At 34.6% G+C, this 49,088-nt stretch carries 43 protein-coding genes and 4 pseudogenes; 42 read left to right on the top strand and 5 right to left on the bottom strand.

From position 1 onward, the window contains the following. The first annotated feature begins 833 nt into the window (after positions 1 to 833). From sigY to AC25Y6_RS16125, 6 genes are all read left to right on the top strand, one after another. A complete protein-coding gene (sigY, locus tag AC25Y6_RS16150; RefSeq protein WP_488143743.1) occupies positions 834 to 1,364 on the top strand; it encodes an RNA polymerase sigma factor SigY in 531 nt (176 codons plus the stop codon). Then, positions 1,351 to 1,695 (top strand): YxlC family protein, encoded by a 345-nt coding sequence (locus tag AC25Y6_RS16145; RefSeq protein WP_488143742.1) that lies wholly within the window; start codon positions 1,351 to 1,353, stop codon positions 1,693 to 1,695. The genes sigY and AC25Y6_RS16145 overlap by 14 nt, the downstream gene beginning before the upstream one ends. Positions 1,696 to 2,233: 538 nt before the next feature. After that, positions 2,234 to 3,016 (top strand): CPBP family intramembrane glutamic endopeptidase, encoded by a 783-nt coding sequence (locus AC25Y6_RS16140; RefSeq protein ID WP_488143741.1) that lies wholly within the window; start codon positions 2,234 to 2,236, stop codon positions 3,014 to 3,016. Between the two features lie 111 nt (positions 3,017 to 3,127). Next, positions 3,128 to 4,174, top strand: a complete 1,047-nt coding sequence (locus AC25Y6_RS16135; RefSeq protein WP_488143747.1) for a serine hydrolase domain-containing protein — start codon at positions 3,128 to 3,130, stop codon at positions 4,172 to 4,174. Between the two features lie 180 nt (positions 4,175 to 4,354). After that, positions 4,355 to 4,873: a spermidine/spermine N(1)-acetyltransferase gene (gene paiA / locus AC25Y6_RS16130; protein ID WP_488143740.1), complete on the top strand. Its 519-nt coding sequence runs from the start codon at positions 4,355 to 4,357 to the stop codon at positions 4,871 to 4,873. Between the two features lie 22 nt (positions 4,874 to 4,895). Beyond that, positions 4,896 to 5,501 carry an FMN-binding negative transcriptional regulator gene (locus AC25Y6_RS16125; RefSeq protein WP_488143739.1) on the top strand — a complete coding sequence of 202 codons (606 nt, stop codon included), beginning with the start codon at positions 4,896 to 4,898 and terminating at the stop codon, positions 5,499 to 5,501. Between the two features lie 732 nt (positions 5,502 to 6,233). Here AC25Y6_RS16125 and AC25Y6_RS16120 read toward each other — a convergent pair. After that, complete coding sequence (locus AC25Y6_RS16120) at positions 6,234 to 6,890, bottom strand: sensor histidine kinase (protein ID WP_488143746.1); 657 nt, start codon at positions 6,888 to 6,890, stop codon at positions 6,234 to 6,236. Between the two features lie 30 nt (positions 6,891 to 6,920). Beyond that, positions 6,921 to 7,370 (bottom strand): annotated as a pseudogene (locus AC25Y6_RS16115) (response regulator transcription factor); the annotation flags it as partial. A 738-nt stretch (positions 7,371 to 8,108) separates the two neighbouring features. On the opposite strand from AC25Y6_RS16115, the gene AC25Y6_RS16110 reads away from it, so the two are divergent. The 23 genes and pseudogenes from AC25Y6_RS16110 (at position 8,109) to AC25Y6_RS16000 (ending at position 34,675) form a co-directional block, all read left to right on the top strand. Next, positions 8,109 to 8,258: a hypothetical protein gene (locus AC25Y6_RS16110; RefSeq protein ID WP_482103390.1), complete on the top strand. Its 150-nt coding sequence runs from the start codon at positions 8,109 to 8,111 to the stop codon at positions 8,256 to 8,258. A 447-nt stretch (positions 8,259 to 8,705) separates the two neighbouring features. Next, a pseudogene (locus AC25Y6_RS16105) lies at positions 8,706 to 9,368 on the top strand (thymidylate synthase); the annotation flags it as partial. Between the two features lie 273 nt (positions 9,369 to 9,641). Then, complete coding sequence (locus AC25Y6_RS16100) at positions 9,642 to 10,508, top strand: hypothetical protein (protein WP_488143738.1); 867 nt, start codon at positions 9,642 to 9,644, stop codon at positions 10,506 to 10,508. 86 nt (positions 10,509 to 10,594) lie between these two features. Then, the gene (locus tag AC25Y6_RS16095) at positions 10,595 to 11,722 is read left to right on the top strand and encodes a tyrosine-type recombinase/integrase (protein ID WP_488143737.1); all 1,128 of its coding nucleotides are present in this window, start codon (positions 10,595 to 10,597) and stop codon (positions 11,720 to 11,722) included. Then, positions 11,719 to 13,539 (top strand): site-specific integrase, encoded by a 1,821-nt coding sequence (locus AC25Y6_RS16090; protein ID WP_488143736.1) that lies wholly within the window; start codon positions 11,719 to 11,721, stop codon positions 13,537 to 13,539. The genes AC25Y6_RS16095 and AC25Y6_RS16090 overlap by 4 nt, the downstream gene beginning before the upstream one ends. Before the next feature lie 2 nt (positions 13,540 to 13,541). Beyond that, complete coding sequence (locus AC25Y6_RS16085) at positions 13,542 to 15,524, top strand: site-specific integrase (protein WP_488143735.1); 1,983 nt, start codon at positions 13,542 to 13,544, stop codon at positions 15,522 to 15,524. Continuing rightward, positions 15,484 to 16,068 (top strand): hypothetical protein, encoded by a 585-nt coding sequence (locus AC25Y6_RS16080; protein WP_488143734.1) that lies wholly within the window; start codon positions 15,484 to 15,486, stop codon positions 16,066 to 16,068. Before AC25Y6_RS16085 ends, AC25Y6_RS16080 begins: the two co-directional genes overlap by 41 nt. Positions 16,069 to 16,130: 62 nt before the next feature. Next, entirely contained in the window at positions 16,131 to 17,111 is a 981-nt protein-coding gene (locus AC25Y6_RS16075) for a thymidylate synthase (protein WP_488143733.1), read from the top strand. Between the two features lie 186 nt (positions 17,112 to 17,297). Further along, complete coding sequence (locus AC25Y6_RS16070) at positions 17,298 to 18,656, top strand: DUF5677 domain-containing protein (protein WP_488143732.1); 1,359 nt, start codon at positions 17,298 to 17,300, stop codon at positions 18,654 to 18,656. 518 nt (positions 18,657 to 19,174) lie between these two features. After that, positions 19,175 to 19,462: a hypothetical protein gene (locus AC25Y6_RS16065; protein WP_488143731.1), complete on the top strand. Its 288-nt coding sequence runs from the start codon at positions 19,175 to 19,177 to the stop codon at positions 19,460 to 19,462. Between the two features lie 146 nt (positions 19,463 to 19,608). Further along, on the top strand, positions 19,609 to 20,055 hold the full coding sequence (locus tag AC25Y6_RS16060; RefSeq protein WP_488143730.1) for a tyrosine-type recombinase/integrase: 447 nt from the start codon (positions 19,609 to 19,611) through the stop codon (positions 20,053 to 20,055). 235 nt (positions 20,056 to 20,290) lie between these two features. After that, positions 20,291 to 20,734, top strand: coding sequence for a hypothetical protein (locus AC25Y6_RS16055; RefSeq protein WP_488143745.1), 444 nt, complete (start codon positions 20,291 to 20,293; stop codon positions 20,732 to 20,734). A 282-nt stretch (positions 20,735 to 21,016) separates the two neighbouring features. Continuing rightward, positions 21,017 to 22,849 carry an AAA family ATPase gene (locus tag AC25Y6_RS16050; protein WP_488143729.1) on the top strand — a complete coding sequence of 611 codons (1,833 nt, stop codon included), beginning with the start codon at positions 21,017 to 21,019 and terminating at the stop codon, positions 22,847 to 22,849. Beyond that, positions 22,846 to 23,895 carry a hypothetical protein gene (locus tag AC25Y6_RS16045; RefSeq protein ID WP_488143728.1) on the top strand — a complete coding sequence of 350 codons (1,050 nt, stop codon included), beginning with the start codon at positions 22,846 to 22,848 and terminating at the stop codon, positions 23,893 to 23,895. Before AC25Y6_RS16050 ends, AC25Y6_RS16045 begins: the two co-directional genes overlap by 4 nt. 219 nt (positions 23,896 to 24,114) lie before the next feature. Continuing rightward, on the top strand, positions 24,115 to 24,387 hold the full coding sequence (locus tag AC25Y6_RS16040; protein WP_488143727.1) for a hypothetical protein: 273 nt from the start codon (positions 24,115 to 24,117) through the stop codon (positions 24,385 to 24,387). Positions 24,388 to 24,980: 593 nt separating this feature from the next. Further along, positions 24,981 to 25,079: pseudogene (locus AC25Y6_RS16035) on the top strand (NINE protein); the annotation flags it as partial. 54 nt (positions 25,080 to 25,133) lie between these two features. Continuing rightward, positions 25,134 to 27,854 carry a TerB N-terminal domain-containing protein gene (locus tag AC25Y6_RS16030; protein WP_488143744.1) on the top strand — a complete coding sequence of 907 codons (2,721 nt, stop codon included), beginning with the start codon at positions 25,134 to 25,136 and terminating at the stop codon, positions 27,852 to 27,854. Further along, entirely contained in the window at positions 27,855 to 29,180 is a 1,326-nt protein-coding gene (locus AC25Y6_RS16025) for an ATP-binding protein (RefSeq protein WP_488143726.1), read from the top strand. 8 nt (positions 29,181 to 29,188) lie between these two features. Further along, a complete protein-coding gene (locus AC25Y6_RS16020) occupies positions 29,189 to 31,327 on the top strand; it encodes a DEAD/DEAH box helicase (RefSeq protein ID WP_488143725.1) in 2,139 nt (712 codons plus the stop codon). A gap of 410 nt (positions 31,328 to 31,737) precedes the next feature. After that, a complete protein-coding gene (locus tag AC25Y6_RS16015) occupies positions 31,738 to 32,421 on the top strand; it encodes a hypothetical protein (protein ID WP_488143724.1) in 684 nt (227 codons plus the stop codon). A gap of 395 nt (positions 32,422 to 32,816) precedes the next feature. Beyond that, positions 32,817 to 33,731 (top strand): tyrosine-type recombinase/integrase, encoded by a 915-nt coding sequence (locus AC25Y6_RS16010; protein WP_488143723.1) that lies wholly within the window; start codon positions 32,817 to 32,819, stop codon positions 33,729 to 33,731. 303 nt (positions 33,732 to 34,034) lie between these two features. Beyond that, the gene (locus AC25Y6_RS16005; RefSeq protein ID WP_488143722.1) at positions 34,035 to 34,259 is read left to right on the top strand and encodes a hypothetical protein; all 225 of its coding nucleotides are present in this window, start codon (positions 34,035 to 34,037) and stop codon (positions 34,257 to 34,259) included. 191 nt (positions 34,260 to 34,450) lie between these two features. Next, positions 34,451 to 34,675, top strand: coding sequence for a hypothetical protein (locus AC25Y6_RS16000; protein ID WP_488143721.1), 225 nt, complete (start codon positions 34,451 to 34,453; stop codon positions 34,673 to 34,675). Positions 34,676 to 34,812: 137 nt separating this feature from the next. Here AC25Y6_RS16000 and AC25Y6_RS15995 read toward each other — a convergent pair whose 3' ends face one another. Continuing rightward, positions 34,813 to 35,859 (bottom strand): hypothetical protein, encoded by a 1,047-nt coding sequence (locus AC25Y6_RS15995; RefSeq protein WP_488143720.1) that lies wholly within the window; start codon positions 35,857 to 35,859, stop codon positions 34,813 to 34,815. 585 nt (positions 35,860 to 36,444) lie between these two features. Continuing rightward, positions 36,445 to 36,849: a hypothetical protein gene (locus AC25Y6_RS15990; protein WP_488143719.1), complete on the bottom strand. Its 405-nt coding sequence runs from the start codon at positions 36,847 to 36,849 to the stop codon at positions 36,445 to 36,447. A gap of 1,216 nt (positions 36,850 to 38,065) precedes the next feature. Between AC25Y6_RS15990 and AC25Y6_RS15985 the strand changes: the two genes are divergently transcribed. Then, complete coding sequence (locus tag AC25Y6_RS15985) at positions 38,066 to 39,418, top strand: homing endonuclease associated repeat-containing protein (protein ID WP_488143718.1); 1,353 nt, start codon at positions 38,066 to 38,068, stop codon at positions 39,416 to 39,418. Between the two features lie 237 nt (positions 39,419 to 39,655). On the opposite strand, the gene AC25Y6_RS15980 is transcribed toward AC25Y6_RS15985, so the two are convergent. Further along, on the bottom strand, positions 39,656 to 39,883 hold the full coding sequence (locus tag AC25Y6_RS15980; protein ID WP_488143717.1) for a helix-turn-helix domain-containing protein: 228 nt from the start codon (positions 39,881 to 39,883) through the stop codon (positions 39,656 to 39,658). A 283-nt stretch (positions 39,884 to 40,166) separates the two neighbouring features. Between AC25Y6_RS15980 and AC25Y6_RS15975 the strand changes: the two genes are divergently transcribed. From AC25Y6_RS15975 to AC25Y6_RS15920, 12 genes and pseudogenes are all read left to right on the top strand, one after another. Then, positions 40,167 to 40,598 carry a hypothetical protein gene (locus tag AC25Y6_RS15975; protein WP_488143716.1) on the top strand — a complete coding sequence of 144 codons (432 nt, stop codon included), beginning with the start codon at positions 40,167 to 40,169 and terminating at the stop codon, positions 40,596 to 40,598. Between the two features lie 774 nt (positions 40,599 to 41,372). After that, positions 41,373 to 41,657: pseudogene (gene thyA, locus AC25Y6_RS15970) on the top strand (thymidylate synthase); the annotation flags it as partial. A 15-nt stretch (positions 41,658 to 41,672) separates the two neighbouring features. After that, positions 41,673 to 42,164 carry a dihydrofolate reductase gene (locus AC25Y6_RS15965; protein WP_488143715.1) on the top strand — a complete coding sequence of 164 codons (492 nt, stop codon included), beginning with the start codon at positions 41,673 to 41,675 and terminating at the stop codon, positions 42,162 to 42,164. Between the two features lie 73 nt (positions 42,165 to 42,237). Continuing rightward, positions 42,238 to 43,077 carry a DegV family protein gene (locus tag AC25Y6_RS15960; protein WP_488143714.1) on the top strand — a complete coding sequence of 280 codons (840 nt, stop codon included), beginning with the start codon at positions 42,238 to 42,240 and terminating at the stop codon, positions 43,075 to 43,077. Positions 43,078 to 43,306: 229 nt separating this feature from the next. Further along, complete coding sequence (locus AC25Y6_RS15955; protein WP_482106009.1) at positions 43,307 to 44,122, top strand: GDSL-type esterase/lipase family protein; 816 nt, start codon at positions 43,307 to 43,309, stop codon at positions 44,120 to 44,122. Between the two features lie 11 nt (positions 44,123 to 44,133). Then, complete coding sequence (locus AC25Y6_RS15950) at positions 44,134 to 44,703, top strand: YpmS family protein (RefSeq protein WP_488143713.1); 570 nt, start codon at positions 44,134 to 44,136, stop codon at positions 44,701 to 44,703. Between the two features lie 12 nt (positions 44,704 to 44,715). Further along, positions 44,716 to 45,246, top strand: coding sequence for a peptide-methionine (S)-S-oxide reductase MsrA (msrA, locus tag AC25Y6_RS15945; RefSeq protein WP_488143712.1), 531 nt, complete (start codon positions 44,716 to 44,718; stop codon positions 45,244 to 45,246). Beyond that, positions 45,243 to 45,668 carry a peptide-methionine (R)-S-oxide reductase MsrB gene (msrB, locus tag AC25Y6_RS15940; RefSeq protein WP_482103397.1) on the top strand — a complete coding sequence of 142 codons (426 nt, stop codon included), beginning with the start codon at positions 45,243 to 45,245 and terminating at the stop codon, positions 45,666 to 45,668. The genes msrA and msrB overlap by 4 nt, the downstream gene beginning before the upstream one ends. Positions 45,669 to 45,691: 23 nt before the next feature. Next, the gene (locus AC25Y6_RS15935; protein ID WP_482103398.1) at positions 45,692 to 45,913 is read left to right on the top strand and encodes a YozE family protein; all 222 of its coding nucleotides are present in this window, start codon (positions 45,692 to 45,694) and stop codon (positions 45,911 to 45,913) included. Positions 45,914 to 45,994: 81 nt separating this feature from the next. Beyond that, positions 45,995 to 46,699 carry a purine-nucleoside phosphorylase gene (deoD, locus tag AC25Y6_RS15930; RefSeq protein WP_488139576.1) on the top strand — a complete coding sequence of 235 codons (705 nt, stop codon included), beginning with the start codon at positions 45,995 to 45,997 and terminating at the stop codon, positions 46,697 to 46,699. 81 nt (positions 46,700 to 46,780) lie between these two features. Continuing rightward, entirely contained in the window at positions 46,781 to 48,271 is a 1,491-nt protein-coding gene (locus tag AC25Y6_RS15925; RefSeq protein ID WP_488143711.1) for a lmo1851 family serine protease, read from the top strand. A gap of 73 nt (positions 48,272 to 48,344) precedes the next feature. After that, positions 48,345 to 49,088, top strand: a 744-nt coding sequence (locus AC25Y6_RS15920) for a GTP-binding protein (protein WP_488143710.1), incomplete at its 3' end; no start/stop codon positions are given.

Here is a 49,088-nt window from a genome sequence, read left to right as displayed (position 1 = left end):
ATCACGGGTTCGAATCCCGTAGGGGTCATAATAAAAAGCAGCTTTCCTAGTTCATTGAGAACTAGGAAAGCAGCTTTTCGTTTGCTTCGAGACACGCCCGAAAATTGCTTTGGCATACCAGAAGAGATACTTACGCATTTTGCGTGATTTATATTAAAACCGATTTTTCCTATTCAGGAGATGTCGGTTTTTTGCATTCAAAAAGGTATTGAAGGGAGTTGGAAGAGGATCTATTGAAATATGAATATAGGGTTATTTTAAAACGCATTTACTTAGCAATCACTATGTATAAATACGTTTTTCTACTTATTTAAAATACAAAATTCAGTCGTGGGAGGTTCATGAGTATTTTTTATCTTGTCGCTGGAATGTTAATTGTTGGATTCCCAATTTGTCTAATTGCTTTAGTATTTATAATGTTGCACTAACGGGGCAGCATTCCTGTTTGAAGGATGTTCGGGGTCTTGAAAGAAAAAAAGCCCTCTAGTATGATGTGGGTGTCAACGACCATTGACCCATCATCAAACAAGGAGGACTTCTTTATGCAGTTTAAATGCAATGAAAAAATTAATCAAGTTAGTTAGTTAAAGAAGACATACTTAAACAAATCATGTAAGTAGTTTGATAATACTATAGTAATTAAAAAAGTATTCTGAACTCGTTGAATGAGCAATAATACCTTGGTTTTTGGTCAAATATATAACTTTCAGGTAAACTTAATTAATACTAATAGGTGGCTAAATGTTTTTGTTGTGATTCTTTATTTTGAAAATGAACGATTTTCCCCAGTTAGTCGTATTACATATAGATTATTATTGTCTGGAGTAGATCTCATGGATGAAAAGGATTTAATTCGAAAGGCGAAAAAAGGAGATACATTGGCTCTTTCGAAACTGTTACAACAGAATTATTCGTTCCTATTTAAGTATTTAATGAAAGCTACCCTTCATCCACAAATCGCAGAAGATTTAACACAAGAGACGATGATGAAGTGTATTGAAAAAATCCAACTGTATAATGGTGAATCCAAGTTTTCCTCATGGCTCATAACAATCGCAACAAACCTTTTTATCGATCAACAGCGTAGAAAGAAGCGGGAGATAAACTGGCTAGAGCAGGAACAAGCTCTCCGAAAAATGAAATGGATTGCAGCCAATATGAACGAAGAATGGACTGATGTACTTGATATACTTGCTCAAATTAATGAAGAAATACGTATGCCAATCTTGTTAAAGCATTATTACGGATATTCATATAAGGAAATTGGGAAAATGATGGGTATTGCAGAAGGAACAGTAAAATCTCGAGTTTCAAATGGTCTAAAAAGTATACGAAAGGAGTTGGCTGAACTTGAAGGAGTATGATCTTAAAAATAGTAATTCTATGTTGGATGATGAAGATGAATTAACGGTTAAGCAATTAATAGATGGTTTAGAAAAACTGGATCAATGGAATCCAGTATCTACTCCACACTTACAATGGTTTCAACAGAACGTTGAATTAGAGAAAAAAAGAATACGAAAAAAACAATGGAAAGACCTCCTCACGTTTATCTCTGTTGCAGTATTTGTGCTATCGGTTGTGATTGCTGTCGTTTATCGTCAGCCAATTCTTTTTCTATATTTTCAGCTTGTGGGGATTATCTTATTGCCCGTAGCTCTTAACAAAACTAGAAAGAAGGTCAGTAATGAATGAACTTAAACGAACTCAGTAGCACACCGCTTTGGTTATTGGTCGTGATTGCATTCATTCTGATTTGCCAGAGCTCATGGATGTTTTGGGATGCACAGAAGAGGGGATACAATGCTTGGCTATGGGGCTTTTTAGGCCTTATTCAATTTCCAACGTATCTTATTATCTATCTTATTTTTGCAAGAAAAAAATTTAAAAGAAAAATCTCAGGATCAAATTCCTGAGATTTTTTTATTTATTTTTTCGTGAGTGAACGTTTAGACGAACGTAATCGTATTAAGGGTAAGTAAACAATTTGGAGGAGGAAAAATGAATGAACTGTTAAATGGAATCCCATGGGGAGTGATTGCGCCAATTCTTGTCTTACAATTAATTCTAAGCTGTTTTCTGAGAGATTGTTACTATTAGATGACATCTTTAACAATACGATAACTAAAATTGTAGAATATCTTGTCTTCGACGAAGATGTTTTCTATCGTTAACAGAGAAAACAAAAATTCATAATTTAATGACCTTTAAACTAAAATCAAGGAGGTTAGCTATGATAAAGCAAAAAAGTGTTAAAGGATTATTCATTTATCTCTTGGTTGGAATCATTGCAATTTTTTTCTCCATTTTTTTTGTACTATCGACAAATCGGACCCAGTTAGAGCAATTGAGTGAAATGACGGGGTTCTCAGGACCGCCTGAAATGTTAGCCTTACTCTCCGTCATACCAAATTTTGTTTTATTTATAATTTTTCTTGTCATTGGATTTTTCATTGCTCATAAAGTGGGTTTAAAATCTGTGATTATTCACCCTCACGCTAGAGAAAAGCCAAAATCAGAGTGGATAAAAGGGATTAAACTAGCTATCATACTCGGTTTGATTGCAGCGGTTGTTTTGAGAGGTTTCGATTATCTTTTCCGACCGTTCTTACCAGATGGTTTAATAGAACTATTACGACCATATAGTGCGTTAGAATTTATAACAGCTTTACTCTACGGAGGAATTCTTGAAGAACTACTAACGCGTTTTGGGTTAATGAGCTTGTTAGTTTTTATTTTTTGGAAACTATTTGATCGAAAATCGGCAAAACCTTCTAACTGGGTCTTTATCGTTGCCATATTCATTAGTGCATTAATATTTGCATTAGGTCACTATGGCATAACCGCAAGTAATATAGAAATGACACCATTCATTTGGTTCCGAATGATTCTCCTAAATGGTTTACCTGGTTTCTTCTTTGGCTGGATTTATTGGAAGCACAATCTAGAACTTGCCATGCTTGCACATATGTTTGCACATATTGCTATGAATATACTAATGTTGATTTTCTCCTAATTTATGTAAAAGTATCAGAAAAGTTACGTCCATTTACTAATAAATTGGATTAACTAATAAGGTTTCAGTCAAAATCGTTATTATAATGATTAACATGGGGGAGGTAAGCATATCGAAATTCAAAAACTAAAAGTCCGAAAAATTTTCGGAAACCTTACAAAAAAAAAGCAAATACATGAATCTGTTCTTCTCGTAGAAAATTCCAATGGAGATGTTTCATACAGCTTTGGGTACGGGGGGAAGAATATAGATACGCCATTCTTTATTGCAAGTATCACAAAGCTGTTCACAACCACTTGTATTTATATATTGAGAGAGCAGGGAAAACTGTCACTGGATGATGAAATAACAAGATATTTAAAAAAAGACACATTAAAGAACCTTCACGTATACAAAGGCCGAGAGTATTCTAATAGACTTACAATCTCGAACTTATTGTTTCATACAAGTGGATTGAGGGATGTGATTGAGGAGGGGAGCAATAAGTCGAAAAAACGTGCTATCCTTTATAAGGATGTGCAAATTGATTTTAATGAAACCCTATTAAAGACGAAGGAAATAAAACCACACTTTGCACCAGATATGGGAAAAAGAGCTCATTACGCAAATATAAACTTTGAAATTCTCGGAAAAATAATTGAAATAGTTACTAATTCAACATTGGAAGATGTGTATAGGCAATTAATTTTTGATCCATTAGAACTCAAAAACACTTATCTTCCGAAAGATGAGGATGATTTTATCCCGTATGTCTATTATAAGGGCACTGCCTTATACCGTCCAAAATTACTTAGGAGCGTTCGCGCAAGTGGCGGTTGTGTTTCTACGGCTCGTGAATTAATGGTATTTATCAAGGCTTTCTTTAAAGGAAAGCTATTTAATAATACTGTTTTTCATGAACTAAAAGTAAACAACAGATTGCAGGCTTCTATGCTTCCAATTCATTACGGTTCTGGATATATGAGAATTCCACTAAATGGTCTTGCAACAATTTTTATGGGAAAAGGTGAGTTAATTGGTCATTCTGGTTCAACAGGTTCCTTTGCATTTTACTATCCCGATAGTGACATGTTTTTTATTGGAGATGTCAATCAAATGGAAAACCCTGCGACTCCTGTACGGCTGGTGATGCGACTTGCCATGTCTATAAAATCATGAAGATTAAAGTATCTTCCATTAACGGGCGCAATTTTTGAATAAAATCCTCTTTACTTATTGTGCTAACGGATGCTTTAGTAAAAGAAGAAAGGGTTCTATCTTTTTTAAAATTAGGTCTTGATAATTTTAGTTCAGTCGCCAAACGGCAAAAATACGCTCGTTGACGTCAGATATATTCAAATGGGTATAAATATAAAAAAGTGTATACTTGAAGATTCAAACGAACTTCGAGAAATTAGTCAAGAAACGTTTATTGAGACATTTAAGCATCAAAATGCACCCGAAAATATGAATGCCTATTTGGAAAGAGCATTTAACTTAAAACAATTAGAAAAAGAATTATCCAATCCTTCTTCGCACTTCTATTTTTGTTATTTTAATGATGAAGTCGCTGGATATTTGAAGGTCAACACCGATAATGCTCAGTCGGAAGAAATGGACGTTGGATCACTTGAAATTGAGAGGATTTATATTAGGAGCAAATTTCAAGAACATGGGCTTGGTAAGTGCCTTCTAAATAAAGCGAAGGAAATTGCGATAGAATGTAAGAAAAATAAAATCTGGCTAGGTGTATGGGAAAAAAATGAAAAGGCTATTGCTTTTAATAAAAAAAGGGGGTTTGTTCAAACTGGAGCCCACTCTTTTTATATGGGTAATGAAGAACAAGTGGACTTTATAATGATCAATACACTCACATAACTGTTTTGAAAGGTGGTTTACTATGTATATTCCTAAATATTTCAAAGTCAAAGATGCTGATGAAATTCGGGATTTTATTCAAAAAAACTCTTTTGGCACGATTGTCACAACAGAACAAGGAAAACCAATTGCCACTCATTTGCCATTGCAGTTAATGAAGGAAGGAGATACTTACTATATAACAGGACATATGGCTTATGGGAATCCTCAGTGGAGAACATTCGAAACCTGTGAAGATGTACTGGTTATGTTTCAAGGACCACATGCTTATATCTCTTCTTCCTGGTATGAAAAGGAAAATGTTCCGACATGGAACTATCAAGCTGTACATGCATATGGTATAGCCAGCATTTTGGATGAAGAAGAGCTTAAACAGGAACTGGCAATGTTGCTTCAAAAATACGAAAAACACCGTGATAATCCAGTTTTATGGGATAATCTATCTCCTGAAGTTTTAGAACAACTAAAAGGGATTGTTGGATTTAAGATTAAAGTACATGAATTTCAAGCTGCTAATAAACTAAGTCAAAATCGTAATGAAAAAGACTATCATAACATTATTGAAAAGCTGAATGACGAAGAAGATTTAAATTCTCATCAATTAGCAGAAGTAATGAAAAATAGATAGTTTGTTAGTTAACTCAATGTAACGAGAAGGTTTAAGAAGGTACTTAAATTTACCTTGCGTTAGTTAAGCTAGACAGTTGCTTATGTTTTACCACAATCGGGTACGTATGTTTAATAAATATATCATGAAAATGTCCATTTTTAGGTCCGTTTTATTTGCAAAAACAGCCATGCAACAACTCTTAGTCGTTGCATGACATCCTGGCGAGTAAAACCCTAAAATAAATAATTATGGAAACGGCACAAACGCTTATTTCTCAAGGCTTTAGCATAGTGCTACGCGAATCTAATTTGGAAAAATACAGGCATAGATGCTTAAGTGTTAGAGCCTCCGGACGCGGGTTCGACTCCCGCCGTCTCCATAGTTAAATATGGCTGGTAAATATAGTCGTAACAATGATTTGAAAAGATAGGGGTATTGAACGGAAGCTGGACTCTTGGGCAATATCCCTATTTTTAAGTTATAGGATAGATAAAATGATTATTAATAAAAGTTTTGCTCGTTTATCTAAAAGTACTATGCACATTAGAATGAAAGTTCCTACACCATCAATCAGTACACTACTAGAGGTAAAAGGTATACTTCAGTAAAACAGGGTACATTATATTTGTTTGAGTAGGTTCACTTTAAGACGAGAATAGAAAAGTAGGTGAACAAATTGGGGAAATATATATGTACGCAAAAGAAGCCATTCCAGTATTGATAGGAATGACTTCAGCTTAAAGACAGTTCTTATTTTGATAAATGTTTTGGCAAGTAAATCATCGCTTTAAATAAATCGCCGTCTACATGGATTTCGAATTTTCCTTTTTGAATTTCAACGAGATTTTTTGCAATGGAAAGCCCTAATCCGCTTCCTTGACTGTTTCTGGATTCATCGCCTCTTTTAAAACGCTCTATTAATTCATCTGCTGAGATATTCAATTCATAGGCGGAGATGTTTTTAAAGCTAATACGTATCTCATCCCTTAAATCCTCTATATCTATATATACTCTGGACTGTGTAAGTGTATATTTAAAGATATTCGATAATAGGTTCTCGATCGTTCTCCACAATAATCTTCCATCCGCTGTGACGTACACCTTTTCTTCCGGATAATTGAGTTTGATGTCTAAACCATTTGCTTCAATTTTGTCATTCAATTCGCCAAGTCCTTGGGTAATTAAAGACACGATAGCAATTTTCTCTAAAGACACGGGGATATTCCCACTTGAGGCCTTAGAAGCTTCAAATAAATCATCGGTTAACAGTTTGAGCCTTTGTGCTTTTTGATCAAGTACCTCAATATAGTTATCGACTTTAGTTCGATCCTTTTCATTTTTCAATAAATCCACGTAGGTGATAATGGAGGTCAAAGGATTTCGAATATCATGTGATACATTGGTAATCAGCTCCGTTTTTAATCGCTCGCTTTTTAACTCGCCATCGACGGTGACCTTTTTACTTTCATCATCGATCACCAGTCCACCGGATTGAAAGAGATTGCTATTCGTTTCAAGTGCTCCAAATGTTGTATATCTTCGCAGCTGGGATTTCACCCTGGCAATCAGCTCCAACGGATTAAATGGCTTACCCATATAATCGTCCGCACCTATATTTAAACCTAGAATTTTGTCATAGTCCTCTGATTTGGCAGAAAGCATAATTAAAGGAATACTATTTCTTTTTCTAATTTCCATCGTTGCACGGATCCCATCCATCTTCGGCATCATAATGTCCATAATAATGAGATGAATGTCATGTTCATTGATACCTTCAATTGCCTCTAGCCCAATAAAGGCTTTGAAAACGGTATAGCCCTCATTCTCTAAGTAAATGCCTATCGCATCAACAATAGCTTTGTCATCATCACAAACCAATATATTCATGCAGGTCCACTCCTATATGTACGGTTCAACATGTTTTTCACTCCTCTTAGTATTCGCTTAAAGAAATCATATCAACCAAACCTTAACAAACACCCGACGCCTTTCTTAAGATTTCCTTAATAAAAGGTTTCCTTCGATAATAGTAAGGTTTTATTAAGAATTCTATCAAGCATTTCTTTAGTTTTCTTATTTAGAGTCAAGATAAAAGAAGGGTAACGGATGATGGAAAGGAAAATATAGATTAAAGAAAAAAAGATTTTTCTACTATTAACGGATACAGATACGATGTTAACGAGGCTGGTTAAGGCATACACGAAAATGCCCTATAACCATGCCTCGATCGGGTTCAAGTTTATAGCTTTGGAAGGAAAACGGTCTATAACCCGTTTATAGGGGGATTTGTTAAAGAGGATATTCATTCTATTTTGTTTCGCGATATAAGAAAGAGATTTACCGGCAAGTATATATTTTTCGATTAATACACGTTTCCGTGGTAAAATGCGTATAGAGCTCATCAGGAGCACTCCTAAATTTGTTGATAATGAATCAGCAAATTTAAGATCGTAAAGATAAGTGTAATGAATACCATTTGGCTATGAAATATTTTACTAAGTTTTTACTGATCTATGTAAGGTTAGGCAGTACACAAATAAAGTAAATAGGTATACTTCATTAAATAAGGTATATTATATTTGTTGAATGGATTCTCTTTAAAGACAAGAAAAGTAGGTGAACGAAATGGGAAAATATCAATTGGATAACAAAGGTAAGGTGGCTGTGGCAAAGTATCATGAAAAAAACAAGCCTGCCATATTTGATAAAAAGCAGCAACTTGAAAAAATACGTGCGGAGTATTTGGAAAAAAAGCAAAAACAAACAGATAAATAATATGAATGAAAACATAGGAAGACTAAAATCTCCCTATGTTTTTCTTATTCGAAGTTCTTTTTTTCAATTGATTATTGTCCTTACTGGGTAAGTGGTGTTCATTAATGCATTCTTACTCTGCGACAATTCAAAGTGCAATGCGAAGAAATATAGTAATCCCATTGGAAATTTTAACCTTCTTCTATACAAATATACGAGTACAATGATGTCCAAAATCAGTTGCAAGTTTTCGGAATATACAACCACAACCAATCCTCATAATACTTGAGTAACCATGACGCAAATGTTATAAATAATTATTAGTAATCTTAAAAGATTGTCATATCAAGGGCGAAAAAGACACCTCCAGCGTGGTTATCTTAAATAACCACGCTGGAGGTGTCTTTTTTATTATCAAAGCAAGCCTATATTTGATATACTTAACACTATCGCAAGGAGGCTTTTTGAATGCAACAATATTTAGATTTATGTAAACATGTACTTGAAACGGGTACAAAAAAACAAGACCGAACAGGTACTGGTACTGTCAGTGTGTTTGGATATCAGATGCGATTTAATTTGAAAGATGGATTCCCTCTCATGACCACAAAGAAAACGGCTTTACGCCTTATTACTTCGGAACTACTGTGGTTTCTTAAAGGAGATACAAATGTCAAAACGCTCATTGAAGACAGGAATCCAATTTGGGATGAATGGGCTTTTGAACAATGGGCGACGAGTCCCGAATACACTGGGCCAGACATGAGTAATTTCGGGCGTCGAGCATCAACGGATTCAGACTTCGCGGCTGTATATAAAGTTGAAATGGATGCATTTAAAGCACGTGTTCTGGAAGATGAAAAGTTTGCAGCGAAATATGCTGACCTAGGACCTGTGTATGGTAAACAGTGGCGATCGTGGTCCGGTGGGGAAGAATCAATTGATCAGATTGCAAACTTAATTGATGGTATTAAAAACAATCCGGATTCTAGAAGGCATATTGTTACTGCTTGGAATCCTTCTGAAGTCGATGAAATGGCACTTCCCCCGTGCCATTTACTATTCCAATTCTATGTGGCAGATGGAAAGCTGTCATGCCAGCTCTATCAGCGAAGTGCGGACATTTTCCTTTTTAGTTAGCGAAAATAAGTTGATGAATCCTATAGGAAGACAAGTAAGGTTATTTGTAGAATAGATTCTATGAATAAGCTTTTTTATATTTCTAAAATAATGATGAGTAAATAACAGGATAATAATGTAAATAATTATATGTAAGAAAAATGAAAAAGTATATTATTTGTAATCATTCAAATTAATTAGTTGCATTGTTAGTATTTATAATATATCTTAAATACATAAGATTTAATGTTAGAATTCTTACAATAAAAACAAGGGTTGATTAATTTGAAGAAATACAATGTAGCTGAAGCTGCCATCATTTTAATTAAAAAGGGTATTATCCGTAGAGACAATTCAATTAATAAAAATCGGAATGGAAATTCCAAATTTTCAACTGGGGAACCACAAGTTCGTCTTTGGATAAGAGAGTATAGTAAAGTATTCGACTTAGAATACAATAAGCGGATTAGTTTGGGTGAAAAGGCTGAGAAAGCAGAAAAATTTGCTCATACAAATGCAGCAAGATATGGAATTAAAGCATCAATGGAAAGTAGAAAAATAGGTTATCGAATTAATGAAGAAGATTTATTTGAATTTATAGCATACAAATTGGGCTACAATAAAGAAAATAACTTAATCTCCCATTTAAATACTCTTAAGCAAACCAAAAGTCTTGAAATAAGAGAAACTAAAGGAAATGATTCGGCAGATGGATTTGAAGAAGGGGTAAAATTCGCGATAAATTACTTAGAAAAAAATTTATTTATTAATAAGGACGCAGTGGATAAAGAAATAATACATTTACCTAAAAAAGGATGGTTTACTGATGAAAATTGCGTTGTAGCGGAACATTTTTCATTTAGTCAATTTAAACACACTACTATGTTAAATATTGATTTTACGAATAGACAAATAAAACAAATGCATTTTTCTTTAAGAATAATTAATTATTCACATGATTATGATTCAAATAATGAAATTTTAATTGATTGGAGTTTAGAAAATGCTATTCTACCGGGTCATTATAGAGCTAGCTTAGAAAAAATCATTGTAGATATTAGTAATATACGATTAATTAAAGATATCTTAATTGAACAAATTCCTCAAGATAATGAAAATAGACTAGCTATATTGCTGTTGCTTAGTGAGTAGCTAGTTTTTTTAACGTTTTAATGTTAGAAAACTGATATTAAAGTAATCGGAGTTAATTCATTTTATTGAGAAATGAGGGGATTGAAATGGAAGTAATTGAAGTGGAAGATAATGGGGAAACATATTATGTGTTTTTAAATAAGAAAAATAAAGTTGTGGAATTACCATCAAAGTATATACTTTCCATTCATAATCATGGTCTTCGCTATAGCGATAAGTCTATAAAACATTATTCAAAGGTACTCCTTTATTTTATTAGATATTTAGAAGAAACCTTTAAAATGCGGGTAGATTTATCTCTTTCTGTTATAGATGGTGTAGGGATTGGCGATTATTTAAAGGATTTAAAAAACAAGGGTTTAGCAGCAACGACTATTCGAAATAGAGAAGCAATCATCCGTGAATTTATGACCTGGTTAACTTCTGATGAAGCAGGATGTGTTAGAGATAACAACGGCTATGCATCAAGTAAATATAAAAGTCCTAATCCAGTGAAGAAGATTCCAAAATACCTTACAGTGTTTGAAATCACTGAATTCATTAACTTATTACATGATGAAAATCAGAGATGCTTAGTTCATTTTCTATTTGATTCTGGGTTACGTATTTCAGAAGTACCTCGATTGAAAAAAAAGGATATACCTCAACTGCAAGATTTCCCCGAAGAAGCGATGTATTTCGATTTTGAGCTTAAAAGAGGAAGTAAAGGTCCTGGTGGTATGCCTAAAGAGCGTATTACATTTTTAACCAGAGCGTTGATTTCGCGAATTAATCGGTTACATAAACAGCATCCAATATACAGAAAAGCCAGACTAAAATATGGTGATGACATACCCTGTTTCCTGAATGTTAAAGGTAACCCTATAACAGATGATGCAATAAAAAATCTTCTTTACAAAACTGCAAAAAGAGGAGGGCTAAACCCTTCCAAATATTCATCACATAAATACCGTCATTCGTTTGCAGTATCTGTTTTAATGAGTGAGTTTGACAATGAGTTTTTAAATAAATTAGTCATTGTCCGAGATACACTTGGTCATAACGATATTAAAACAACAGAAATATATGCACATATTCCACCAGCAGCAATAAAAAATCTACAATTACAAAATGAACAACATGATATCCAGAACCGCTTTGAAGAATCGCAACGTATCTACGATGAAACGTATTTACCTATGAAAAACCATACTGAAAAACGAGGGCGAAAATGATGAAGAAAATACCACCAACACCAACCAAAGATAATCCATATGTACAAGTTGAATTTATTTTTAATTTAGTTGCCAATATGAAAACGAATAAATCTACTCAAAGTAATTATACAAACGCTTTAAGTTATTATAAAAAGTTTCTTGATGCAACATCTAATTACAACGAAGATTTAAAAAAGTATAGGTTATTTTATTTAGATACACATTTGGATGAAATGGTATTAGTGAATTTAAAAAAATATATTGATTCCACCAATAAAAAAGTCGACAAAGGTTATCTAACTTCATATTCGATTGTTGGAATTTTTAGTGCGGTAAGAACAGTAATGAAAGAAGCTATTGTTAATGATTACACTTCTTTTAATAATTTGATTGATGTTTCAATTGGTTCCGCTGGTAGGGAAACGGATGGAAATATTGCTTATAGTGAAAACGAGATGAAGCAAATTAACGCGGCTTTGAAGGAAGAATTGAAGTATGTGTATCGTGTATACCGAAAAGATGGCTATAAGCCGAAAGGTGTTGGAGCTGACCCTAGAATAAGAGAAAATCATTGGGGAGATATTGATAATATGCGTTGGTATTTTGAAAATGTACTAGATTTTGAACCTATACTTGGTACGCCTGAAAATAAAAGTTTACATAAGACTTATATAGAGTATGCACCTACAGCATATTTCAAGGATATTGGTGGTTTGAGAGGGATTTATCGTGAATGGGGTGTAGCGCCGAATGTTGATACGGATTTAATTATGCCATTAATAGTTAAGTTAGCGATTCAAACGGGTTTAAACGTACAGTCCTTATTAGAACTTGAACTGGACTGTTTTGAAGAAAAGAATCCACTCTCTGGTGTGCCAATATTACGCTACTTTAAAGCAAGGAGTGGTGGAGGAAAAGAAATGCATATTAATATTAATGAAAAAAATGAAAACGTAGAATTAAAGGAGTTCAGACAAGACCAAGTTAAGATTATTAAAAATACATTGACAGTGATAACAGCTTTAACTGAAAATATTCGATTACTTGCCCCATCTAAAATTAAAAATAATTTATTCATTATTCAGAGTAATTCCCAAAGAAATTTTGGAGAGATTATTGAAATCAATTCTAAAGTAACTCACACTTGGAGTCAGAATTTTATTCGAAGATATAAATTAACGAATGATGAGAATACAAAACTGAATTTTAATTTAAAACGATTTCGTGCTACTAAAGCTACTGAAATGATTCACAAAGGGGCTGATTTACATGAGCTTCAATATGAATTAGGGCATGGAAGTATTACCACAACAATGAATTATCTTGATAAAAACAAATTAAATATAAAAGCGCAAAAACAAACGGCTGCTGCTATTGAAAAAATATTTGCCAATAAAGCTTGGGCTGAAAAGAATGAGGTTCAATATGCTCATGAAAAGAAAAAAGATAGTAATACAATTTTCAAGGGGTTTTTATCTGATTGCAAAAACCCATTTAATCCACCAGAGGATGTTAGGAGACTGAAAGAATATCAGGAAGGTAGTGCATGTAGTCGAGTAAATATGTGCTTATTCTGCGATAATGTGATGGTTTTCAAAAGAAATTTACCATCATTATGGATGTATAAAAACCAAATAGAACAATCGATGGAGGTCCAAAGTACAGAGTTACCAAATGAAAGTTATTACTTAAAGACATTAGATGTTATTAATGCACTATTTGACGAGAAAGTTTCGGAGTTTTCCATGGAAGATATTCTACAATCAAAAGAAATAGCTGAGAACCTGGATGAATTAATTGACCCAGTAACATATAGAGCACATCTGGAGGGCTAAATTTGGAATTAAAACAATTGGATTTAAATACATTACTTTCCAAAAGATTCGAATTTAATGACGATATTGAGCTAAACGAAAAAAGTAAATTTGGAGATGATGTTTGGGATTTTACGGATAAAAAGAATATACGTAAAAATGCAATTGGAAGTTCGAAATTAACATTTGATTGGCTAAAAATAAGTAAACGTGTGGGTAATAACTTTACTTATGAAATAAAGGTTCTAACATATTTTATGATTTGTGCTTCGGGTATATTTAGGAAGGCAAAGAAAAATAATTACAAAATTAATACAGTGAGTAGTCTAACCATGAAATTAGTTCAAACCGTTGAACAGCTTCAAGTAGAATTCCAAAAAGAAATGGGTGTTAATTCTATTGCTATTCTACACTGTTTTGGAGATTTGAAAATAAAAGATTTTGAAACAGTACCTTTTCATCACTCAAGGATAAACGATGTGAAAAAAACCCTGAGATTATTAGCCAATCCATTGATTCAAATGCATCTTAAAAGCCCAGTTAATTGGAATGAAGCGGATGTAAATAACCTGAAATTCGTTTTGTTGCCAAAAAATAAATTAAAAGAAAGTTCTGCTCAACCATTGGACGATGTTTTGTATACGGAATTAATTAAGCAGTTGACTATTGATGTTATAGCTTTTAAAAAAGCAATGAATATGAGTGTCAACAGTAACGTAACTTCAAATATTGAAAAAGAAATTGAAAAGCGAACGTATAATTTTGATATAGAACAAGCATTTGAAGATTATGTCGCTATAAGAGAAATAGAAAAAATAAATGCAGTGAAAAGTGGCAAGAGGGGAAATACAACTGGGAAGAAAAGAAAACAATTTGATGAAAAATATAATTTCACTATAAAAGAATTTTATAACAAGTTACTAATAATCCAAAGAGCGTGTATTCTTACGATACTCACGTTTACAGGTATACGATATAGCGAACTTATTTCCTTTAAATCAAATTGTATTTCAAAACGTCATGATGTCTATGTAATCAAAGGTACCGTAGTTAAGCATAACAATGATTTATTACCTACTGATGATGATGATTGGGTTGCTATCCCTATTGTAAGAGATGCAGCTGATATTTTGAATCAAATTCTGCGATTTAACTTTAATTCATACTTAGTTTCTAGCTTAAATTCAGTCTATTTAAATCAAAAAGAAGAACCATTGTCAACATCTGGTATTATGCAAGGCATAAATTTATATGTTAATGGAGCATCCGTAGATAATGAAAAACTCAGTTACTATATAAATAAACCTGAACACAAAATTACTGTTCACCGTTTACGACATTCACTGGCTCAACAATTAATTCGAGGTAAGTTGGGTCTCCCTTATATAAGTTATCACTTAAAACATGTGAATTCCGCGGTTGTGGCTTATAACAGAGTAAATAATGTAACACTGGGATATGGCGGAATCAGTAAAGAAATTACCCATTCTGCAAAGCATTTTCATTCAGTAAAGCAAGAGTTAATTAACGAAATTTATCATCCTAATTCAACGGTAGCTGGTGGCAAAAATGCAAGGGAATTCTCAAAACGAAAAAAAGAATATTTTCAAGGCTTGATGGTAAATGACAGTGAAATCGATGAAATTGTTGAAGATTTAAAAAGTCAGTCATTACCGTTTCTTGACGTCGGATTAGGATATTGTGCTGGAAGAAAAGATATTGAGCTAATAGATGGTACAAAACAACCTCCCCCATGTATTGGTCAATTAAAGTGTAATCCGATTGATTGTGGAAATGCTGTGATACCTCAATCAAAACTACCGATTTGGAAAAAAGTGTATGAGGATACATTAAGCAAAATGGATAATGAAGAATTCCAGTACATGGAGCCTGAACTGAAAGAAACGTTAAAACGAGCGGAGTATGTTATTAATCATTTCCGTGATAACGAAGGTGGTATTTTGGATGCACATACCAATGAAAGTTCAAAAAGAAATGGAAGTTAACCTATCGCTTGATTGGGTTGAAAAAAATGACCGACTATATAATGATGAATTGTTAAAAGAAAAACTGAAAGTGGAAAACCAATTATCATTTTGGCGAACAAATTGTTCCATACGAGTCGCATTAAAAGAAATAGAACAAGTCATTCGAACCTCTCACAAGCCATCTGCAAGGCTTGTCGGATGGTCTGAGATAGCTAGAAGGTCTAGCTGTGACAGAAACACGTTAAAACACTCCAAACGCATAAAATGGATTGAAGAGAAGCGCGGAAAGTTACTAATGCTAATTGAAGAAAAGCGGAAAGAGAAGACAATTAATAATTTGTTAGTTATTTCAACCCCAGAACAAGAAATTTCGGAACTGCAGAAAAAATTAGAGTTAAGTAAAAAGGAAACTGCGAAATGGTTTGTGAAATATGAAGAATTATCAACAGAACTTAATTTTAATAAAGAGGCATTAAACAGGCAAATGAAATTCAATTCATTGTTAAATGAAGAAGTTAGTACGTTAAAAAAACGCATTAAAGAACTAATTGCACGAGATTAAACTAAAGTAATTTTTTTCGTATATACTTAGTATAGAATTTATCATATAAGAGGTGTAGCAACTTGAATAATGAACTTGAACGAACATATTTAGATTTTCTGAAACACATCCTAGAAAATGGTGCGAAAAAGGAAGACCGTACTGGAACCGGCACATTAAGTGTATTTGGCTATCAAATGCGATTTGATTTAACGAAAGGATTTCCGTTATTCACAACAAAACGTACTCCGTTTCGTTTAATCGCCAGTGAATTACTTTGGTTTATCAAAGGAGATACAAATATTCGATATTTGCTTCAAAATAACAATCATATTTGGGATGAGTGGGCTTTTAAACAGTGGGTTGAATCAGAAGAGTATGATGGACCAGATATGACTAACTTTGGGTTACGTTGTCTAGATGATGAAGAGTTCAACAAAGTATATCAAAAAGAACTACAATCATTTTGTCAGCGTGTTCTTAGAGACGATGTGTTTGCTGGAAAATACGGTGATTTGGGAAATGTCTATGGTAAGCAGTGGAGAAATTGGACTACTTCAACTGGTGAGAAAATTGACCAATTGAATGATGTAATTAATCAAATTAAAACTAATCCAGATTCAAGACGATTAATTGTAAATGCCTGGAATCCTGAAGACGTAATTAATGCAGGAGCTAAAGGCAGTAAGGCTGCTTTGCCTCCATGTCATGTTATTTTCCAATTCTACGTATCCGATAATAAACTTAGTTGTCATTTATTGCAAAGAAGTGCGGACTCATTTTTAGGCTCAAATTTTAATATTCCGTCCTATGCATTATTAACACATTTAATTGCCAATGAGTGCGGATTAGAGGTTGGAGAGTTCGTGTACAGTATTAGTGATGCTCACATCTATTTAAACCATGTGGAACAGGTGCAAGAGCAATTATCTCGTGAAGTTCGTGATTTACCTACACTGAAAATTAACCCAGAGAAAACATCGATATTCGATATAGAAATGGAAGATTTAATAATTGAGGGATATGACCCACATCCAGGAATTAAAGCTCCGATTGCAGTATAAAAATAAAAGTAACTTTGTGAAAACGAAGTTACTTTTATTTTGTATTTAATTTAATGGGAAAATAAAAGGGGGGGAGTTACTATGGGGAGAAAAAGCTGAGAAAAAAAAGAGAGACGGCACACATCTATCGGTAAACATGAACAAAAAGGAAAAGCATTGCTTTCACCATTTTCGAAAATAGAAAATATGAAAAAGATGTCCTGGAAAGACGATAGATTACCTAGTTTTCTATGGATTGGCTTGATTATTAACCAGAATGACAGAATTAAGGGAATCAATTATATTAAGAAAATTTGTAAATACTTTCATGATAAACCAGAAGGATTCAAACCTAAAGAGCTATCAATTGAATCCATAACAGAAATGCCAGATGAACAAATCGAAGATTTTTATAACTATTTGTTTAATGAACTATTCTTAAAAGAAGAATTAAAACCATTACTTTTATTTGAGTCTCTTCCTAAAAGGACAAACTTGGGGAAATTCATTAACATTGATAATCAAGAACGAGAATTAATGAAAATTTACAGTTGTGTAGCGAATATGTTAGACCATCAATCACAACTTGCTACAGATTGTCGCTGGGCTAGAATATTCTATTTGATGATTAATGGAAAGTTACAAATGGGACCATATGCTGAAGAAATTTTTTATTATCCTGAAAAGGGCGACATGAGAATGGTACGCCCAACGATTCGTTCTTGCGAAAACGCAATGAGTGGAATGCTGGACCCGAGTGAATGGGCGCAGCAATTTTGGGACGAAGCATTAAGTATTTCTCCTTGCTGGGATTTAAATGCTAGTACGGAAGAATTAAATTTAAAACCATTATTTGTGCCAAATATAGATGATGTTGAAAGACGGATTATAGAACATTTTTACATGACAAGAACTACATCAGCGATTGACGCTAAACACGAAGCGGTTTTTGCAATCGCTTTGTATTGTCTGGATATAGTAAAAGAATTGACTAATTCAATAATACAAAACGGGATAACTGGTCGATTGGGACTAAGAACTATAGCCGAATGTTATATAACGTTAGCGTATTTAGAAAAAAAGAATGATGATGAATTATGGTTAAGTTACCGTTCTTATGGTTCAGGACAAGCAAAATTAGCTTTCTTGAAGATAGATGAATTAGAAGCTCAACCACAATTTGTATCTTTAGAAACACTGGAAACTTTGGCTAGTGAAGACCAATGGTTAGAATATAGTGATATAAACTTAGGACATTGGGAAAACTCGAATTTAAGAAAGATGAGTGAGTATGCAGGAGTAAAAGATATTTATAATAGCTATTATGATTGGACTTCTGGTTTTGCTCATGGTCAATGGTCTTCGATAAGAAGTATGGAACTTACTGTATGCGGAAATCCGTTGCATAGGTTACATCGAATTCCAAGTGGAAATAAAAAGCTACACACAGTTATTCCAGATGCGGTTAATCTATGCAATAAAATTATAGAGATTTTGATTAAAATATATCCGACTGAACAAATTAAAATAACCATAGAAAATGAAGTAGCAGATGAAGACAATTAGAAGGGGTATTGTAATAAAGGGCAATGATATCAATGATTTGAAAAACATTTCTTGAGTCCGATAAAAGGCGTTGGAAACTTTATTTATCAATGGGTTCATCGAAACTCCATTAACGACATCGGCAATTAAAGCTCCCATATGAGTATGAAAAGTAGCAGCAGCCTTTTGTTAAATTATGTTGAAGCGTTTTAATGCTGAGTTTTGTGAGTATTTAATAATTAGTGAAATAAATATAATGGGTTGGTGGGTTTGATAGGTTCGGTTGCCTGACGAGACAACTTCTCCAACCTATTAAGGCAAATTGTCTAAGTCAAGTCCATAAACGCGGGTTCGACTCCCGCCGTCTCCATAATAATACGGCTGATAAAACTAGTCGTATCAACGGTTTTGAAGGTTAGGGATATTGAACGGGAGTTGAACTCTTGTTGAATATCCCTATTTTCATCCCTACATATTTTCAATAGAATTTTTGTTCATAGACCTTCTAATTCAACTAATGAATTTGGAGGTTTTTTTGTATGTCTAGAAGTAGAAAGCATGGAGTGTTTGCAGTGAGTGGTGATGTGGTGGTATTACCGTCTAATAATCACGAGACGAAACGAAATAGCTTAACAATCATTTCCGCACTAGATACAGTATTTCAGCAAATGAGGATATCGGGAAACCGTCAAAGAACGATTGAAAGCTATCAATACATATTTGAACAATTCGTGACTGTGAACAAGTTAGAGTACGTTGAGGATATTACAGTAGAGTCGCTATATCACTATTTAGATGTGCTAGAAGTAAAGCCGCAACGAAGTTAATTCGCTTAAAATCAACGAAAGCTGTTCTTAGCAAGTTCTTTAATAACGGTTGGATTAAAGAAAAGTTTTGGAATAACATTAATATTAAAATTGATAAGGAAGTTAAGAAAGGTGCAAAGGAATCGGATATAAATAAGCTACTTGAGTTGATTGACCAGAGTTCATTTACTGGCTTTAGAGATGAGGTGGCAATTAAGTTGATGTACAAGACGGGTATTCGTATTCGTACGCTAGGAGAGTTAAGAGAACGTCATATCGATTTTGAGAATCTGTGCTTGAGTTTAGACGGTTCTACGCTTAAAAATCACAATTTCTTAAAGCTGCCAATTGATGAAGAACTAGCAGTTATGTTAACAATGCTAATCAAATTTAATGAAGGCATCCGCCGCCACTTTGGAACGGATAATAGAAGTGTATTTATCACCCAAAACGGTTTACCAATGAATACTAGCAAATCATCTAACTGTGCCATTTCTAAACAGTTAAATAAATACTCAAAGCGATTCGGATTAGAAAATATCAATGCACACGCTATTAGAAGGGCTTATGCAAAGAACTTACTGAACAAAGGGGCGAGTATCGCACGGCACTAGGTCACTCTGATTTAGCTGTCACAACACAGTATTTAGATATTGATATAGAAGAAGTAGCAACCAATTTGAGAGACTTTTTATAATTGTATGTCCTAAAATGTATGGGAATTGCAAGTGTTCATGTGGATAGGAAATTTCCTATTCACTTTTTTCTTTGGAAAAAAACTAAAATGATTGTCCTAAAATCACTTCGAATTGCAAGTGACTTTTTGAGGGGGAAAGAGAGGTGAATAAAATGATTACGCCAAAACAATCATTATCTACACAAGGTGTCACCAAACGGTTTGAAAAAGTCTCTACAGATATTTTCTATTATGTTCAGCTAGGTTTAATCAAGCCTTTTGATATTGCTGTATATGTGAAATATCTGGAATTGTTTAATGAGGAATATGGCTATGCGTTCCCAACGATTTATCAATTAGAGGATTATATGAATTGTAGCCGTCAGAGTATTGTATCTGCAAATAAGCGATTAGTAGCGGCTGGACTACTAATAATAAGAAAGCATAAAAATAACAACAACATATATTTTCCGTTACAACCACATACCAATGAAGATTTAGCTAAACAAGTACCACATCTTTTAATTAAATTAGATAAGCGGCGAGAAAAGATTTATTCATTAGCGACAAGGGACAAATTTAGATTAGAAGATTTATTTGAGAACCAATGTCACTAACACTTGTGATTAACAAAAACTGTGACAGCAGTAGAAATGGTAGTAGAAGAATTAAGTATTGTAACTACTATATTGAAAAATGTCTAAAATAAGTTGTATGAAATTGTGCAATAATAAATACTATTATAGCACCCGCCCTATGGGGGACGGGGGTTAGCGGTATGTCAGTCTGGTGCTTGCACAATATACGAGGTAAGTGGAAAACTTTTTTATGCACAAAAAAAAATCAATAACTGTTGTATAATGAAATTAGAAATTTACAATAGTTATTGGAGGATTAAAATGAAAATTGCATTTGTATGGATAAACAACTACAAAAAATTAAAAAACTTTCAGACTAACTTTACATCTAAATATAATATTAAATTTAAAAGTAATAATTTGAATATTGATAAAAACAAGCAATATATAGAAAACTTTTTCAAGGTAAATGGCAGTGAGATAAAATTAGAAATATCGGCTATTGTAGGTGAGAATGGAACAGGAAAGTCGTCTATATTAGATTTTATTCAAAACTATATGGAAAAAGTTGAATTTAATACGGATTTTATTATAGTTTTTGAAGTGAATAATGAATTAGTGATTGACACAAATTTAGAGATAAAAGTTACTAATAAAGAAAACTACAATATAAAGGCTTTCAACAATAAGGTGAATTTGAATTTTTATGATGATTATTTATTAGACCATATAACATTGTTTTTTTCGAATGTGTTTGATGTTAGGTATCTTGAAAACAAAAAAAAATCATTTATTGCAGACGAGACAGTAACTCTAAATACCAGAAATATTTCTACAAATGCGTTATTAAATAATTTTGATAGTCCGGATGCGTTTCTAAATAGCGAATTTAAAAAACAAATTTTCTTTATGAACGCATTTAAAGAAAAGTTACAAATAACAGACATAATCGATATTCCAGAAGATATTTATTTAGAGACAAATAATTTCTCTGATGAATTAGATACTTTGTCTTATCAACTATCTGAATTTATAGAACACTTTAATTATGAGAAAGTTAGCAACTTGTATTTTGATTTTGATTTAAAAAACAATTTTGGAGAAAAGTTTACTGTTAGAATCTTACAAAGGTATTGTATTGATGTCGCATATCTATTAAGAGGAAATGGATTGAACGATACCTTAATAATATCTGCCTTTAATAAAGGGAAAAAAAGTAATAATTTAATTACGATGATAACCTCGACATTGATAAATCATTTTGAAAAAAAGACAAAATTATCTATAAAAGCAAAAATTATAAAAAAATTAAATGACATTCAAGAAAACTATTTAAAGTTAATTGTCGCATTTAATGAACTTGAATTATTTGAAAATGAAAAGGGGATGTATATTTTAACTACTCATAAAAAGACCCAAGCATTTTTAAATGTATATAAATCTGGTTTTTATAACAGTAATCTATTTTACTTCTATTGGTCTAAATTAAGTAGTGGTCAATATAGTTTGCTAAATTTATTCGGGAGATTTTATGACTCCCTATTACAAATTGAACGTGATTTTGAAGACTCATTATATGAGGAAGAAGCAGAAGAATTGAATTATGAAGTAAAGTCTTACTTACTTTTAATTGATGAAGGAGATTTATATTTTCATCCACAATGGCAAAAAGATTGGTTATTCTATTTTATTAAATTGCTAGAGTTGATATTTAAAGGAGAAGTTCAAGTCATATTAACAACACATTCGCCACTAATACTATCTGATTTTCCAAATTGTAATGTAACATTCATTTCAGAGAGTAAAGCTATTACTATAAATAATGAATTAGAGGGGAGTGTTAGGACGTTTGGTGCAAATATAAACGAGTTATTTACAAATTCATTTTTTATTAGTGATGGACTAATAGGTAAATTTGCTAAATATAAAATAAATAATTTTGCCAAAAAACTTTTAAATTCTGAACCTGATGAAGTTTATAGAGAGAAAGAATTTTATAAGAATTTTATTGATATAATTGGAGAACCTTTTGTGAAAAATAAACTTTTACACATATATAATGAAAAAATGCATTTATCATCAACTTTTAATATAGAAGATAGAATTAGGTTTTTAGAGGTAGAAATACTAAAGCTAAAGAGTGAGAATAAATGATAAGTTTAAATTTAGATGTAAAGATATTAAGTTTACATAAAGATTTTGTTTTTGGTGATAATAAAAATAAGAAAGCTAGATTATATAAAAAACTTGAAAGCCTTTATCATGAGGAAAACAATAGATTTTGTAGAAATGTATTGAAATTCATTAGCGAGAAAATGGAAATGATTTTAATTGGAGATATTTATGAACTAGATAAAATTAAAGATATTTATTTATATCTCCTTAACAGTATTCCTAATAAACAGTTACGTGATGATTTATACGAAAAAATAAAAAGTATATTCCATTCAGAATATATACACTTTTATTATGCAAGAAAATGGAATGCATATTTATATCAAAAACAATTAGAATTAACAATCTGTCCTTATTGTGGTACTCAATTTATTTTTTTATATGAGTCTGATAATGGACGAACTAGAGGTACTTTAGACCACTTTTTTGATAAGGCTACATATCCAATACTAGCAATTTCGATTTATAATTTAATACCAAGTTGTAAAGTATGTAATTCAGATTTTAAAGGGATAAAAAAAGTTGATTTGAAAACGCATTATACTCCTTATGAGAAAGATATCATACAATTTATAAACTTTAAAAGAGAAATAATTAAAGAAAAAAGTGATGAAATTTCTTCTGCAATTGAAAAGAAAATAAAGGAATTGAGTTATTCTGATGATATTGATTACGTTGCTGTATTGTTAGGTGCGGATGAGAGGTTTAATATAAGGATTGACTATTCTAATGCACCAGAGGATATAGCGAAAAAGATTAAAGGAAATCTAAAACTATTCCAGATTGAAGAAGTTTATAATACGTTTCATAAACCATACGTTCAAAAAATCATTAGAGATGCAACTATTTATAATTACATTTATAAGCAACAATTATTAAATGCTTTTCCCGTAATATTTAATAGTATGGATGAGTTGAAAGAATCTATTATTCCAAGTATAAATGAAGATAAAAATCAAATCTTGGGGAAATTGACAAGGGATATTGTTGAAACAGAAATTAAACATCTAACTTTAAAACAATAGCTTAACGTAAGGTCTTTGAACCAAGTTCGTGAATATGTAATACTCCCTATTGAGTAAAACCTTGATATATCAACATTTGCAAGCATAGATACTTAAATATACAAGCCTCTGGACGCGGGTTCGACTCCCATCTAAAGTCTGAATTTATTAAAAATAGTTATTGAAACATCCGGCATATACAGCACCTTCTTTTAAACTCATCCATTCATTAGTGGTGTTTTGTTTGAATTCATTTATTGCATTCGTGTTATCGTTGAAACGTTATACCGAGCCGCAAAAGAAGATAAAAAACTGAGGAAATCTGCAAAAAGTAATGATGCACAAAATTTCGAACAAAGTATCTTCCCCGACTTCTTTCATAAAAGCGCATTGGATAACTATGGGAAATCTATGAATTCATTTGAGAAGTTATTCCAGGATTCAACTTTTTATCAATCCGTTATGGAAGCTGTAGCGAAAGAAGCTTATAAGGATTTGAGATGGGATAAGTAAGTAGTATCAAATAGTATAGGTAATTAATATTTAAGTGCCAGGATATTTTCTTGGCACTTTTTTTGCATATAATATCTTTGCCATAAACAAGGATTGCTCTTTATACCAATAGAAAAAAGTAGCCCCCCTCCGCTAACTACTCAGTAAGCAGGATAGAAGGCTCCAGGTCAAATCTACTTGGAGTCTGCAATACACATTGCAATACTATGTATGAATCCTTTCAAATTCTCTGTACTTCATTTTTGCAAAATACAACTTTATAGTAAGTAAGGGAACTACATATTGTTCCTACATAATGGTAGCAAAGACGGTGAATTATACAAATAGGGGTTATTAAAGCTTTAAACCTGTGCTATATTCTCATATCTAAAGTGGGTACATATAATTGGTGAATGACGGAGTTTTGTTGATGAATTAGGGGGAATACCATAATTGGAACATAATAGTAACCTATTTTTAGTTTCTCGTTTGTATCTTTATCGTTCTATTTACTTATAGATATACGACATATTACTGGGAATAATGGCTTGTTGTCTACTAATAGTGCTTGTGAAAAGGTATAATGGACTAAAAGGTAAAGGGGTGTTGATGTTTTGAATAACAAATCAAAAAAAGTTGGTTATATACTGGCTTTTTTTTTAGGAGGAGTTGGAGCTCACGCGTTTTATTATCGTAAATACGTAAAAGGCTCTCTATACCTTCTTTTTTGTTGGACAGTTATCCCTGTTTTCTTAGGGTGGATAGATATGTTTTTCATTAAGGCATGGCACAACAAGTTAGAAGCCAACCCGTTAATACAAAAAGATAACTTGGAGCAGAAGGCAAAAAAAGACATCCCCGTAAAAAAGAAAACTAACAAAATTACAATGGATGACCTAGTCATTAAGAATCGACTAGACAAGGAAAGTATTCTGTTTTCCGATGGGCGTCCACTCAAACCTCTTGCAGAAGAAGCACTTAAGAGAGAAGAACGCAAAAATGTAAAACAAATTGTTTATGCAGCCATAGAGGACCAACAAAGAGTAGACTACACACTAAATAGTGAGCCTGTGATAAAGACTGAGGAAGTGCAAAACATAGCAAGCCCAATAGTCAGTCCTGAAAATACTATTTCTTCCCATGTCGAAAAAAGGAACGAAATTGAGGAGACGGTTATACCTGCACCTGAGGGTGACCTGGTAGCAAGGTTTACGGCAGCGCGTAAGAAAAGAACGCGTTTGAAAGACGAAGAAGCAATCGTACAGCCACCAAAAACACCTGAGTATCCTCGTAAAGAAATACAAGAGTTAGTATCGGCACTCAAACAGGTACAACAGGTACAACAGTTACAACGGGCTAAAGCAGCTGTGCCGCCTCCTACTGAAAACACTCACCGTGAAGACCAAGTAATAGCGGATACACAGACAGTGCCAAGCACAATGGATGACATGCCTTCCGTGCCATCACATCTGGAAGAAGTAGCGTATGAAGTAATCCAAAACACTGAGATAGATGTACTAGCGGTAGACACCAAAGTTAATGATTCTGCTGCTGTGAAAGAGGTTCATATGGAAGCAGAAGGCAAACAAGGACCGGTAGAGCCGATTCTATCGGAATTAACTTACCCTAGTCCCCCTGAGAAACCATCCGTGAATATGGACCCGGTAAGGCAACCTAAGAATGTTTTCTTATTGCAAGCCTCTAAATTAAAACAGAAAATTGAGGAATCGTTAAAAAATATGCCAGACGTCAGCGTTGCGAGGACAAACAACCAGTTTTACAATGAAAACGCGATTATTCTAGATAAATATAGGCACATTGAGACGCCTAGAGAGATACTGAAGGCTATCGAACAGATAAGACGCGTCAATTCATCTAAAAACAACCAGTCTTATGAAATTAGTTTTTCCTACAATGGAAGCCGATTCATCAAACAATCCTTAAACTATGCAACTAAAAGAGGTGTCAATAGCCCGGAAATCCCTTTACACGCCTATTGGACGACCTTCGACAGCTTGAACCATGAACAAAAAAAGTGGTACTTTTACTGGAGAGAACAAGTGTTGAATGGGAAATACCCAGATGTAGACCTTAGCTACATCATCTTGTTTGTTTATGAGCTATTGAACTACTCCTTTAACCAAAGAGCTGCATTCAATATAAGCATGGTTGTTCGGTTACATGATAATTACGTAGAAAGACTTCCTAAGGTGACAACGTACCTAGGTGCTTGGGCGGCTGATATGTTACGAGAAGTCGGTGAAAACGACCTATTAGAAGAGTGGTCATCCTCGTCGAGTGAGTTGTACATGGCGCCATTGTATAAGCAACTTAAGGAAAAACATGACGAGTTAGCGAAAATCTCCGTTACATCCTGGAAACCTTATATCCGAATTCATAAAGAAACGGTGTTTTTCACTGCCCATAAACATAAAATTTATAGACACTTTAAAGAGAGTTTTCCTCTTCTACAAGATGTGTATCAAAAGCAAGGCGAACAGTTAATCGACCGCTACTTTAAAATGCATGAGGAAAGAACTGTTAAACACTTATATGTCAGTGCTGTCATGGGTCGTGAAACGAACGCTTTTCATGTTCAAACGAAACGAATACTGCCTACTGAACGGATAAAAGACGAAGTGACTGCTTTATTCCGTTTAACTGAAAATGTAACAAGAATGCTTAGTGGGGAAAAACGTCAAATAAAAGTTGATGAATCGTTCTTACCGGAGGGGTTTAAAGAAATGATGTTGGAACACTTTACGCCGGCAGCGAAGGAAACGACAAAACGATTTAAAGTCGTTCAAAAAGCAGAAAAAAGAGAGGGATACGGAAACATTCCGCCCCCACCTGAAGACACTCCGGCACTTGAACAAAAACCGGTTATCGAATTCAATAATGCTAACATCGAAGCGTTTCAAGCAGAGACGGAAGAACTCATTGCAATATTCAACGAAAGAAGTGCAGAAGAGGAGGAAACTCAAGGTTCTGCTGTTAACGTAGATACAGGCACAGGAGCTTCTAACTTAGGGGGGACTACTGGTACTTCGAATGAAACCAACATCGACAACTCGAAAGCCAGAATGGACACCGAAGAAGTGAGTGTTGCTAGTAATAAGCACGCATTAATCAGTGATTCAAGTACTAAGATTGAAACAACAATACCTACGGGTGATACCTCTACGCCTTCGGATATCTTCCATGCGCTAGGAGGGGGCGGCAGTATCGACGGAGAAGATGACTTCATTGAATCCCTAACCGTGATTGAAAAAGAGTTTCTGGTTCAATTTGATAATGGGGTTTACGACCGAAACACAGCCAATTCGTTCTTAAAGCGAAAAGGCATCATGTTAGGTATGTTTATCAATGGAATCAACGAAAAAGCCAATGAATACCTAGGGGATAACTTCCTTGAATCTCAAGATGAAGAAATCGCAGTCTACGAAGAATTTGAACAGTGTATGATAACGCTAAAGGGGACCGAGTAAATGGATACTGAAAAAACAGAGATTAAAAAGAGAGATTCCACTGCCATTCTTAACTCATTAGGCGGTGGCGTCGTACCGAGTAGAGGGTTACATCACATCATGGTGGGGCGAACTGAAGAAGTTAAACAAATTTTAAGTGACTTGGACAACATTAAAAAAGGGTCGTCCTTCATGAAACTATTCATTGGACCTTTTGGGAGCGGTAAAAGTTTTATTCAAGCACTCATCCAACAAGCCGCTTTTAATGCGAAATTCGTTGTTGCGAAAGCAGACTTCACGCCTGAACGTCGATTATACGGGACAGAAGGTAAAGCGGTCGCGACTTACACGGAGCTTATGAAAAACTTGGCGACTGCGACTGTCCCTCAAGGCGGCGCATTACCTACCATTTTAGACAAGTGGATTAGCGAAATTCAAATGAAGGTCCAACTCGATAAGAATTACGATTCTGTTGCATTCGACAACCCTGCTTTCGTTAAAGACGTAGAACTAGCCATTACTGATGTTGTATCTAAAATGGATGAACTCGTCGGTGGCTATGACTTTGCGCGTATTCTCACCCAATACTTTAAAGGTTTCGTTGAAGATGATAATGAGCTCCAACGACAAGCGCTTCGGTGGCTTCGGGGGGAATACACATCCAAAATGGAAGCACGTAAGGATTTAGGTGTTCGCGAAATCATCAACGATATTAATTACTATGAGTATATAAAAGTCTTTTCTCAGTTCGTGAAGCAAATCGGGTACTCCGGTTTGGTTATTAATCTCGATGAAGCCATTAACTTGTATAAGATTACACATCCTCAGACGAGAGAGAAAAACTATGAAACGATTTTAAAGATTTACAACGATACGTTACAAGGGAATGTTGAGGGGTTATATATCACGATAGGTGGCACACCGGAATTCTTAGAGGATGAACGTAAAGGGTTGTTCAGCTATGGCGCTTTAAAGAGAAGGCTTCAATCCAATCGCTTTGAAACAAATGAATACCGCGACTTATCCCAACCGGTCATCACCATTAAACCATTGAAACACGACGAAACCTATGTGCTCTTGGAAAAGATAAGAGACATTCATGCCGTTCATAATGCGTATGCAACGAGCGTAACGAGTGATGAAATTAAGAACTTCATTCGTGGGGAGTATGCACGACCTGGTGCAGAAGAAAACCTAACTGTCGGAGACATTATTCGAAACTTCATCGGGGCATTAAACATTCTTCACCAAAATCCAGCATACAAGCGTGAACAATTGTTTGGCGAAGAAGAAACGAAGCCACAAACCACAAACGTGAATTCTCGTTTCTCAAGAACAGAAGGGTAGGGTTACGTATGCAAGCATTCGAACTGCTTTCCAAAACAATGCAAAAGAAGATATGGGATATGAAATGGGATAAGTTAATGCCTATTCAAAACAGGACGATTCCCGTAATCATTGAGACGAATAAAGATGTTATTCTCTCGTCTGCTACTGCCTCTGGTAAAACGGAGGCGGCTTTTTTGCCGATAATCTCCCTTATTGAAGACAATGCTGAAAATGAACTGAAAGTATTGTACATATCACCCCTAAAAGCCTTAATAAACAACCAATTTGAACGCATTGAAAGACTTTGCGAGTATAGTTCCATACCGATACACAAATGGCACGGAGACGTTAGTCAAAGCCAGAAAAACAAGTTCGTGAAAAACCCGTCAGGTATTCTCCAAATCACACCTGAGTCCGTTGAAAGTTTGTTCATTAATCGTACGGAGCATATCAAGAACTTGTTCAAAGGAATTGAGTTTATCGTCATTGATGAAATCCATTCGTTTATCAATTCAGAACGCGGCGTTCAACTTCGTTCTTTGCTCTCTCGCATCGAGCAGTACACCGTACAAAGACCACGGATTGTCGGTCTGTCAGCTACAATCGACAACTTTGAGCTAGTAAAAGAGTGGGTGAACTATAAAGACACGGACAATGTTGAAATCATTGAAGCTCTTGGCAGTGAAAAACAACTCCAGTATTACCTGATGCATTTTGAAACAGGGAAAGACAGAAGACTTCCTGTGGAATTATTTGAAGATATGCGTGAGGTATCTAGAGAAAATAAGTCCATTATCTTTTGCAATAGAAGAGGGCAAGTAGAAGAAACGACGGTCTTCCTGAATCGACTGGCTGAGAGAGACAATGTGGGTGAAACGTATTATGCACATCACTCCTCCATCGATAAAAAAGAGCGGGAATACGTGGAGAAAACAATGGTCGAATCCAAGACGCCTAAAAGTGTTGTGGCAACCAGTTCATTAGAGCTTGGTATCGACATTGGGGACGTAGACATTGTGATGCAACTAGACAGTACATTTACAGTCTCCTCTTTGAAACAACGATTGGGTCGTTCAGGACGAAAAAAAGGTGCGGACCAGATGTTACAACTGTATACGACCGAAGAAGATAGCTTGCTACAATCATTAGCGGTCATGGAGTTAGTACTTGAGAAGTGGATAGAGCCTGCTACGGGGTACCCAGTCCCCTACGACATCTTATTCCATCAATTGATATCCATCTGCCAGGAAACAAACGGTAGCACCTTAGAAGCGCTTATAGCAACCATTAAAGGCAATCATATCTTCCATAACATGCAGCAAGAAAAGGTAGAACAGGTTATTCTTCACATGCTTAAAAACGACCACCTTGAAAAGATAAAAGGACGCAACGAGTTAATCGTAGGGATTGAGGGGGAAAGGATACTTCGGAGTAAAGAGTTCTATGCGGTCTTTATGAGTCCTGAAGTTTACACAGTACTGGAGGGTGTAAGAACCATTGGTACATTGGATAAGACAGTGGTATTTGAAGTGGGTGACCCTATCATTCTTGCCGGTAGACTATGGGAAATTAACACCATTGATTTCAAGAAGAATAAAATATATGTGAAAAAGGCGGTTACCGCGAAGCCACCTAGGTACGGTGGAGGTCCTATTGATATCCATAATCGTATAGGCGAAAAAATGATTGAAATCTTGTGTTCCAATCAGCAGTTTGGTTATTTTAATGAGACTGCTGACTATACATTGCAGGATATGAGAAAACCGTATCATGATTATAACGTAAAGCCGAATGAGCGAATTCTGTGGAAGACCAAACATGAAATCATTTTCGATACGTACACAGGCTCTATGAACACTCAAAACTTAACTTGGGCTCTTCGCTCACTAGGGGTTACTACTAAAGAAAGAGATGGCTTAGGAAGGATACTCATAACAGGATTCAATGGCGATATAGCCGAAGTGATAAGACAAGCACAAGAAAAACAGTGGGGTATCGAAGACTTGGTGCATGTTACACTTGAACATGAATTATTTGTATCCAAATTTTCTACTTACTTACCGGAAGACATACAAGCGGAGCTACATGCATTAAGTAAAATTAACTTGAAAGGTATGGAAGAGTACCTAGCTACCTATTCGTTTAGAGTCATTGATTTAGAGTGAAAACCTACTTGTAATTCTAGTGTTTTTTTGTACTAAATTAATCAATGCGTATTGATTACAGTTAAAATGGATTTGCTCTCTAATGAAGTGTAATAATCAATTTAAACTATGCTTTGTGGAGAATAAAAGAGAGTGAAAAAAGTAAGTAATAAGCGCCAGTCACTACACGGAACCGGCACTATCCCGACAATGATGAATGATACCAAAGAAACAGCTAGGACTTTTTTGAATTCCTAGAACTAAAAGTTATAAGCATCTATTAAGACCTTGCACTGTTAAATGGAATAATTTGTAGAGGATTTATAAGGCTATTCTTCAGCAACTATAAATTACATAGATATTCCTTTACGACTCGATAGTAACAATGCTTACTATTGAGTGGTTTATGGCGATGGATTGGGGGATAAAAAATGAGTTTAATTACTGTTTACGCGCAAAAAGATAAAATAATAGTGATATCAGATGGACGACAATCAAAAATCATTGAGGGAAAGTCGGAGATTGTGACTGATAATGCTGATAAAATTCTTGTTAGTGAAGGAGGCTTCGTAGTTGCAAAAGCGGGTTTAAGTGTTTTAGGTACTTTAAAGTATGGTGATATTTATATGTCTGATATTGTTGACCATTTTATTGAAAAAAATAGGCGAAACTTGAATATATCCGCGGAGTATTTTTTAAAAGGAATAGTTGAAACAGTTAAGCGCACCATTACGGACTCCTTGAATATGGATTATAGAACAGACCGCTTTAATTTAGCTTATATAGTTGCCAAATGGACTGACGGTTCTCCTGAAATTGTTAGTTATCATTCTCACCTCGATTCAGGAAAGTATATAGATAAATTTGAAAATGTTGGCTTCTTGAAAAAAAATTCTGCGTTAATTGGCAAAAGTGGAGATGTAAAAACGATTATTGAGCATAGAAATATTGATATTGAAGATTGTTCTTTAGAAGAAGGAATTCAATTGGTATTGTCGTTATTTAGTAAAGTCGAACAACAAGAACCAACTGTAGGTGGTAGTAAAAAAGTATATATTCTAGATAAAGATGGTGAAAGTTCTCATTGGTATACTAGACACACGGATAGCCTGTAGTTGTTTTCTGTGTTTATAAGTGTATGTAGTATCTGATGAAAGAAACTATTTTTACTATTCCATGAAAACATTGTTGATTAAATAAAAAAGACTTATATTTTTGGTAGACGGCTATGCATCTGATTCGTCAATATGCAATACTCCCTAGCGAGTAGAACCTTGATAATTCAGTATTTGATGGCGTAGACGCTTAAGTATAGGAGCCTTTGGACGCGGGTTCGAATCCCGCCGTCTCCATACATAAAGTGGCTGTGAATGCAGCCATATCAACGATTTTTGAGATTAGGGATATTGAACGGGAGTTGAACTCTTGTTGAATATCCCTTTTTTCATACCTACATATTTACACTGTTCAAGACCTTCAAATTCACTAATGAAAATGGAGGTTTTTTATTTTGTCTAAGAGTAGAAAACATGGAATCTTTGCTGTAAGTGGTGATGTAGTGGCATTACCTACAATGAATCGTGAGGAAGTTCGTAACGCTATTACAATTGAAACAGCATTAGAAACAGTATTTAAACAAATGAAAATTGGTGGGAATCGTGAACGTACAATACAAAGCTACGACTATATCTTTAAGCAATTTGTTGAAGTAAATAAGTTAAAGTATGTAGAGGATATTATGATTGATTCAATCTATCACTATTTAGATGCTATCGATGTATCACAGAGTACGAAACTTATACGCTTAAAATCGATTAAAGCTGTCCTTAGCAAGTTCTATAACAATGGTTGGTTTAGTGACCGTTTTTGGGCAACGATTCAAATTAGAGTCGATAAAGAAGTTAAGACGGGTGCGAAATTATCGGATATTGAAAAGTTGTTACAGCTAATTGACCAAACAACCTTTATAGTATTTCGAGATGCCGCGGCTATAAAGTTAATGTATAAGACGGGCATTCGTATTCGTACATTAGGGGAATTAAGAGAACGTCATATAGACTTTGATAATCTGATTTTGAACTTAGATGGTTCTACGTTAAAGAATCATAAATTACTAAAGTTACCTATCGATGAAGAAACCGCGAATATGTTAAAAATGTTAATACAGCTTAACAATGGCATTCGCAATTATTATGGAACGGAGAACTATAACGTATTTATCACGCAAAATGGTTTATCAATGAATACAACTAAATCATCTAATTGTGCAATTTCAAAGCAGCTAAATAAATATGCCAAACGATTTGGACTTCAAAATATCAATGCCCATGCTATTAGACGGGCTTATGCTAAAAGTTTATTAGAAAAGGGTGCAAGTATCGTGTTAATCAGCAAAGCATTAGGGCATAGTGATTTTTGCAACTGATTGTTTAGGTACAATCAATTTATTTCACCTCTCTTTTTCCAAAATAAAAAGTGCAAAGGAGTTATCCTTCACACTTAAGTACTGACAATTCTATTTTAGTTTAGGACACACATTTATAAAAAATCTCTTGAATTTGTTGCCACTTCTTCTGATATTTTTTATTATGTACAACTAGGGATTATAAAAGCATTTGATGTAGCACTGTATGTGAAATATTTGGAGTTATATAACAAAAATTATGGCTACGCTTTTCCTACGATTTATAATCTAGAATTGTTTCTGAATTGTAGTCGGCAAAGCATTATGACCGCAAATAAGCGATTAGTAGATGCTGGACTTTTAATAGTGAAAAAGCATAAGAATAACAACAATGTTTATTTTCCTTTACAGCCGCATTCAAAACAAGAGTTAGCTAAACAAGTTCCACAGTTAGTTATTGAATGTGAGAAACGTAAAGAAAAGTTAGAATCAAAAGCCGTGATGGATAAAGTTCGATTAGAGGATTTATTTGATATTCAAAGTCACTAACCCTTGTGATTAACAAAATAGGTAGTATTAAAAATAGATTCAGAGAAGTAAGAAATAAGTTCATTAGTAGTCTAAATAATGACCGTTATACAGACTTAATATACAGACTTACACTATACAGACTTAAATATATTTAAAAATAAACTAAAGAAAATTAGCTAAAATAATGCTAAGGATAGGAGAATAAAATAATGTACTTATTAGAGGAACAAGAAACAACTATATCGATGCTTGAATATACGGAGGAGATTGATGTGTATTCATGTACCCCACGAATCGTTGAACAAATGATGAAAGTCGCGGCTATGAATAGACTACCAATAAAGGTAATGGATATCGTAGAAGGTAAACCAAAAGCAGTACAGATGACAGTAAGTAACTTCAATCTAGTTAGTGCTATCATGCAAGTAGCTTAATAGGAACTGTGCAAAGTTGTGCAAATAAAAAATACAGTATATGCCCCACCCTGGGGGATGGGGGTTAGCTGTACTATGGATAAGTGTATGCACAATATACGCAGTAGTTTGGAAACTTTTTTGTGCACAAGCTTTATCTAATATTCAGAGTGGGCTATTAGTAATTCTTTTAGGAAAGTAGAAAAAATTTTATTAAGTAATGAAAGTTCTTTTATTTCATCATTTTTAAATAATAGGAAAGTTGAATCCATCTTTTCAGCATGAAAATACTTATTTCTAATAAAATAGGAATATTTTATTAAATAAAAACATAATAATTGTTCATCCATCTTTTTATTTTGTGAAATAGAGTTGTTTATATGTTTTTCAACATCTTCATAGAGATTTTCAGATTTTAGAAAAGATTGTCTATAGACGAGAGTATCTTTAAATATTTCGTTTAACCTTATATCATCATATCTTTTTATAAAATCTGCATAAGCTTTAGTGTTGTTAACTTTACTATAATCATTCAGAATCATTTCTCTTATTCTTAAGGTACGTATATCTCTAGAAGTAAGCGGAGAAATAAGTTGAATACTTTTTGGAAATATATTCTGATTAGAACAGATAAAATTTCTCATGAATTTTAATTTATCGAATTCTATTTCTTTTTTAGAAATATATGTATAGAGAGTATTAAAAGATTTCCAATGTTTTTCGAACTTACCACCTTCTAAGTTATAATCTTGTGCTTTTAACCAGTAAATACAGGATAATAAAACGGAATGTGATTTGGGGGTTTCTTCCAAAAGGATTTTTGCATCATTTAAATCCCATATCAATTCGTTTGAAAGTGTCGATTCTAATGGTTGATTTATTTTATCTTCTAAGAAATGTTCTATCTCTGTTCCTTGAGAGTTAAGTTTAGAAATTACTATGTTTTTTATTGTTGGAATAAAACCATTTATAACAGCAAGAAATGTTAATGCTTTATTGATTTGTTTACTGAAAGTACTATTAAAATTATATAAAGAAGTATTTATATTTTTAGCCTTTTGTCTTTTACAATGAATGGTTAAGCTAGATTGGGATATATCTAAAGAGTCATAAAGACCTTCCTGATAATAAATCTTTTCATTAGTAATAATGTTTTTTTCGAGTGGGGTTGTAAAATTTACAGTTATAGAATACATATATGGCATGATATTCCTCCTTATTTAAACTTTATTATACATGTAAAAAAGAATTATGTTATTCTAAAATTCATAAGGTCTCCGAACTAAGTTCGTAAATATGTAATACTCCCTAATGGAGAAAATCGATAAATGAAAAAGTGTGGAATGTTTCAAACCATTGCAGCAGTAAATTTTAGCTTACAAGTCCGCGAACTGTAAATTACTAAACTACACTGAGAAGCACTGTGTATAACTGAATCTGGACGCGGGTTTGACTCCCGCCGTCTCCATAGAGATATGGCTGAGAATGTAGTCGTATGAACGGGTGTTGAACTTTGGAGGAAACTTCCTAATAAACACTCATATGTATTTGCGACGATAGACCTTCTAATTTATTAAAATTAGGAGGTTTTTTCTATGGGCAGAAAACATTGTATATTACGATTTCAATTTCAATAACAATCGTAATAGGCTCTTAAAAGGGTCACCCTATGACCGATGATAGTGTAGTAAAGAAATCATGTACAAAGGTTGTCTAAATGTCATTACACAGTCTTGCGGAGCGCACAACTATTATTTTTAGGTATAAAAAGAACAAGAAAGAAATATGGTTCATTCCTTCTTTTTTTCTTGTGACTGTTCAGTGCTATTGGATAAATTAAGTAGTTCATCGGCTAATCTAATTTCAAATTCGGATTTTTTCATTGAATTATCTAAACCAATTTTAAAGACAGTTAAGCCGATTGCTAACATTGAGAATGTGTTGCTAACCTTATAAAGTGTGTTATCCGATAGGCTTATTGTAAGGTAAGGAGCAATAATTAATGAAGTTATTGCCAAAAATTGAAAGAATGATTTAAATAGTTTTAAATTGCCTATTCTATTATTCCTAATTTTAATATCAATTGCTTTTTTTTGATGTTGAACCTTACAGCCATGTTCAAATATATCTCCTATGATAAAAAAGATACCTGACAATGAAATGCTTGTTATTATCACTATTGATAACTTAACCATTCCTAGGAGATAAAGGAATGCTAGAATTACAAAGGTAATTCCTAGAAATTTAATTATTCTATTTGCTTCATTTAATTCATCGAAAGCTACCAAGAATTTAAAAGTTTTAATACGTTGTCTAATTCTATTAAAAAAATTTGAGGTTCTAATATAAACCTACACCTTTCGAATTTGAAGTGGCACTTTATCCATGGTTATCCTAATGAGTAAACAATATCAGAGCAAATCAAAGTTTGGTAGCCCATGGTTATTATACAACAAATAAAGCGGACTGTTACAAGTAACCACACGAGAAGGACTAAAATAACTAATCACTTATGCGAGGGATTTGAAGCAAAACCTGTACTAGAGTACTTTACTTGAATAAAAGCGGGTAGAATGGAAGTATAATTGTCAAAACATGATTAATGCTAATTGCAGATAAATCTATGTGACTGTTTTTATGTGTAAATATACATTCTTGTCGACGGTAGTTGTGACACCGTCAATATAAGTTTGTAAAGGCAAGGAAAGACAAAAAGTTGACTGGTGTGCAGTTCGTGGAAGTCTCAAAACTGAAAAAGAACTCACTCTATAAAATAGTGAGTGAATATGAAGAATCTATGTAAACGCAAAAAGTTATTGATTTGTAAGCGTTTATCACTTATCCACCACCTACAAATAGACTTGTAAAAATTCCATTTTACTTAAGGTTGATATTGTAGATGAGTGAGTAGTTCCGGGTGCGGTAGAGCCATTGTAAAGCTGTGTAAGTGTTACAAGACAGTTATTATGGGTGGCGATTTCATTGTCGTAAGGTTTTAGTACCACCATGCAGTGTCATTATATGTGCTACACAACGTGACTGGGGTTAGGGGGTGTTTTCCAATGTTTTGATGGTGATAAATGAAGATTTCGAGCTAGCTGTTCCACAGACACCGAACGGAACACGGAGCGAATTGTTTTCTGGGGAGATATTTTGATATCCACATGTTTTATTGTCGGTTTTATTACATAAATTGTAAGTATCTCATATTGTGTTAATATTGTTAATGTGAGAATTTTCAATGGCTATTTTAAAAAAGTGGTTTATGTCGCTTAATATATACGGTACTTTATTATGTACTTGTTCTATCCTGATATATGTATTATTCGCTAATTGCTAGGGTTATCCCCTTGATGACTCATTTTTTAATAGAATAAAAAATAATTATAGATATGATAGGGGGGCGGTTATATGGCAAAACAGAAATATACAGATGAACGGCTAATTAAAATACTTAAAACATATGCCGAGAAAATTGGAGAGACTCCCACCCATAGTAGGTTTGATAGAGATAAAAGTGTGCCGAGTGCAAGGGTATATCAAAATAGATTTGGTAGTTGGAATAATGCTATTGCGCATGCAGGTTTGAAATCGAACGGGATTAGAAAATATAAAAAAGAAGATATAATTAAAGATGTCTTAGAATACTACGATGAGCATAGGCGTGCCCCTCAATGCAACGAGCTTAAATATACACTTGTACACGTTAACAAGTATTGGAATGAATGGACATCCATGCTAGAAGATTTGAATATCCCTTTGAATAGAAGATTTAGTTTGGTGACTGATGAAACTGGATTATTATTTTTGTTAAAACAACTAGCTGATACATTAGATGCTATACCTACTGGTGGAGATGTTGAAGTTGCGGGGGTTAATAGGAATTTAATTACGCAGAAGTTTGGGAGCTATAAAGCAGCTTTAATTATGGCGGGTGTTGTTGACAAAGAATATTTTAAGACAATGGAAGACAGAGTGCCAGAATCGATTGATGCCATTAAAGCTTATTATAAAATGAATGATAAAGCGCCAACAGTAGAAGAATACGAAACAATAGCTAAACGAGAGAACCTTGCTCATAGAAAAGCCTTGGAATTAGTTTTAGATAAACGTTTTTCTGAAATATGTAGGACTTATATAGGAGTAGCAAATCAATATAAAAGAGGAGAAGAAGAATTACTTAAGGATTTGATTCAATTAAAAGAAAAGTTAGGTAGAGTACCCTTAACAAATGAATTTACTATAAATGGATTAGCAGAAATAAAACAGTATTATAGGACTTTTAAAATGACATATACTCAAATAATTCAAAGTCTAGGATGGGAACCCACTTGGGAGTCACTAGAAATAATCGTAGATAATACACTTATTGAAAAAAGTTTAGGAACAGGAACTATATGTATAGATGATAATGGTCAGGTATGCCGCTCTTATCCTGAGGTGTTAATTACGAATCTGCTAATAAGCTTAGAACTGAAGTTCGAAAAAGATATTCTTTATAGCGAACTTATTCCAGGTCTTGGGAGAAAAATAAATGCAGATTGGATTTTAACAGATTCAAGTATTCTAATAGAGTATTTCGGGTTATTTATAGAGAAGCAACATCATCAAGAGAATTTCATAGGGAAGTACACGAGAAACGTCTTAGATAAAATTAGCTTATGTGAAGAGCATACTATTACCCTTATCGATTTATATCCAGAAGACAGAGAAGATATAGAGGAAGTTTTAATGAGAAAACTTTTAGAGTATAAAGTAATTTAACGCACCTAAGGTGGTTGGATACAACGATTCAAAGGCTTGGCAACAAAATACCTCGACATCAGGACTGTAATAGTTTAGCTTACGAGTCTTCATTGGCGCATGAATAAATAAAAACAGTCGAATCCTAAACATAAGGGATTCGACTGTTTGTTGTTTTAGCCTCATCAAGAGAACTCATAATAATAAATGGGGTTTTATTAATGATTTATCAAAAAAAATGTATAACAGAGCGATTAATTAAGCTAACACTACTTTTTCAACTTCTTTAATCATTGCACTTGGCTCGATATTTAAAGCTTTAGCCAAGGAAAAAACTGTATTAATAGTTGGTCTTCTCTTTCCATGTTCTAACATACTGATGAAAGTTCTGTCTAATCCGCATCTAAGTGCTAATTCTTCCTGTGAAAATCCAGATTTATTCCGGTACTTTTTCAAAACCAGACCAAATTCTTTTTCAATAAACATTTAGCATGCCCCTAAATAAATTAGTATATTTAGGTTCATTCTCGATTAATTGTGACAGATAGTCTACGGACTATAGTACGCAAGATTTCACTTCCGTAAAATCGATGTTTCTATTGCAATTATTTTTTGAGTACTATAGTCTACAATAGGGAGGTGGGCTGAGGCTACTAATTACAGAGAATATATGGGACGAGTACTATCAATAAAAGAACCGTTTTTTTGATAGTCATTCATGGAATAAAATAATAAAGAAAAAATTTTTTCTATACAAAGGAGTAAGTTAATGAACAAAAAAATAAAAAGCATAATACTACACAGTGGGACGGAGCACGTATATTTTATTATCCACGATGGAAAATTTATCTTGGTGAATATCCCTCCATCTGTCTTAGGAATTGCGAAAGTTTATCAGATTCCGATGGGGATGTATATTGATTATGTGACAGGAATACAGCAAGTAGACATAGTACTAGAGCTTGCGATAAATGAATTCTTCATAATTCTTTTGGGGCAATATAAAAAAGCGGATTTAAAAAAAGTGTTCGGAAAAGAGGAAATTAATTCAAACGATATCATGATAAAACTTCAAACATCAGTAAAAAACGTTGGTCTGGAAACGATAAAAAAGGAAATGAGAAACATTAGTTCTTTTTTGGGAGAGAATATGGATAGAAATGACTTGATTAACGCTATTTTTATCGAAGGCGAAGAGTAAGAATTACCTTGTGATGTATATTGCGAATTTATTCATTATCTGCGTTAAAATAGTAGATTCTATTAAAGGGAGCTAGTAGTAATTTTCTAATTAGATTAATGTGATAGGAATGTTCGACAATTGGAAGTGGTTTGATAAAGTCGATAAACACTAAAAATTTTCAATAAACCTCGTTTATAAGTTATTGTTCCTTTTTAAGCTAACGGGTGCGTTAACTGTATAAGAATACCGAAAAAGGGACCGTAAATAGGTCCCTTTTCTTTCTGAATGAATTATCAGCAGAACTATTTAACAGAGCCTAAAAGAAACAGTTAATTACTTCGAATCTATTGGGTGAAAATCAGATATCGAAAAATATATAATCGCCAAGATAGAAAGTAAGGATATTAATACGAACAAAATACTGTTTTTGCAGCTGAAAAAGTATGCAACAGTTAGCAGTAAAGGATAGCTTAAGGAAAATGGATTGGTATTTAATAATTGAGGGCTTGCCTTAATGAGTTAGAATTTGCAGTAAATATAGCCCGTTAAATTTTCAGGACTATCCGAGGTCTAATTAGACTATTATTACGTGTAGAGGAATTGAACTTAGTGTACAATGGAGACGGGTATTTATGATTATTATATTAGCTCAATATAATAAACAGTAAATAGTTCGCCTAGATGTTAATGCTGTATTAATAGGATTAAACAACTTATAATTGATGCATCCTATTGTGAGTAGGTTTAACCCAATTAACTCCGTGGGTTCATCGGAATTTCGCTAACGAAAATTTCCTAGGGGTGCCATTTAATATTGCATCATATGCACTTCTTGTTCATTTGATTGCACATGAATGCAATCTTGAGGTTGGAGAATTTATCCACACACTAGGCGATGCACATATTTATGCAAACCATATTAATCAGGTTAATGAACAATTGACACGTGAACCACGACCACTACCAACATTAAAGCTGAATAGTAAAGGGAAATCAATTTTCGATTTGGAGACGGAAGATATTGAACTTGAAAATTATAATCCTTACCCAAAAATCAAAGCACCAATTGCTGTCTAAGAAAGGCGGAGTTAAATGATTTCTCTACTTGTAGCACATGATACGAATAAGGTTATTGGATTGAATAACGAATTACCTTGGCACATACCTGAAGACTTGGCTTATTTCAAAAAAATATCAATGGGGAAAGCTATGGTAATGGGACGTAAGACTTACGAATCGATTGGAAGACCATTGCCTGGAAGACTCAGCATTGTTGTTACACGTAATAAATCATTCACGGCTGAAGGGGCTATTGTTGTACACAATTTGAAAGATGCGATTGACAGAGCTGAAGAATATGCAGAAGAAGTGATGATTATCGGAGGGGCAGAAATATTTCGCTTGGCGATGGAAATAGCGGATCGCCTTTACATAACGGATATTCGGAAGCCTTTCAAAGGGGATACTTTTTTCCCGGATTACGGTCCAGAATGGAAAATTGTATCTGCTTCAGAAGATCATTTTACAGAAGATGGAGTCCCGTATTCATTTGTAGTATATGACAAACTTTCTGCTAAGGGATAAGCCTATGATGCGCATACTCTTTATTAAATTAATTTGTATGAGGAACTTTTAATACCCAAGGGGAGTGCTAACTATGAAAAAGATTCATATAGTCACGGATTCGACAGCCGATTTGAAAGAAGAAGATATTCTTAAGTACTCTATTCATATTGTTCCGTTGAACATCCAAATTGATGGAAGAACATATATTGATGGTGTTGATATAAAACCCGAAGCATTTCTAGGGTTGATGAAAAATTCCACTGAATTGCCGAAAAGTTCGCAGCCTGCTGCAGGTGTTTTCAAAGAATTATATGACAGACTTGGTGAGGATGGAAGCGAAATTATCTCCATCCATATGACAGGCGGTATGAGTGGTACTATTAAATCTGCTCAGGCGGCAGCTGAAATGACAGATTCAAAAGTGACTGTCATCGATTCTATGTATATCTCACACGCTTTGGCATTTCAGGTGATTGAAGCAGCTGAAATGGAGAAAAAGGGGAATTCTGTCACGGAAATTATTGACCGGTTGAATACAATCCGTAAGAAGACCACGCTTTTTGTAGTAGTCGATACACTAGACAATCTGGTTAAAGGGGGCCGGGTTGGAAAGGGTAAAGCGCTGATTGGATCACTGATGAATATTAAACCGATTGCTACTTTACAGGACGGAGTCTATACGCCGGTTGCGAAGGTACGCAGTCATAAACAAGTAGTCTCACATTTATTCAAAGTTTTCAAAGAGGAAACTGCGGGGAAAATTGTTCGCGGGGTCGGTATATCTCATGCACACGGTTTGGCTATGGCGGAACCATTGAGAAAATTGATACAAGACTCAGGTATAAAAGATGTGAAACTTACATTCACTGCACCAATTATTAGTACACATACTGGAGAAGGTGCAATTGGTTTCATGTATTATGCTGATTAATCAATTACGCCTCAGCGTAATTGCGTCCAGATTTTGAATCGAGCTTGCTCGATTGACTCCTTTCAAAATCTGTGACATCCGCCGGAGGCTTTATCTTTTGTTCAGCGGGTGTTTGGACACCCGCTGAACAGGAAAATAAAACCGCATTCATCTCCCACCTATGGAGGTGAGAGTCTTCTGCTGAATAAAGATAAATGATTCTTTACTGAAGAAAAGGGGAACTCTATTTATGAGAAGAGTATTCTTGATTGTGATCGCCTTCTCATTGTTTTTGTCTGGCTGTCAGCAAACGTTTACAAAAAAAACAAATTCATTCTCCGTGCGAAACGAAATTTCATTTACTGGGTGGGAAATCCCAGGTTACTTCATTCCACAACAGATAAAAGTGCTTGGTTTAGGTGATTCACTGACGCAGGGTGTCGGAGACGAACTAAAAAAAGAAGGTTATTTTGGACGTGTTACCAGCAAAATGGCTGATTGGAAAGGGGTAAAGGATGTCGACGTGACCAATTTGGCGAAACGTGGTCGAAGAAGTGACCAACTTATTACCAAATTAGACGAACGCGACATTCAATTATCAATAAAAAATGCCGATTTCATTTTCCTAACAATTGGTGGAAACGATGTTATGAAGGTCGTCAAGTCTAACCTTTTCAATTTAAAGATGGGTCCATTTTATATCGAACTCGGTAAGTTTGAAATTAGATTAGATGAACTCCTTAGCATCATTCGTGACTTGAATGGTGATGCAATCATTATTTTGTCTGGTCTATATAATCCTTTATCAATAGTGACAGATGAAGCAAATGAATTTGATGATATCATTGATGATTGGAATGAAGCAATTGAAGTTCGGACAATTATGGACGAGAGATCTTGCTTCATTCCTGTAAGTGACCTGTTCGATTCGAATACGAACATGGTATACCATACAGACTTCTTTCATCCAAACGCCAAGGGATATGAAGAGTTGGCAGACCGTTACCTTGAAAAGCTTCAACAATGTAATTTGAAGAAACTGTCAGACGGGGAATTGGAAATGTAGGAGCTGTTCACATGTGGAAAATCAGTTTTTTTGTACTTGCAGGACTAGTGGCTGCAGCAGTCGCAGCATTAATTGTACTACTCGGGGTTTCATCAGAATCCGCACCACTTCCGAAAATGGAAGAACCAGACAGAACAGACCATGTTCTAACATTGACCGCGACTAAAGAAGATTTAGAAGGAATTGCAAATACGTATATCCAAAAAGCGGTAAATGGTGAGCCACTTCCAGTAACAATGGAAATTGGCGACGACGTAGTTCTGATTTCTGAACTGAATATATTCTCCTTTACTTTGCCAGTCTTAATGCATTTCGATCCCATTGTACAGCAAGATGGAAATCTGATTTTGAAACAATCAGCGATGGAAATTGGCCAATTGAATATCCAGCCAGCTGTTGTCTTAAAAATCTTAAGGGATTCCGTGAAGCTTCCTGAGTGGATGATTGTTCGCCCCACAGAAGAAGAATTATTCATTAACCTTTCAGAAATTCCTTTATCGGGTAATTTACAAGTAAAGGCAAAAACATTCAACTTAGCGGATGACGAGATTAACTTCGAAATTTATATTCCAAAAGAATAGGGAGGTCTAACGATGACAAAGTCATTAGCAACATTTGCAGGTGGATGTTTTTGGTGTATGGTGAAACCATTTGACCGATATGAAGGTGTTACTTCTGTCATTTCGGGTTATACAGGCGGAGATATCGAAAATCCTTCTTACGAACTTGTTTGTACAAATACGACTGGTCACCGTGAAGCCGTTCAAATTACGTATGATGAAGAAATAATAACTTACAATGAACTACTCGACATATTTTGGAGACAAATTGATCCGACAGATTCAGGTGGGCAATTTTTTGACCGTGGAGAATCATATCAAACAGCGATTTATTATCATAGTTCTGAACAACAAGAAATTGCTGAGAAAACAAAATCTGAACTGGATAGTTCAGGTAAATTTGTGAAACCAATCGCAACAGAAATCCTTCCTGCTAAGATTTTTTATAGTGCCGAAGAAGGACATCAAGACTATTACATGAAAAATCCTGTACACTACAACAGGTATGCAACCGGGTCTGGACGAGAAAGGTTTAAATCAGAAAATTGGGGTGAAGATAAATGAAAGATGAATTGAAGAAGAAACTAACTGATATTCAGTATCACGTCACTCAGGAGAACGGAACAGAAGCTCCGTTTCGTAATGAGTATGATAGTCATTACGACGATGGGATTTATGTCGATCTTATTTCCGGCAAACCACTTTTTAGTTCCAAAGATAAATATGATGCAGGGTGTGGCTGGCCTAGTTTTACAAAGCCGATTGAAACTGTAGAGGTAGTAGAGAAAATCGATACAACCCATGGAATGCAACGGATAGAAGTGCGAAGTAAAACAGCAGATTCTCATCTTGGTCATGTGTTTCCAGACGGTCCAGGTGTAGATGGACTGCGGTATTGTATCAATTCAGCCGCACTCCGTTTTGTATCTATTGACCGTCTCGATGAAGAAGGTTATGGAGAGTATTTGGAACAGTTCACCAGATAAAAGTATAGAAAAGAGATGAACGGATGGACCGGTCTTTTTACCGTTTTGCCCTCGCCTTCCGCGGTGGGGCGAAAGATGATTTGAAAGCTTCTTTTGCGGAAGCCATGTTTAAAGATTACAGTTTTCCAAAAGAAGAAAAGGCTTTTGATCCTTTATCACGCTATATTGAAGAAAAGGCGGATGCGGAAATGCCATCCGTCATTTTCGATGATTTATTCCAGTTATATGAAGAGCGGTTCTTATAAGTTAAGTTCGCATTATTATTGCAAAATGGTATAGTTGAATGTACGATAAAAAATGAAAATTTGAAAGCGAGGCTATTCAATATGAGTATACATATTAATGCAAAAAAAGGTGATATTGCTGATACAATTTTACTACCTGGAGACCCACTCCGAGCAAAATATATTGCAGAAACGTTTCTTGAAGATGTCACACAATATAATGAAGTCCGTAATATGTTTGGCTATACGGGAACTTATAAAGGCAAACGTATATCGGTGCAAGGCACAGGAATGGGCGTTCCGTCAATTTCTATATACGTAACTGAACTGATGCAAGAATATGATGTTCAAAAACTAATTCGTGTTGGTACTTGTGGCGCGATTCAGCAAGACGTTCATGTACGAGACGTGATTCTCGCGCAAAGTGCTTCGACAGATTCTAAAATGAATGAAATTATTTTTAATGGCGTTAACTATGCACCGACTGCAGATTTTGACCTACTACTAAAATCATACAATGCAGGTCTTAAAAAAGGACTTGATTTGAAAGTCGGAAATGTATTTACAGAAGATGTTTTCTACAATGAATATGCTCAACATGAAAAATGGGCACAATATGGTGTGCTTGCGGTTGAAATGGAGGCTGCAGCATTGTATACGCTTGCTGCGAAATTTGGGCGACAAGCGCTCGCAATCCTTACTGTTAGTGATCATATTCTTACAGGCGAAGCTACATCTGCTGAAGAGCGCCAAACAACCTTCAATGACATGATTGAAGTTGCACTTGAAGCATCAATCCAAGAGTAATCAGAACGAAGGACCGCCCGCTATATAGCGGTCCTTTTTTTGAATATACTCCTTTATGTAGAGTAGAAAGTGGGGAATGAGATGAAAGAGAATACCGGTAACATACAAGAAAGCGAACCAAATAAACAACCACCGGAAAAACGTTATATTAAAATAAAACTGTTCTCTTTTGTCATGGTTGTATTTGGACTCGTTTTGGCTTCCGCTGCAGTGACTTTCTTCGTATTAACAACAGGTGATGATAAAGTCGTAGAAGTTGTTAGTCCTCAAAAACAAAATGTAAAAGACCGTAAAGAGTTTGAAAAGTTATATGACGCGTATGACCAGATGGAAGCGAACTATTTCCAGGATATCGATGAGACTGCAGTTATTGATGGAGCTATCAACGGAATGATTGATGCACTGGGTGACCCTTATTCTGATTACTTGAATGAGAAGGAAGCCCGACAATTGAACGAAAGTATCTCTTCAAGTTTCGAAGGGATTGGTGCCGAAATTCAGGAACAAAGTGGCTATATTAACGTTGTTTCTCCTATAAAAAACTCACCCGCAGAACGTGCTGGATTACTGCCAAATGATACTATAATTGCAGTTGACGGTAAAAGTATACAAGGTATGTCTTCATCTGAAGCGGTTCTTCTAATCCGAGGTGAAAAAGGTACTACTGTCACTTTAACTATTAGACGTGGCGAAGGAACAGAACCAGTTGATATCAAAATTGAGCGTGATGTTATTCCAATTGAAACAGTATATGCAGAAATGCTTGATGACGGAATCGCACACATTCATATCACGAGCTTTTCTGAAGGGACCTACGACGAACTGCTAGTCGCCCTTGATGAAATGGAAGATGCAAATATGAAAGGGCTGGTTGTCGATGTTAGGCAAAACCCTGGTGGAAGACTCGATACGGCGATCGATATTTCAGATCTATTTGTAGAGAATGGGAAAAATATCTTTCAATTTGAAGGGAAAGGGACGACTCCTGAGGTATACACGGCTTCGGGAACTAGGAAAGTCAAAGTACCTGTAGCGCTCATAATTGATGATGGTAGTGCTTCAGCTTCTGAAATCCTGGCAGGCGCAATGAAAGAATCTGCTGACATCCCTCTTATCGGTGTAAAAACATTTGGTAAAGGAACTGTTCAAACACCGCAAGACCTTTCGGATGGCTCAAATTTAAAGTTAACAACAGCAAAATGGCTAACTCCTGAAGGCAACTGGATTCATAAAAAAGGAATTGAGCCTGATTTCAAAGTACCGTACCCATCCTATGCATTGCTTCCATTCCTCGATCCCACAATGGTGATGAAGGAAGGTATGCTTACGACTACTATTAAGTCTGCAGAAGAAATGCTTGAGGCTGTTGGGTATGAGCCAGGCGAAATCGATGGACAGTTCGATGAAAAAACAGAGCTAGCTATAAAAAAACTCCAAGAGGATTTAAATTTGGACACAAATGGTATTCTAACAGGGGATACTACGTACGGTCTAATGGAGAAACTACGGACTAAAATTCAAGAAGACGATCCTCAGCTGAAAAAAGCTCAAGAAGTTTTACTCAAAAAGTAATGAAATAACTAAAAAGCGTCCAGTCCTAATCGGCGGGACGCTTTTTAAATTAAAAAATGAAAGGGGTATACAGATGATTGATGTATATTTAATTAGCGGATTTCTAGGCAGTGGTAAAACGTCACTATTACTCCATACAATTGTTCAATTAAAAGAACAAGGCAAAAAACCCGCTGTATTGATGAATGAATTTGGAGCTTTGCCTTTCGATTCGAATACAGTCGAAGGAGAAGGCGGGGTTCCTCTCAAAGAACTCCTTGAAGGATGTATTTGCTGTACAGGGTCTGAAAAGACTGAAGCACAATTGCAGGGGTTACTTGAGGAAAATAACGATATTGATGTAATTTTGATAGAAACGACGGGTGCCGCACATCCGGTGGAAGCACTGGATGCCATTTATTCTCCTTTGTTTGCGGATCGACTTAACATTAAGGGTATTGTATCGGTAGCAGATTCCAAACGCTGGTTGGAACGTGACAAACTGTCACCGCGTATACGAGCTTTGTTCATGGAACAAATTCGTCACGCCCATTTAATCATCGCAAATAAAGTAGATCTATTAACTGATGATGAAATGGCAAAAGTTACACTAGAAATTTCGAATTTTAATAATTCTGCACCTATTATTCAGACGACTGGTGCCAAAATCGCCTTTGCCAATATTGAGAAGGCTCTGAGCTCACCGCAAAAAGTTAGCAACAAAGAAATTATATCTGGAAAAAACCTGCCGCTCTCTTCAAAACTAATAACATTTTCGAAAAGCGTTAATAAGGAAGAGTTTGAGTACTGGGTAAAATCATTACCGGAAACAGTATAT

The sequence above is a fragment of the Sporosarcina sp. Y1004 genome, assembly GCF_057669665.1.
This window is presented reverse-complemented; position numbering and strand designations above follow the sequence as displayed.

What these genes read in the sequence shown, in the direction of transcription:
- sigY (WP_488143743.1), top strand. Translation starts at nt 834, where the DNA reads ATGGATGAAAAGGATTTAATTCGAAAGGCGAAAAAAGGAGATACATTG.
- AC25Y6_RS16140 (WP_488143741.1), top strand. Translation starts at nt 2,234, where the DNA reads ATGATAAAGCAAAAAAGTGTTAAAGGATTATTCATTTATCTCTTGGTT.
- paiA (WP_488143740.1), top strand. Translation starts at nt 4,355, where the DNA reads ATGGGTATAAATATAAAAAAGTGTATACTTGAAGATTCAAACGAACTT.
- AC25Y6_RS16125 (WP_488143739.1), top strand. Translation starts at nt 4,896, where the DNA reads ATGTATATTCCTAAATATTTCAAAGTCAAAGATGCTGATGAAATTCGG.
- AC25Y6_RS16110 (WP_482103390.1), top strand. Translation starts at nt 8,109, where the DNA reads ATGGGAAAATATCAATTGGATAACAAAGGTAAGGTGGCTGTGGCAAAG.
- AC25Y6_RS16095 (WP_488143737.1), top strand. Translation starts at nt 10,595, where the DNA reads ATGGAAGTAATTGAAGTGGAAGATAATGGGGAAACATATTATGTGTTT.
- AC25Y6_RS16090 (WP_488143736.1), top strand. Translation starts at nt 11,719, where the DNA reads ATGATGAAGAAAATACCACCAACACCAACCAAAGATAATCCATATGTA.
- AC25Y6_RS16080 (WP_488143734.1), top strand. Translation starts at nt 15,484, where the DNA reads ATGCACATACCAATGAAAGTTCAAAAAGAAATGGAAGTTAACCTATCG.
- AC25Y6_RS16070 (WP_488143732.1), top strand. Translation starts at nt 17,298, where the DNA reads ATGAAAAAGATGTCCTGGAAAGACGATAGATTACCTAGTTTTCTATGG.
- AC25Y6_RS16065 (WP_488143731.1), top strand. Translation starts at nt 19,175, where the DNA reads ATGTCTAGAAGTAGAAAGCATGGAGTGTTTGCAGTGAGTGGTGATGTG.
- AC25Y6_RS16055 (WP_488143745.1), top strand. Translation starts at nt 20,291, where the DNA reads ATGATTACGCCAAAACAATCATTATCTACACAAGGTGTCACCAAACGG.
- AC25Y6_RS16050 (WP_488143729.1), top strand. Translation starts at nt 21,017, where the DNA reads ATGAAAATTGCATTTGTATGGATAAACAACTACAAAAAATTAAAAAAC.
- AC25Y6_RS16045 (WP_488143728.1), top strand. Translation starts at nt 22,846, where the DNA reads ATGATAAGTTTAAATTTAGATGTAAAGATATTAAGTTTACATAAAGAT.
- AC25Y6_RS16030 (WP_488143744.1), top strand. Translation starts at nt 25,134, where the DNA reads ATGTTTTTCATTAAGGCATGGCACAACAAGTTAGAAGCCAACCCGTTA.
- AC25Y6_RS16025 (WP_488143726.1), top strand. Translation starts at nt 27,855, where the DNA reads ATGGATACTGAAAAAACAGAGATTAAAAAGAGAGATTCCACTGCCATT.
- AC25Y6_RS16020 (WP_488143725.1), top strand. Translation starts at nt 29,189, where the DNA reads ATGCAAGCATTCGAACTGCTTTCCAAAACAATGCAAAAGAAGATATGG.
- AC25Y6_RS16015 (WP_488143724.1), top strand. Translation starts at nt 31,738, where the DNA reads ATGAGTTTAATTACTGTTTACGCGCAAAAAGATAAAATAATAGTGATA.
- AC25Y6_RS16005 (WP_488143722.1), top strand. Translation starts at nt 34,035, where the DNA reads ATGACCGCAAATAAGCGATTAGTAGATGCTGGACTTTTAATAGTGAAA.
- AC25Y6_RS16000 (WP_488143721.1), top strand. Translation starts at nt 34,451, where the DNA reads ATGTACTTATTAGAGGAACAAGAAACAACTATATCGATGCTTGAATAT.
- AC25Y6_RS15995 (WP_488143720.1), bottom strand. Translation starts at nt 35,859, where the DNA reads ATGCCATATATGTATTCTATAACTGTAAATTTTACAACCCCACTCGAA.
- AC25Y6_RS15990 (WP_488143719.1), bottom strand. Translation starts at nt 36,849, where the DNA reads ATGGTTAAGTTATCAATAGTGATAATAACAAGCATTTCATTGTCAGGT.
- AC25Y6_RS15985 (WP_488143718.1), top strand. Translation starts at nt 38,066, where the DNA reads ATGGCAAAACAGAAATATACAGATGAACGGCTAATTAAAATACTTAAA.
- AC25Y6_RS15980 (WP_488143717.1), bottom strand. Translation starts at nt 39,883, where the DNA reads ATGTTTATTGAAAAAGAATTTGGTCTGGTTTTGAAAAAGTACCGGAAT.
- AC25Y6_RS15975 (WP_488143716.1), top strand. Translation starts at nt 40,167, where the DNA reads ATGAACAAAAAAATAAAAAGCATAATACTACACAGTGGGACGGAGCAC.
- AC25Y6_RS15965 (WP_488143715.1), top strand. Translation starts at nt 41,673, where the DNA reads ATGATTTCTCTACTTGTAGCACATGATACGAATAAGGTTATTGGATTG.
- AC25Y6_RS15960 (WP_488143714.1), top strand. Translation starts at nt 42,238, where the DNA reads ATGAAAAAGATTCATATAGTCACGGATTCGACAGCCGATTTGAAAGAA.
- AC25Y6_RS15955 (WP_482106009.1), top strand. Translation starts at nt 43,307, where the DNA reads ATGAGAAGAGTATTCTTGATTGTGATCGCCTTCTCATTGTTTTTGTCT.
- AC25Y6_RS15950 (WP_488143713.1), top strand. Translation starts at nt 44,134, where the DNA reads ATGTGGAAAATCAGTTTTTTTGTACTTGCAGGACTAGTGGCTGCAGCA.
- msrA (WP_488143712.1), top strand. Translation starts at nt 44,716, where the DNA reads ATGACAAAGTCATTAGCAACATTTGCAGGTGGATGTTTTTGGTGTATG.
- msrB (WP_482103397.1), top strand. Translation starts at nt 45,243, where the DNA reads ATGAAAGATGAATTGAAGAAGAAACTAACTGATATTCAGTATCACGTC.
- AC25Y6_RS15935 (WP_482103398.1), top strand. Translation starts at nt 45,692, where the DNA reads ATGGACCGGTCTTTTTACCGTTTTGCCCTCGCCTTCCGCGGTGGGGCG.
- deoD (WP_488139576.1), top strand. Translation starts at nt 45,995, where the DNA reads ATGAGTATACATATTAATGCAAAAAAAGGTGATATTGCTGATACAATT.
- AC25Y6_RS15925 (WP_488143711.1), top strand. Translation starts at nt 46,781, where the DNA reads ATGAAAGAGAATACCGGTAACATACAAGAAAGCGAACCAAATAAACAA.